Genomic DNA, 54,948 nt, shown 5'->3' on the forward strand with positions numbered 1-54,948 from the left:
CGGCAGGCCGCCGCGGTCGTCGGTTACGGTCTCATAGGCGATTGCGGTGACGCCGGACGCGAGCAGGCCCTTGGTCTGCTCCGGATCCGGGGCCAGGTGCAGATAGGTGTAGAGGATCTGGCCGTCGCGCAGCTGCGCCCATTCGTTGGGCTGCGGCTCCTTGACCTTGACGATCATGTCGGACTTGGCGAACACGTCGGCGGCGGTCCTGGCGATGGTGGCGCCGGCGGCGCGGTAGGCATTGTCATCGGCGCCGATGCCGGCGCCGGCGCCGCTTTCGACCAGCACTTCATGACCATGCGCGACATATTCGCGGACGGAGCCCGGCGTCAGGCCGACGCGGTATTCGTGGTTCTTGATTTCCTTGGGGCAACCGACGCGCATAGTCTTCTCCTGATCCGGCCCTTCGGGCTCGTTCCCTGTATCAACCGAGTGAACCACAAATCGTTGCGCAGGTGTTTGCGAATGCGCTTGCGCGGGGTCACGCGTTTCGATAATCGTTGCGCGAAATCAAGGAAATTTCGCAGGAATCACGAGAAATGCCGCTCGACAGGATCGATATCGCCATTCTCGAGGCACTGCAGAAGGATGGCCGCATACCCAATGCGGCGCTCGCCGAAAGGGTCGGCCTGTCGCAGTCGGCCTGTTCGCGCCGGCTCGACAATCTGGAGAAATCCGGCACCATCCGCGGCTATCACGCCCGGCTTTCGAATGCAGCGCTCGGTCACCAGATGACGGCGATCGTGCACATATCGCTGTCGGGACAGTTCGAAAAGACGCTGTCGGATTTCGAGGCGGCGATCAAGCGCTGCCCGAATGTGCTGTCGTGCCACCTGATGTCGGGCGAATACGACTATATCCTGCGCATCGCCGCCAAGGATCTGGTCGACTATGAGCGCATCCACAAGGAGTGGCTGTCGGCGATGCCGCATGTGACCAAGATCAACTCATCCTTTGCCCTGCGCGAGATCGTCGATCGGACCGCCATGGGAATGAAGCCGGAACTGGCTTAACGCCACAAACATACTCGGACGTCCTTCCCGATATAGCATGCGCCTTCGCGGCGAAGTTCTTCCCAGCGTTCATCACCCGTGGGTGGCGCGAATGTCGGAGTTTGCATAGCCCGCCCAGACATCACCGTCCTTGTAGACATCCGCCCAGTAATCTTTAGACATTTCACCAGCGCCACTATGCGGATCAGGATAGTCGATCCCTGCAAAAACTTGCTTCGGTCCCTGGATATTGAAATCGCCGCCCTGCTCGATTTGATAAGAGCACCTTCCGGATATGCGGGTCTGACCGCCAACAACAAGCAGGCAGCGGCCCCATTTGTAGCCGCTCGGCAAACGATGCCGTGGTTGCGCATGCAAAGGCGAAAGGGAAAACGCAATTGCGAGGGTAATTGCTATGGTTCGTCCGATCATCTCGCCACCCGTTGCGAAGCAGCCAATTCAAGAGCGGCTCGACACTGTTGGATCCGCCCGAAGCGCATGTCGAAGCGGTTCGCTGCAGCATGGTTCCCTTAAAGAGTATTTATCGACCACGTCGGATTTTTGTCACGTAACATTTGTGTTGCTACACGGCGGTCAACCGGCCTCGATGCGGCGATAAAGTGCTGCCCAAATGTGCTGTCCTGCCACCTGATGTCGGGTGAATACGACTACATCCTGCGCATCGCGGCGAAGCACCTCGTGGGCTATCAACGCATCCACAAGAAGTGGCTGTCTGTTATGCCGCACGTGATGAAGATCAGTTCGTCCTTTGCCTTGCGCGATTGTTGATCGCGCGGCGATGGAGAAGAAGCGGAGAGGCTTAGGAACTGAGTAGCGGAGTGCACGGAATTGTGCGTAAAATCAAATAAAGTGGATACTAGAAAAGCCGCTGAAGAGGTGAAGATAATCGCCGACAATGCCAATGACATGGCCCGATTGATTGAGCTTCCGTCTGCAGGTGCGCTACACGCGCGCACCGGAGATCCGCTTGTCTTGCTGAAAATTTTGTTCAGTGTGTATCGCCGCATTCGTTTGTTGGCCGAGTATAAAGATGCCGGTAAGGCGGATATTCCTCAGTTGCCTGGGAATGACACCAACGGCGATCTTTTCTAAGCGTGATATTTATGAATATGTGCGATCACACGGAGGGTCTCTGAATCTCATCACGCTAGGCTTTTAATACCTCGGTCACCAGTTGGTCCATCGGGATGTCGTGCGGCTGCGGGTAGATGGTGGGGATGCGCTGCAGTTCGTAGCCGACGCCGATGACCAATGGCTTGAACGGCATGGCAGCCAGCGTGCGGTCGAAGAAGCCGCCGCCATAGCCCAGGCGGTAGTTTCGCGGGTCGATGCCGACGATCGGCGAGATGACGATGTCGGGCAGCACCGGGTCGCCTTCGGCGGGGATAGGGATGTTCCAGACGCCTTTTTCCAGCCGGTCGCCAGGCACATAAGCGCGGAAGATCAGCGGCTGGCCCTTCTCGATCACGATGGGCAGCGCCGTGCGGCCGCCGCGTTCGTTGATCGACGCCATCCACGGCCGCAGGTCCGGCTCGCCGCGAAACGGCCAATAGAGGCTGACCATGCGGCCGGCAATGTCGCCGATGGTCGCGTCGAGCCCTTCGGCGATAGCCCGCGACATCGCCACCCGCGCATCGGCGGAAACCGCCAACCGTGCCGCGATCAGACGCTCGCGCTCGGCCTTGCGCCAACGGCGCACATCGGTCCAGTCGGTCAATGGCGCGCGAAATTCCGGATCGAGTTCGTGCATGAAGCAAGGCGGCGAAGAATATTGCGCCCGCCCTTTGCGATCTTTGTCATCGTCGTTGGCCATGCTTCACTCCCGTGGTTCCAGCCCCTGCAAGGCTATACCCGTCCAGGCTTGCCGACATAGGCATTCGCGACATCCGGCGACGAGTCCTGGGCAGCCTTACGCGCGGCAGTCTAGCGCGCCGCGACATTGTTGCGGTGCACAAAAATCACTAGATAAAGAGAGACAAACAGGGGTGAATGCGATGAGTGAAACCAGCCATCATGTCGTTGTCGTCGGCGCAGGGTTCGGCGGTCTCGAACTCACCCGGGCGCTGGCCGGCGCACCCGTGCGCATCACCATGATCGACAAGCGCAACCATCACCTTTTCCAGCCGCTGCTTTACCAGGTGGCGACCACCTCGCTGGCGACCTCGGAAGTTGCCTGGCCGATCCGTCATCTGCTGCGCAAGCGCGAGGACGTGACGACCCTGCTCGGCAACGTCACCGGCGTCGACCGTCCAGGCAAACGCGTGCTGCTTGAGGACGGCAGTTCTGTTCCCTACGACACGCTGGTGCTCGCCACCGGCGCGCGTCATGCTTATTTCGGCCACGACGAATGGGAGCCTTTCGCGCCCGGGCTGAAGACGCTTGAAGACGCAACCACCATTCGGCGGCGCATCCTGCTCGCCTTCGAGCAGGCCGAGCGCGAGACCGATCCGGCCAAGCGCCAGGCACTGCTGACACTGGTCATCGTCGGCGGCGGCCCGACCGGCGTGGAGCTTGCCGGCACCATTGTCGAACTCGCGCATGAAACGCTGCGCGGCGAATTCCGCAACATCGACACGCGTGAGGCGCGTGTGGTGCTGGTCGAGGCCGGAGACAGGATCCTAGCCAATTTCGCGCCAAAGCTGTCCGACTATGCGCGCAAGGCGCTGGAGCGGCGGGGCGTCACGGTCGAGCTTGGCCGCGCCGTCACGCGCCTCGATGCCGAAGGCGTCGTCTTTGGCGATACGCATCTGCCGGCGCGAACCATCCTGTGGGCCGCCGGCGTGGCGGCTTCACCCGCGGGAGAGTGGCTGGGCGCGCCGGTGGACCGGGCGGGCAGGGTAATGGTCGAGCCCGATCTGACCGTGCCGAACAGTCCTGAAATCTTCGTCATCGGCGACACCGCGCATGTCTTGCGGCCGGACGGCAAACCGGTGCCCGGCGTGGCGCCCTCGGCCAAGCAGGAGGGCAAGCATGTCGCCGCGACGATCAGGGCGCGGCTGGCCGGCGATGGCGCGCCGCGGCCTTTCCGCTACAAACATGCCGGCGACCTGGCGACGATCGGCAAGTGGGCAGCCGCGATCGATTTCGGCTCGATCAAGCTCACGGGATGGCTTGCCTGGTGGCTGTGGGGCGTGGCGCATATCTACTTCCTGATCGGTTTCCGCAACCGGCTCTCGGTGTCGCTTAGCTGGCTATGGATCTATTTCACCGGCCAGCGCAGCGCGCGGCTGATCACCCAGGGCGACGATGACAAGGGCTGAGGTTCTCAACCGCGGCCAAGGATATTCATCCAGCCGTCACCTTTTGCTGATCGACTGACTTCCCGATGGACATGGCCGGTTTTCGGCGCGAAGCTTCCGCCCGGGGCTGGGATCTTGTCACGTCGCTGGGAAGGAAAACCAATGCCGCATCTCAATTACCCCGTCTCCCGCCGTAGTTTTCTTGCCGGTACGGCCGCCAGCGGGGCGCTGATCATGCTCCATCCGTTTTCCGCCCGCGCGCAGGCCAATCAGGCGCATCTGAGGATCATGGAGACCACCGACATCCATGTGAATGTGCTGCCTTACGACTACTACGCCGACAAAGCCAACGACACGATGGGCCTGTCACGGACGGCCTCACTGATCGCGGCGGTGCGCAAGGAAGCCACCAATGCGATGCTGATCGACAATGGCGATCTTTTGCAGGGCAATCCGATGGGCGATTACATCGCCTATGAGAAGGGCCTCAAGGAAGGCGATCTGCATCCGATCATGAAGGGCATGAACCTGCTGGGCTATGAATGCTCGACGCTCGGCAATCACGAGTTCAATTACGGCCTGTCGTTCCTCGACAAGGTGCTGGCCGGAGCCAATTTCCCCTTCGTCTGCGCCAATCTGATCCGCGGCACCGAGCTTGCCGCCAAACCGCGCGACGACAAGCTCTACCTCAAGCCCTATGTCATCCTCGACAAGAAGATCAAGGACGGGTCGGGCGCCGAGCAGCCGATCAAGATCGGCATCATCGGCTTTGTGCCGCCGCAGATCATGGTCTGGGACCTGAAGAACCTGGAAGGCAATGTCAGGACGCGCGACATCGTCGAGGCGGCCAGGGCATGGGTGCCGCAGATCAAGGAGGAGGGCGCCGACATCGTCATCGCGCTCTCGCATTCCGGCATCGATATCAAGCAGGGCGACGGCATGGAGAACGCCTCCTTCTTCGTCGCCGGCGTCGAAGGCATCGATGCGGTGTTCACCGGCCATCAGCATCTCGTCTTCCCCGGCAAGAAGGATTTTCAGGCGCTCGAAGGCGTCGACACCGAGAAAGGCACGCTGCAGGGCAAGCCCGCCGTGATGGGCGGTTTCTGGGGCTCGCACATGGGACTGATCGATCTGCTTCTGGAACGGGACGGATCGAAATGGCGCGTAGCCTCGGCCACATCGGAGGCAAGGCCGATCTACCAGCGCGTCGACAAGGCAAACAAGCCGACGGTGGCGGACGACCAGCGCGTCGTCGATGCGCTGAAGGCGGACCATGAGGCGACACTTGCCTATGTCCGCCGACCGGTCGGCAAGACCTCGGCGCCGCTCTATTCCTATTTCGCGCTGGTCGCCGACGATCCGTCGGTGCAGATCGTCAACCAGGCGCAGAGCTGGTACCTCAAGGACATATTGAAGAGCACGCAGTGGAAGGATGTGCCGCTGCTGTCGGCGGCAGCACCCTTCAAGGCCGGCGGGCGCAACGGCGCCGACTACTATACCGACGTGCCGGTGGGCGACATCGCCATCAAGAACGTCGCCGACCTCTATCTCTATCCGAACACGGTGCGCGCCGTCGAAATCACCGGCGCGCAAGTGAAGGAATGGCTGGAAATGTCGGCCGGCATTTTCAGGAAGATCGAGCCGGGCAAGGCCGACCAGGCGCTCATCGACACCGAATTCCCGTCCTACAATTTCGATGTGATCGATGGCGTCAGCTACGGAATAGACCTGTCGCAGCTGCCGAAATACGATGCCAAGGGTGGCGTCGCCAATGCCGGCTCGAACCGCATCGTCGGCCTCAGCTTCGACGGCAAGCCTATTGATCCGGCAGCGAAATTCGTCGTCGCCACCAACAATTACCGCGCCGGCGGTGGCGGCAATTTCCCCGACATCAATGCCTCGAAGATCATCTACGAGGCGCCGGACACCAACCGCGACGTGATCGTGCGCTACGTCGTCAGCGAAGGCACGATCAATCCCTCGGCCGACGACAATTGGTCGTTCACGCCGCTGCCCGGCACCAGCGTCGTGTTCGAGACCGGCCCCAAAGCGAAGGATTTTATATCGGGAGTGAAATCGCTCAAGATCGAGCCGGCCGGCGAGGGCGAATCCGGGTTTGCGAAGTATCGCATCCTGCTTTGAGGCAACGTGCAGCTAACAGGGAAAACGAGCGGGCATACGCCCGCTCAATCACGCTTCGGATCAGGCTTTGTAGACCACTTGGCGCACGTCGATGTAGCTGGCTCTAAAGCCGGCTTCGCAATAGTGGAGATAAAATTCCCAAAGCTTCTTGAAGCGGTCGTCGAAGCCGAGCGGGACGATCTTTTCCCACGACGCCCAGAAGCGGTTGCGCCATTCGGCAAGCGTGCGGGCATAGTCGTCCGGAAAGACGCGCTCGCGCAGATGGGCAAGGCCATGGTCGCTGCCCAGCGTCTTCAGGATCGACGGCGTCGGCAGCATGCCGCCTGGGAAGACATAGCGCTGGATGAAATCCGGCCTCGCCCGATAGGTGTCGTAGGCGGCCTCGTTGATGGTGATGATCTGCAGGCCGGCGGTGCCGCCGGGCCTCAAGCACGCCTTCATCTTGCCGAAAAATACCGGCCAATATTTTTCGCCGACCGCCTCGAACATCTCGATCGAGGCGATGCGGTCGTAAGTGCCCGTTTCGTCTCGGTAATCCTGCAGCTTGATGTCGACCTTGTCAGACAGTCCCGCCTTCTGGATGCGCGCCTTGGCGAAATCGTGCTGTTCGCGGCTGATGGTCAGGCCGGTGACGCGGCAGCCGATCTCGCGCGCGGCAAATTCGGCAAAACCGCCCCAGCCGCAGCCGATCTCGAGCACATGGTCCTTCTTGCCGATGCCGGTATCCTTGGCCAGCGCGCGGTATTTGGCGGCCTGAGCGCTTTCCAGGTCGTTGGCGCCGGTCGCATAGAGCGCCGACGAATAGGTCATGCTGGGATCGAGCCATTGCTTGTAGAAGGCGTTGCCGAGATCGTAATGCGCCGAGATGTTGCGCTTCGAGCCGGTGCGGGTGTTTTCGTTGAACCAGTGGCGGATGCGCTGGACCGTGTTGATGAGCCAGTTGGCGCCGCCGGCAATGCGTTCCCCAACGGCCGAGTTGACGACGAACAGTTCGAGGAAGCTGGTTACATCAGGGCTTTCCCAGTCGCCGTCCATGTAGGATTCGGCAACGCCGATGGTGCCGCCGGAAAAGGCACGGCCGGGCAGGCGCCAGTTCTTCAACACCAGCTCGGCATCCGGCCCGGGTCCGTTGCCGCCGACAAGCACCGCCCGGCCATCCGGCATCCTCACCTTCAGCGAACCGCGCGGCAATTTCATCGCCGCCGACAGCACCATGCGCGCCTTGGCCGGCAGGCCCTTGACGATCTCGGCGAAATTGAGTTCGTCCAGCCTGATGGCGTCGCCGATGCCTTTGTATTCCCTGACAGCCATCTCACACCCCCCTGGACTTCCGCGGGGGCGGCGCAAGATCTGCCGGCCTCCACATCCTCCACTTTCATTCGCCAGGCGCGAACGCCGTAGCCTGCTTAAATTTTCGCCACAATCTTCCACCGCATCGACCGGAACTTCAAGAGGCAAGCCGTGCCCGGCACTGGCCCAGGTGGCGTGCCTGGGGCCAGAATCGGTGAGGGCGAGCGACCGCCGGTGAAATCGCTATGGTTAGGAACAGCCACATACGTTAGTTTCAGCCATGCGTTACGTCATCGTCATCACCGCCATCGCCTTTTTCCTGATCTGGGATGGCCTCTATAATCAGGGCCGCTATCTCGACACGACGGTCAGGGAAATGTCGCGCGTCGTGCGCTACGTCACCGGCAAAGCCTAGCTTTTGCGCCTCTGCAAAGTCGCCTGCCGGCATTGCCGGGCGCGACATCGTGGCGGTTGACGCGACGGTCCCGCTCACACAAAACATGCCGCAAATCGAACGTGGAGGCAGGTGTGATCCGGCATATCGTTTTCTTCAGCGCGCGGCGCAAGGACGATGTCGAGGCCGTGCGCACGGGCTTGCTCGCGCTGGGCAAGATCCCGCATTCAAGCCTCTTCGAGGTGACGCTCAACACCAAGGAGATCGGAAGAGCGTCGTGTAGGGANTGGGCAAGATCCCGCATTCAAGCCTCTTCGAGGTGACGCTCAACACCAAGGTCGATCCGCTGTCGGATGCGATCGACGTGGTCGTCTATGCCGAGTTCGAGGATGATGCCGCGCTTGCCGCCTACAAGGCGCACCCGCTCTATGCCGAGACGACCAGTCGGGTCAAACCATTGCGCGAATTGCGCTATTCGGCCGATGTCGTGGCGATGGCCTGATCGGGCTGGCAAGAGGCCTTGAACCGATTTCCGGAATGATGCACACCGCGCCGGCATGACCAGCACGATCCATCCGCTTGACCATCTTGTGTTGCCGACGGCGAGCCTCGCCGTGGCGCGGGCGCGGCTGACATGGCTTGGCTTCATCGTCGCACCAACCGGCATCCACCCTTTCGGCACCGAAAATTGCTGCGTCTTCTTCGCCGACGGCACCTACCTCGAACCGCTGGCGGTCGGGAATGAACAGGCTGCAGACGAGGCATTTGCCGGTGGCAATGTCTTTGTCGCGCGCGACCGGCTCTATCGCGCCAGGCTGGGCGATGAGGGCTTTTCCGCCGTGGTGCTGGCCACCGACGATGCCGATGCGGACCATGCGCGCTTTATCAAAGCCGGCCTGTCGGCGGGAGATGTACTGAGCTTTTCCCGCGCCTTCACCGACACGGCCGGAAAGAGCGACATGGCCTCGTTCAAACTGGCTTTCGCCGCCGGCGCCGAGACGATGGACGCCTTTCTGTTCGCTTGCGAGCGGATCAACGCCCCTCAAATCGACCGTACGGCACTGCAGGCCCATGCCAACGGCGTGACCGGCATTGCCGAAATCGTCGCGGTCAGCGGCGTGCCATCCGAAAAGCGCCACCTGATCGAGACAGCGACGGGTTCGAGGCAGAGGAGCAGCACGGCGTTCGACCTGGCGAACGCGCGTTTGAGCGTTCTCAAGCCCGCGGCTTTCGCTGAGCGCTTCGGCATGTCGGCTGGCGCGCCGACGGACCTTCGCTTCGCCGCGATCGTCTTTTCGGCCCGCAGTGTCGGCGCTGTCGCGAGGCTGCTTGCAGACAACGCCGTCGGGCACGATATAGCGGGCAACGAAATCGTCGTGCAGCCGGCATCCGGACAGGGCGCGGCTTTCATCTTCCGGGAGACCCCATGAGCAAGCCGCAAGGGCCCAATTCGCTGGCGCCGAATTCGTCGGTAACCGTCGGCAACGTCGTCTTCGACAATAGCGGGCCCTTGGCGTTGATCGCCGGCCCGTGCCAGTTCGAATCGCGCCAGCACGCTTTCGACATGGCCGGCGCGCTGAAGGAACTGACCGGCAAGCTCGGCATCGGCCTCGTCTACAAGACCAGCTACGACAAGGCCAACCGCACCTCGCTGTCGGCAACGCGCGGCGCCGGCATGGACGCGGCGCTTCCGGTGTTCGACGAGTTGCGCAAGGCGTTTTCGCTTCCCATTCTGACCGATGTCCACACCGAGGAGCAGTGCGCGATCGTAGCGCACCATGTCGATGTGCTGCAGATTCCGGCCTTCCTGTCGCGCCAGACCGACATGCTGGTCGCCGCGGCCAAGACCGGCAAGGTGATCAACGTCAAGAAGGGGCAGTTCCTGGCGCCCTGGGACATGAAGAACGTGGTGGCCAAGATCACCGGCTCCGGCAACCCCAATGTGCTGACCACCGAGCGCGGCGCTTCCTTCGGCTACAACACGCTGGTGTCGGACATGCGGGCTTTGCCCGTGATGGCCGAGATCGGCGCGCCGGTGATTTTCGACGCCACCCATTCGGTGCAGCAGCCGGGCGGGCAGGGCGGTTCCTCCGGTGGCGAGCGCCGCTTTGTCGAGACGCTGGCGCGGGCTGCCGTTGCCGTCGGCGTCGCCGGCGTGTTCATAGAGACCCACCAGGATCCCGACAATTCGACCTCCTCCGACGGGCCCAACATGCTGCCGCTGAAGGACATGCCGGCGCTGCTCGAAAGACTGATGGCATTCGACCGCATCGCCAAGAATGCTGCTGACCTGAACCGAGGCTGATGGATTCGGCGATGGCGCGCGCGCTGCCCTGCTTGTGGAAGGCATAAGCCGGCTGTAGGCTCGCTGCTGCAAATGAGCGTCTTGGCAGGAGGAAGCCATGTCCGTCGCCCGCGTCACCGAAATCACGTCGTCGTCGAAAAAGAGCTTTCAGGACGCCATCGAGAAGGGGATTGAGCGCGCCTCAAAGACCCTGAAGAACGTGGAAGGCGCCTGGATCCAGGACCAGAAGATCGTCGTCGAGGACGGCAGGATCGCGGCCTATCGCGTCAACATGAAGGTGACGTTCATCCTCGCGGAGTAACCGCCCGCCGCTCGAAAAAACGGGAACTTTCGCCCGCGCCCCTCATTGTCAAAGTATCGATCAACGACATGAGGAGCAGCAGCCATGACCACCCAGACAGGCCACACCGAAGCCATCGCCGCTTCGCGCGTCATCGGCACGTCGGTCTACAACACCGAAGGCACGAGCATCGGCAGCATCGAGGACATCATGCTCGACAAGACGTCGAACGGCATCATGTTCGCGGTTATCGGGTTCGGTGGATTTCTCGGCATTGGCGAGAAGTATCACGCCATTCCGTGGGCGAGCCTCGACTATGACGAGGACAAGGGCGGCTATGTCGTGCCGTTCTCGAAGGAGCAGCTGAAGGCAGCACCCGCCTATTCGATCAATGAACTGGCCGGCGCCGATGGCGAGGCCGCGCGTGATGCTTCCTATGATTACTACAAGGTCACGCCGTATTGGCATTGATCAGCTGCGCTGACGCCTGACGTGAAAAGGCCCCCGAATTCCGAAACGGGGGCCTTTTCAGTGCAACCCGACAGTTTCTAAATTATTCTGCCGCATGAAACGTGGACAGCTGCGTCGCCGCCCTTGGCGGCTGCTGCGTATCGCAGGACGTCAGGAACGCCGCCGCGATCAGGAACAAACTCACGATACCGCTCAACTCGGACATGGCGAAACTCCTCCTGTTTCGCCCCGCGCATCACCATCCTAGTCGACACAGAGATTGTTATCTCTGAATTATGATGACGTGGTGTTGTCGAACGTGATCCGAGGCATGCTCAGCCGAGGAGTCCGGCATTCTTCACCGCCTTGAAAACCTTTTCGTGCCAGGCGATCCGATCCGCTTCGCCATTGGCCTGCGTGGCGGAATTGGCGTTGCCGACGTTGATCGCGCGCGAGATCTTTTTGATCAGGCCGGCATCGGCAAAGGCATTGCAGCCTGACCCTTTCCATTCGGCGCAAGCTGCGAGCAGCGAAGTCTGCGGATCCTCGATCAGTTCAGGATGATTGGCGAGGTCAACCTTGGCGAGCTTGCCCTTGGCCGTGTACGCGTCGCGCCCGGTGGTCTGGAACGTGCCGCCGCCGCGGAAATTGAAGCCGTCCAACGTTCCTTTCACATTGCCCATGCGGCCGCCATAGGCCCAGTCGCCCAGGGCTTGCGGCTTGCGCAGCAGGTTGTCCTCGATCCACTGATCGGTCTTGCCCGCGGCTCGCGACCTCCATGCGTTCCGGATTGCCGCCACGGTCGTGTAGGTCAGGGATTCGCGAATGAGGGTGAAGCCACCGGTTTCCATCGCCGCTTGAGCGAAGAAATGCATCAGCCGATCATAGTTGTTGCACACCCCATGATCGCCAAGTGTCTTGAGGCCTTTGTCGGAGGTAAAGGCGCCGATGTAACCGTCATAGATTGTTCGCTTGGAACCGCTTGCCGGTCTCGGCGCGAATTTCTGGAAGACCGCTGCTGGCAAACCCTTGTTCGGATCGCCCGCAACGGCTTCGAGCACGCTCTCGACACTCTCGGTCGACAGCACCGGTTCGCCTTCGACGACCACCGAAGCATTGGGAATTCGCTTGCCGTTGTTTTTCGGGAAGCCACCGCCGGCAAAGGTTTTCAAATCGTCGATGAGGGCGATTACGCGTGTCCGGCTCTCCGTGAAATCCATGTCGGAAAGAGGACCGCTCACCTTCTTCGTCGGGTTGATGCATCCGACGCTGGACAGGAAATTGACGCCCGGATGGATCAGGATTTCGGTGCGCTTGTTGGTCTTCAGCAGTTCGAGTCCAGGTTTGGGTGGCGTCTTGCCGCCAGTGTAGCCGATGGTCACATATTTGCCTCCGGCCTGCGTCGCCAGCGGATAGGTGCCGGGCTCGATGCGCCTGCCATTGTCTTCTTTGGAATTATCGCCTGGGCCGCGAGATTCACACACGAACCCCGATAGACCCGTTACTGCCGTGCCGTTGTGAAAGACTTTATAGGTACCAACTGTCCTGCGTCTGGTGCCCCTCATATGCTCGACTTTGCGGCTAATAAGAAGTTCCCAGCCAGTGCCTGAAATCGCTGCCATTGCCGCCTCCCCAAAGAGTTCAAGCTTGTTCATTTCACTGTGGTCGCCAAATAGTTCGCGTTGTAGATGTGACCCTAACATCTTCGAATTCTCTGCATTGTGAAGTTTGTCACGTTGGCGGTAGCCTCTTTTGAAGCATCGGCTGGAGTTTGTGCGCCGCCTGGTATTTCGTGGTAAGGCATTGCCGCGATGAAAGGGGATGGGCAGCCGCCCCATGCGGCGCCAGACATATGACGTCAGGGCGGGCTGTTTGCGTTCAGATGGCGTCGCCCATGCCCCACGGCCTGAGCGCATGGGGCGACCGTCACCATTATTTCATGCCATTCCTGATTGCCTTTTGCGGCACTTTGGCTAAGAGGGGCGCGACGCTTTCAATCGATCAATCGGGGACATCGCAATGACCGCCATCATCGACATTGTCGGGCGTGAAATCCTGGACAGCCGTGGAAATCCGACCGTCGAGGTCGACGTCGTCCTCGAAGACGGCTCGATGGGCCGCGCCGCGGTGCCGTCGGGCGCGTCGACCGGCGCGCATGAGGCCGTCGAACTGCGCGACGGTGGCGCCCGCTATCTCGGCAAGGGCGTGCTCAAGGCGGTCGAGGCCGTCAATGGCGAGCTGTTCGAGGCGATCGGCGGCTTGGAAGCCGAAAACCAGATCCACATCGACCAGACCATGATCGAGCTCGACGGCACGCCCAACAAGAGCCGGCTCGGCGCCAACGCCATCCTCGGCGTCTCGCTGGCGGTCGCCAAGGCCGCGGCGGAAGCCGCCGGCCTGCCGCTCTACCGCTATGTCGGCGGCACCAAGGCGCATTTGCTGCCGGTGCCCATGATGAACATCATCAACGGCGGCGCGCATGCCGACAATCCGATCGATTTCCAGGAATTCATGATCCTGCCGGTCGGCGCGCCGACGCTGCGCGAAGGCGTGCGCTGGGGCTCCGAAATCTTCCACACGCTGCGCAAGAAGCTGAAGGATGCCGGCCACAACACCAATGTCGGCGACGAAGGCGGCTTCGCGCCCAATCTGAAGAGTGCGCCGGTGGCGCTCGATTTCATCATGGAATCGATCGAGAAGGCCGGCTTCAAGCCGGGCGAGGAGATCGCGCTCGGTCTCGACTGTGCGGCGACCGAATTCTTCAAGGACGGCAATTACGTCTATGAGGGCGAGAAGAAGACCCGCGATCCCAAGGCGCAGGCCAAGTACCTGGCCAAGCTCGCCGCCGACTATCCGATCATCTCGATCGAGGACGGCCTGGCCGAGGACGACTGGGAGGGTTGGAAGTACCTGACCGATTTGATCGGCAACAAGACGCAGCTGGTTGGCGACGACCTCTTCGTCACCAACACGGCGCGGCTGCGCGACGGCATCCGCATGGGTGTCGCCAATTCGATCCTGGTCAAGGTCAACCAGATCGGCTCGCTCACCGAAACGCTCGACGCTGTCGAGACCGCGCACAAGGCAGGCTACACAGCCGTCATGTCGCACCGTTCGGGCGAAACCGAGGATTCGACCATCGCCGACCTCGCCGTCGCCACCAATTGCGGGCAGATCAAGACCGGTTCGCTGTCGCGCTCGGATCGCATGGCCAAGTACAACCAGCTGATCCGCATCGAGGAAGAGCTCGGCAAGCAGGCGCGCTACGCCGGCAAGTCGGTAATCAAAGCTTAAATTCTGCTGAACTGGCGAAAACGACGAAGGGCGGGATTTTCCCGCCCTTTTTCGTTGCGGGCGCTGGCTAATGCACCTGTCCGTAACCGTCCATTAAGCACAATCGGGCGAGATAGACAGGTCAGAGGATTGCGACCATGTGGACACGCCAGCACAAGCAGAGAAACACCGGCCGGCTGATCATCCCGTCGCTTTGCGTGGCGTTCCTGGCCTATTTCGGCTTCCATGCCTATCATGGCGAGTTCGGCATCAATTCCAAATATCAGCTCGAAGCGCAGACCATCGAATTGCAGGCCAAGTACGATGCCATCAAGGCGCGCCGGGTCGATCTGGAGCGGCGCGTCCAGCTGATGCATGAGGGTACGCTTGAAAAGGATATGCTCGACGAGCAGGCACGCCGGGCGCTCAATCTGTCCCAGCCCGATGAAATCACCATCATGCTGCCGGCCAATTTGAAATAACCTAATTTCGGTTAATCGTTTTTATTTCCAATGATTCTAGGCATTTAGATGCATGCCAGCCATGCGTTTTTCTGCATGGCGAAACGCGGTCTCGCATGTTAGCTTCCTTCCAATCGGTGGGGAGGAGCTGATCCTCCCCGGAGCAGACATGGTCTGCTTTAGTGTCCGCAAAGAGACGCCAACAGGGAGTGATGCATGGCCACCGCCGCCAAAAAAGCGCCTGCCAAATCCGTTAAATCGACATCCGCCAAATCAACGGGGCTTTCCGCCCCCAAGCCGGCCGACTTCACCAAGGACGAGGAGCTTGCCGCCTACCGGCACATGCTGCTTATCCGCCGCTTCGAGGAAAAGGCCGGCCAGCTCTACGGCATGGGCTTTATCGGCGGCTTCTGCCACCTCTATATCGGCCAGGAAGCGGTCGTCACCGGCATGAAGATGTCGCTGATCAACGGCGACCAGATGATCACCGCCTATCGCGACCATGGCCACATGCTGGCGATGGAACTCTCACCGCGGGGCGTCATGGCAGAGCTGACCGGACGCCGTGGTGGCCTGTCGAGGGGCAAGGGCGGCTCCATGCACATGTTCTCCAAGGAGAAGCATTTTTACGGCGGCCACGGCATTGTCGGCGCGCAGGTCTCGCTCGGCACCGGTCTCGCCTTCGCCAACCGCTACCGCGACAACAACAATGTGTCGCTGACCTATTTCGGCGATGGCGCAGCCAACCAGGGTCAGGTCTATGAAAGCTTCAACATGGCCTCGCTGTGGAAGCTGCCGGTGATCTACATCATCGAGAACAACCGCTACGCCATGGGCACTTCGGTGTCGCGCTCGTCGGCCGAAACCAATTTTTCGCATCGCGGCGCCTCGTTCAAGATTCCCGGCATTCAGGTCGACGGCATGGATGTGCGTGCGGTCAAATCCGCCGGCGATCAGGCGACCGAATGGTGCCGTGCCGGCAACGGTCCGATCATCCTCGAGATGCAGACCTATCGCTATCGCGGTCACTCGATGTCGGATCCGGCAAAATACCGCTCCAAGGAAGAAGTGCAGAAGATGCGCTCGGATCATGATCCGATCGAGCAGGTCAAGGTGCGGCTGACGGCCAAGAAGTGGGCGACCGAGGACGAACTCAAGAACATCGACAAGGAAGTCCGCGACATCGTCGCCGACGCCGCCGAATTTGCCCAGCACGACGCAGAGCCGGATCCGTCCGAGCTCTGGACCGACATCGTATTGTAACGGGAGGGCAAGGACATGCCGATCGAAATTCTCATGCCCGCTCTCTCGCCGACCATGGAAGAGGGCAATCTTTCCAAGTGGTTGAAGAACGAGGGCGACAAGGTCGTCGCCGGTGATGTCATCGCCGAGATCGAAACCGACAAGGCGACCATGGAAGTCGAAGCCGTCGATGAAGGCACGATCGGCAAGATCGTGGTTCCCGCCGGCACCGAAGGCGTCAAGGTCAATGCGGTGATCGCCGTGTTGCTGCAGGACGGGGAAAGTGCAGGCGACGTCGAAAAGAGCGGCAAGCCTGCCTCCACCCAGGATGCCATTTCCGCTGGCGGTCAGCGGACCGATGCAGCCGAGGAAGGCTCAAAGGCGGCTCCCCAGGATGCCGGCGAGGCTCCGAAGGCAGTTCCCGCCGCTCCGGCAGCCAAACCTGCCGCCGATCCGGATATTCCCGCCGGCACCGAGATGATCTCGACTACGGTGCGCGAGGCCTTGCGCGATGCCATGGCCGAGGAAATGCGCCGCGACGGCGATGTCTTCGTCATGGGCGAGGAGGTCGCGGAATACCAGGGCGCCTACAAGATCACGCAAGGGCTGCTGCAGGAATTCGGGCCGCGCCGCGTCGTCGACACGCCGATCACCGAGCACGGCTTTGCCGGCGTCGGCGTCGGTGCGGCGATGGCCGGCCTGAAGCCGATCGTCGAGTTCATGACCTTCAACTTCGCCATGCAGGCGATCGACCAGATCATCAACTCCGCGGCCAAGACGCTCTATATGTCGGGCGGCCAGATGGGCGCACCGATCGTGTTCCGCGGACCGAACGGTGCGGCCGCCCGCGTCGGCGCCCAGCATTCGCAGTGCTATGCCGCCTGGTACAGCCATATTCCCGGGCTAAAGGTGGTGATGCCGTACACGGCTGCCGACGCCAAGGGCCTGCTCAAGGCGGCGATCCGCGATCCGAACCCGGTCATCTTCCTTGAAAACGAAATCCTCTACGGCCAGTCCTTCGACGTGCCGAAGCTCGATGATTTCGTGCTGCCGATCGGCAAGGCGCGCATTCACAAGCAGGGCAAGGACGTCACCATCGTCTCGTTCGGCATCGGCATGACCTACGCCATCAAGGCGGAAGCCGAACTGCGCGGCATGGGCATCGATGCCGAGATCATCGATCTCAGGACCATCCGTCCGCTCGACCTCGACACCGTCATTGCCTCGGTGAAGAAGACCAACCGCTTGATCGTGGTCGAAGAAGGTTTCCCGCAAAGTTCGGTCGGCGACCACATCGCCAACCAGGTTTCGCAGCGCGCCTTTGACTTCCTCGATGCGCCGGTCATCACCATCGCCGGCAAGGACGTGCCGATGCCTTATGCGGCGAACCTCGAAAAGCTGGCCTTGCCCAATGTCGGCGAGGTCATCGAGGCCGTCAAAGCCGTCACGTATCGCTGAGCCGGTCGGGAGGACATCATGCCAATCAACATCACCATGCCGGCGCTGTCGCCCACGATGGAAGAGGGCAATCTTTCCAAGTGGCTGGTCAAGGAAGGCGACAAGGTTTCGCCGGGCGACGTGATCGCCGAGATCGAGACCGACAAGGCGACGATGGAAGTCGAGGCCGTCGATGAGGGCACGGTCGCCAAGCTGGTCGTTCCGGCCGGCACCGAAGGCGTCAAGGTCAATGCGCTGATCGCCATTCTCGCCGGCGAAGGCGAGGATGCAGGGGCGGCGGCAAAGGGTGGTGGCGATGCCGCGCCCGCGAAAGCCGATGCCAAGCAGGATAAGGCGTCAATCTCCCCACCCGTGGGGGAGATGTCGACGAAGTCGACAGAGGGGGGCGCTGCCCCGCCGACCTCTCAGTCTGTCGCGCCCCCCTCTGGCCTGCCGGCCATCTCCCCCACAAGGGGGGAGATCAGCCAATCGTCAGGCGAGCGCACCTTCGCTTCGCCGCTGGCTCGTCGCATCGCCAAGGATGCCGGAGTCGACGTGTCCGCCGTAACCGGCACCGGCCCGCATGGCCGTGTCGTCAAGGCCGATGTCGAGGCGGCGATTGCCGGCGGTGGCGCCAAGGCTGCACCGGCCGCGAAAGCCGCACCTGCCGGCGCTCCGGCACCTGCGGCTCCGGCTGCGGCACCCAAGGCGATGTCGGACGAACAGGTGCTGAAGCTGTTTGCCGAAGGGTCCTATGAGCTCGTCCCGCACGACAATATGCGCAAGACCATTGCGCGCCGCCTGGTCGAGGCCAAGACAACCATCCCGCATTTCTACCTGACGCTCGACTGCGAGCTCGATGCGCTGCTGGCGCTGCGCACACAGATCAATGCGGCTGCTCCGACGAAGAAGACCGACAAGGGCGAGGCTCCCGTCTACAAACTCTCGGTCAACGACATGGTGATCAAGGCGATGGCGATGGCGCTGATGGCGGTGCCGGATGCCAATGCATCGTGGACCGAAAGCGCCATGGTCAAGCACAAGCACGCCGATGTCGGCGTTGCCGTGTCGATCCCCGGCGGCCTGATCACGCCGATCATCCGCCACGCCGACGAAAAGACGCTGTCCACTATCTCCAACGAGATGAAGGATCTGGCGAGCCGTGCCCGCAGCCGCAAGCTGAAGCCTGAGGAATATCAAGGCGGCACGACGGCTGTCTCCAATCTCGGCATGTTCGGCATCAAGGACTTTGCCGCCGTCATCAACCCGCCGCATGCGACGATCCTGGCGGTGGGTGCGGGCGAGCAGCGGCCGGTGGTCAAGAATGGCGAGATCAAAATCGCCAATATCATGTCGGTGACGCTGTCGACCGATCACCGCGCCGTCGACGGTGCGCTCGGCGCCGAACTTCTGGTCGCCTTCAAGCGCATGATCGAAAACCCGATGGGCATGCTGGTCTAGGAAGGAAAGGCTGTGCGGAAATTCGTCACCAGCCTTTTCGCCCTGATCCTTTCCGGCCTGGCCGGCGGGCTGGTGGCGCTGTGGCTGGCAATCGTCACCAATGCGAATTCCGAATACATCCTGGTCTTCATGGTTTCGGCGCTGGTCACCATCGTTGCGACCGTGGCGTTTTTCATCGCGCAGTTCGTGCCAAACCCGCAAAGGGCGATAAACCTGACGGGGCTTGTTGGGGTTTCGTTGTTCGTGCTGGCCGGAATCGGGCTGATTGCCTGGACCTTCTCGCAGCCGCCTGGCAAAGCCCAGTGGTCGGGCGATCTCCCCGTTGTCGCCGGTCTGTTTTTGCCAAGCATCGCCACGGTTATCGTGCAGTGGCTGTTCGTGGGATGGCGCGTGCGGCGCGGGCTTAGGGCGGAGGCGGGTGCGGGTGCATGAAGACGATCCTCTGCTACGGCGATTCCCTGACCTGGGGCTATGACGCGGCGAGCCTCGGGCGTCATGCGCTGGAAGATCGCTGGCCGAGCGTGCTCAAGGCGGCGTTGGGCGACGATGATATCGAAGTCATTGCCGAAGGTCTGAACGGCCGCACCACGGCTTTCGACGATCACCTGGCTGGTGCCGACCGCAATGGCGCCAAGGTGCTGCCGACGATCCTGACCAGCCATGCGCCGCTCGACCTGATCATCGTCATGCTCGGCGCCAACGACATGAAGCCCTGGATCCACGGCAATCCGGTCGCGGCCAAGCAGGGGGTGCAGCGGCTGATCGACATCGTGCGCGGCCACGATTATCCGTTCGACTGGGCCGCGCCGCAAATCCTGATCGTCGCGCCACCAGCGGTCAGCCGCACCGACAATGCCGAATTCAAGGAAATGTTTGCCGGCGGCGACGAGGCCTCGAAGCGGCTGGCGCCGCAATATTCCGCGCTCGCCGACGAGGCCGGCTGCGGCTTTTTCGATGCCGGCACGGTGGCCGAGACCACACCGATCGACGGGGTCCATCTCGATGCCGAAAACACGCGCAATATAGGTGACGCATTGGCGCCATTGGTGCGTGTGATGCTGGAACTCTAGAGAAAATCAGGGAGAAACCCCGTGGCAGAATCCTACGACGTCATAATCATCGGCTCGGGCCCCGGCGGCTATGTCACGGCGGTGCGCTCCGCCCAGCTCGGCTTCAAGACTGCCATCGTCGAGCGCGAGCATCTCGGCGGCATCTGCCTCAACTGGGGCTGCATCCCGACCAAGGCGCTGCTGCGCTCGGCCGAGATCATGCACTATTCCGATCATCTGAAGGACTACGGCCTGAAGCTCGAAGGCGGCAAGGTCAGCGCCGACACGGCCGCTGTCGTCGACCGCTCGCGCAAAGTGTCGTTGAGGCTCAATGGCGGCGTCGCCTTCCTGATGAAGAAGAACAAGGTCGACGTTATCTGGGGCGAGGCCAAGCTCTCCAAGCCCGGTGAGATCGTCGTCTCCAAGACGGCCAAGAAACCGATGGAGCCGCAGCCGCCGGTGCCCAAGGGCGTCAAGGGCGAGGGCACCTATACCGCCAAGCACATTATTCTCGCCACCGGCGCCCGGCCGCGCGCGCTGCCCGGCATCGAGCCGGACGGCAAGCTGATCTGGACCTATTTCGAGGCGATGGTGCCGAAGGAGATGCCGAAGTCGCTGCTGGTCATGGGTTCGGGCGCCATCGGCATCGAGTTCGCCTCCTTCTACCGCACCATGGGCGCCGAGGTGACGGTGGTCGAGCTGTTGCCGGCGGTGATGCCGGTCGAGGATGCCGAGGTCTCGAAATTCGCGCAGAAGCAGTTCGAGAAGCAGGGCATGAAAATCATCCTCGAGGCCAAGGTGACCAAGGTCGAGAAGGGTGCCAACTCGATCACCGCCCATGTCGAGATGAAGGACGGCAAGGTCGAGAAGATCACCGCCGACCGCATGATCTCGGCCGTCGGCGTGCAGGGCAACATCGATAATCTCGGCCTCGAGACGCTCGGCGTGAAGACCGATCGCGGCTGCGTCGTCATTGACGGCTATGGCAAGACCAACGTTCCCGGCATCTACGCTATCGGCGATGTCGCCGGACCGCCGATGCTCGCCCACAAGGCCGAGCATGAAGGCGTGGTCTGCATCGAGAAGATCGCCAATTTCCCCGGCGTGCATGCGACAGACAAGCTGAAGATCCCGGGCTGCACCTATTGCAACCCGCAGGTCGCCTCGGTCGGGCTCACCGAAGCCAAGGCGAAGGCCGAAGGCAAGGACATCCGCGTCGGCCGTTTCCAGTTCGGCGCCAACGGCAAGGCGATCGCGCTTGGCGAGGACCAGGGCTTCATCAAGACCATCTTCGACAAGAAGACCGGCCAGCTGCTCGGCGCGCATATGGTCGGCGCCGAGGTGACGGAGCTGATCCAGGGCTTTGTCGTGGCGATGAACCTGGAGACCACCGAGGAAGAGCTGATGCACACCATCTTCCCGCATCCGACGCTGTCGGAGATGATGAAGGAAAGCGTGCTCGATGCCTATGGCCGTGCGCTCAACGCGTGATAAATTGGTGCCGCGAGACTCAGACGCATGCGCCGGAGGAACCTTACGGCAAGACAGTTCGTTTCCGGATGCATTTTCACCTGACACTGGAGGAGTTGGCATATGGACGTGAATGGCGTGGGCTGGATTGCGGCCATCATCATCGGCGGTTTGGCCGGGTGGCTGGCCGAGATGGTCATGAAGAGCAATACCGGCGTCTTGATGAACATCATTATGGGCATTGTCGGCGCGGTGGTGCTGAACGCAATTCTCAGGGCGCTCAACATCGAACCCTTCGGTGTCGGCTGGCTCGCCTACCTGATCACCGGCTTCATCGGCGCCTGCCTGCTGATCTTTGCCGGGCGGCTCATTCGCCGATAAAACGGCTCGCCGTTTTATCTCGTTCTTCTGACGCAATTCCGGACGGAAAACCGTGTCACACTTTTCCTGGAATTGCTCTGGATCCCCGCTATGCGAAAAAGGCTGTGGCGGCATGCGCCGCCGCAGCCTTTTTCTTTGCACCGAAAAGTCCTAGATGACGCCAGAAGGGCGAATGCCGACGGGCAGACGCCAACAAGTCAGGTTTGAGATGGTCACTGTTCTCGACACGATCGCCAACGCGCCGCGCCTGCGGCACCCCGAGAAGGCACACAAGCCTGATCAGGACGTGCTGCGCAAACCCGACTGGATCCGCGTCAAGGCGCCGATGTCGAAGGGCTATGCCGAAACTCGCGAGATCGTGAAGTCGCACAAGCTGGTCACGGTGTGCGAAGAGGCCGGCTGCCCCAATATCGGCGAGTGCTGGGAAAAGAAGCACGCCACCTTCATGATCATGGGCGAGATCTGCACGCGCGCCTGCGCCTTCTGCAATGTCGCCACCGGCATTCCGACCGCGCTCGATGCCGATGAGCCGGCGCGTGTCGCGCATGCCGTCAAGCAGATGGGGCTGACCCATGTCGTCATCACCTCGGTCGACCGCGACGATCTCGCCGATGGCGGCGCGCAGCATTTCGCCGAGGTTATCCGGGCGATCCGGGCAGCGACACCTCTGACCACGATCGAAATCCTGACGCCCGATTTCCTGCGCAAGGAAGGCGCGCTGGAGATCGTCGTGGCGGCCAAGCCCGATGTCTTCAACCACAATCTCGAAACCGTGCCGTCGAACTACCTGACGGTGCGGCCGGGTGCCCGCTATTTCCACTCGATCCGGCTGTTGCAGCGGGTCAAGGAGCTCGATCCGTCGATCTTCACCAAGTCCGGCATCATGGTCGGCCTCGGCGAAGAGCGCAACGAGATCCTGCAGCTGATGGATGACCTGCGCTCGGCCAATGTCGACTTCATGACCATTGGCCAGTATCTGCAGCCGTCGAAGAAGCACCACCCGGTGATCCGCTTCGTCACGCCGGAGGAATTCAGCTCCTTCGCGACTATCGGCAAGACCAAGGGTTTCCTGCTGGTGGCGTCGAGCCCGCTGACGCGCTCCTCGCATCATGCCGGTGACGATTTCGCCAGGCTGCGGGCGGCGCGTGAGGCGCAGCTCAAAAAAGCCAGTTAAATCCTGCTTCAATGCCGAAATTCGAAGCCACACGCCGCGTTGCCCACACGCCGGAGCAGATGTTTGCGCTGGTCGCCGATATCGAGACCTATCCGCAATTTCTGCCGCTGTGCGAGGCGCTGACGGTGCGCTCTCGCAAGGAGCGTGATCGCCGCACCATTCTCCTCGCCGATATGAGCATCGGCTACAAGGCGATCCGCGAGACCTTTACGACGCAGGTGCTGCTGAAGCCGGACGAGAACACAATCGACGTCAAATACATCGATGGGCCGTTCAAATATCTCAGCAATATCTGGCGCTTCGAGCCGGCCGACGGCGGCGGCTGCAACGTTCGCTTCTTCATCGACTACGAGTTCAAGAGCCGTATCCTCGGCGTGTTGATGGGCACCATGTTCGATCGCGCCTTCCGCATGTTTTCCGAAGCCTTCGAAAAACGTGCGGACGTCATCTACGGAACGACGCCCATCTCATGAGTGTCGCCGAGCGCGCGCAGGCCGATCTCCAGCGCATGCTTGACCGTCTCGCGGCGGATGAAGTCGCGGCCAATGTCGGCAAACATATTGAGCTCGGCAGCCACCGGCCCACCTCTTAGGGCAACTCCGAACCAGACGAGGCCGACCGGTTTTTCCGGCGAGCCGCCGCCTGGGCCGGCAATGCCGGTGACGGCAAGCGCAAGCCCGGCGCGCGAGCGGGCCAGAGCGCCCTCCGCCATCTCCAGAACCGTTTCGCGCGAGACGGCGCCATGCGCCTCGAGTGTGGCGGGCGAGACGCCGAGCATCTCCATCTTTGCTTCATCGGAATAGGTGATGAGGCCGCGATCGACGACAGCGGACGAGCCGGCAATGTCGGTCAGTGCCGAGATGATCATGCCGCCGGTGCAGCTCTCGGCCGTCGCCAGCATGATGCCGCGTTGCTGGCAGACCTGGAGCAGGGCGTTGGCAAGATCGCTGTTGTTCATGCGGGAACCTCCCCGGGGAAGACGACACTGGCGGTGGCGATGGCGGCGATGCCTTCCTCGCGGCCGACAAAGCCGAGTTTCTCGTTCGTCGTCGCCTTGATCGAGATGCGATCGCTGGAAATGCCCAGCATCGCCGACAGCGCATTGGTCATGGCCCCGCGATGCGGGCCGACGCGCGGCGCCTCGCAGATCAGCGTGATGTCGGCATTGGCGATGCGGCCGCCGCGTTCGCGCACCAACCTGGCCGCATGCTCGACGAAGTTCTTTGACGCCGCGCCCTTCCATTGCGGATCGGAAGGCGGGAAATGCGTGCCGATGTCGCCGGCGCCGCAAGTGGCGAGCAGCGCATCGGTCAGCGCGTGCAGGCCGACATCGGCATCCGAATGGCCGGAAAGCTTCTTGCCGTGCGGAATGGCGACGCCGCACAGGGTGACATGGTCGCCGGCCTCGAAGGCGTGCACGTCATAGCCATTGCCGGTGCGAATGTCTGGAAAACGCTCGCCAGTAAGCCGTTGATCCGCCATCGCGATATCCCTTGCCCAGGTCAATTTGACATTGTCCGGCGACCCCTCGACGATTTTTACCGGAATATCCGCCCATTCGGCGATCGCGGCATCGTCGGTGAAATCCGCCTTGCCGAGATGATGGGCCTTTTCATGCGCGGCGAGCAACGGCCAGAACGGAAAGCCTTGCGGCGTCTGGGCGGCATGAAGGCCGGCCCTTGGCACCGTCTCTTCGATCATGCCGGTCGTCGACTCGCGCTTCAGCGTATCGGCGACGGGCAAAGCGGGCAGCGCGCCCTGCCGCTCGCCAATGGCGGCGATGGTACGGTCGATCAGGGCCGCGTCGACAAAGGGCCGCACCGCGTCATGGACAAGGACACGGCCGGGCGTACGGTCCCTCAGCGCCAGCAGGCCGAGCCGGACCGATGCCTGGCGCGACTCGCCACCGACCACGGCGGTAACCCGCTCGGCATACAGGCCGGCTGCCTTGTCGAAAAGCGCGCGGTCATCGGCATGGATGGCGACGACGACGGGGCCAATTTTGGGATGCGCCAGGAACGTCTCCAGCGTGCGCGCGATAACGGCACGGCCGCCGATGCGCTGATATTGCTTCGGCCCGTCGGCCTGTCCGGCACGCGCGCCGCGGCCGGCTGCAACGATGACCAAGCCGACCTTGTCGGTCGTCGCCTCGGCCGGTTTTTCGCTTGCGTCTGTCATGCCGAGAGGCTTAGTCGCGGCTTATGGCGAAGGCCAGCATTTTCCCAAATGCGCCGCAATGTGACGTCATTGCGCGTTGCACAATGCCTTTCTTATGGCTAGAGAATGTGCAGCAATCCGATATGCTTGGTTTTTGTGCATGCCTGAAGTGACAAAATTGGCTTCGCCGCTCGACGTTGGCGGCGTGACGATCCGCAACCGCGTCTTCCTCGCGCCCATGTCGGGAATAACGGACGAGCCGTTCCGGCAGCGCGCCGACGCGCATGGCGCGGGCCTGGTCGTGTCGGAAATGGTGGCGAGCGGCGAGCTTGCCAAGGGCAGGGTCGGATGCGACCTGCGCATCCGTCATTCCGGGCTGCCCGTCCATATGGTTCAGCTTGCCGGCCGCGAGGCCGAGCACATGGCCGAGGGCGCGCGCATCGCTGCCGGCGAGGGCGCCGACATCATCGACATCAATATGGGCTGCCCGGCCAAGAAGGTGACCGGCGGCTATGCCGGCTCGGCGCTGATGCGCGATCTCGACCATGCGCTGTCGCTGATCGAAGCGGTGATCGGCGCGGTCCAGGTGCCGGTCACGGTCAAGATGCGGCTCGGCTGGGACGACAATGCGCTCAATGCACCCGTTTTGGCGCGCCGCGCCGAAGAGGCCGGTGTTAAAATGGTGACCGTGCATGGGCGCACGCGCTGCCAGTTTTATCAAGGCAAGGCCGATTGGGGCGCCATCGCCCGCATCAAGGACGCCGTCTCGATCCCGGTCGTCGCCAACGGCGATGTGGGCTCGCCCGCGGAGGCCGCCGAAATCCTTGAACAGTCGGGCGCCGACGCGGTGATGATCGGTCGTGCCCATTATGGCGCGCCATGGACGGCGGGCCGCATTGCGGCGACGGCTGCGGGCGACGCGCTCTCCGGCGTGCCGGAAAGCCCGCAAGCCATGGCCGACTACATCGTTTCCCACTACGAGGACATGCTGACGCTTTACGGCGTCGAAAGCGGCTTGCGCCAGGCGCGCAAGCATCTCGGCTGGTATCTCGACCGCCACGCTGCTGGCGTTTCCGATGAGCGGCGGAAAGCCATCCTCACCTCTTTCGAACCCGCCCGCGTCATTGCCTTGCTGCATGAGGTGTTTTCCGGCGAAGCCACGCCCTTGCGGAGCGCCGCATGAACGCCACCGTCACACCGAGCTCCGACATGGCGGATGCCGCCAGTATCGTGCTGAACACCATCCGCCGTCCGGTCATCATGGTCGATCCGGACGGGTTCATCACCTACGCCAATGCCGATGCGGAAGACTTCTTCCGTTCAAGTGCCAACATGCTTGCCCGCAACACACTGTCCAAGCTGATCCCGTTCGGCAGCCCGTTGCTGCAGCTGGTCGATCAGGTGCGCGAGCGCCGTGCGCCGGTCAACGAATACCGTGTCGACGTGTCGTCGCCGCGTCTCGGCATCGAGAAGGTCGTCGATCTCTATGTCGCGCCGGTGCCGGAATTCCCAGGCTCGATCGTGGTGATGTTCCAGGAACGCTCGATGGCCGACAAGATCGACCGGCAGATGACACACAGGGGTGCCGCGCGTTCGGTCACCGGCCTTGCCGCCATGCTGGCGCATGAGATCAAGAACCCGCTGTCCGGCATTCGTGGCGCCGCACAGCTGCTCGAACTCTCGGCGTCCGACGAGGATCGCGCGCTGACCCGCCTCATCACTGACGAGACTGATCGCATAGTCTCCCTCGTCGACCGCATGGAAGTGTTTTCCGACGAGCGGCCGATTGACCGCTATCCTGTCAACATCCATGTCGTGCTGGACCATGTGAAGGCAATCGCGAAGAACGGTTTTGCCAAGAGAATCAGGATAATGGAGGACTATGATCCATCATTGCCTCCGGTTTTCGCCAACCGCGACCAACTGATCCAGGTGTTCCTCAACCTGGTCAAGAACGCCGCCGAGGCCATCGGCGGCGACCCACAGGGGGAGATCGTGCTGTCGACCGCGTTCAGGCCGGGCATCCGCGTGTCCGTTCCCGGAACCCAGGACCGCGTGTCGCTGCCGCTTGAATTCTGCGTGCGCGACAATGGTTCGGGCGTTTCGGAAGACATTCTGCCGATCCTGTTCGATCCGTTCATCACCACCAAGCCGAACGGCTCGGGGCTCGGCCTGGCGCTGGTGGCGAAAATCGTCGGCGAGCATGGCGGCATCATCGAATGCGATTCGACGCCGCGCGGCACCACCTTCCGAATCCTGATGCCGGCCTGGAAAGAAACACCCATCGACACTGCCGATGATGAAGGCGAAGGAGACCGCAAATGACGGTTCGCGGCAATATTCTCGTCGCCGACGACGATGCGGCCATCCGCACCGTGCTCAATCAGGCGCTGTCGCGCGTCGGCCATGAGGTGCGCGTGACCTCCAACGCCTCGACGCTGTGGCGCTGGGTGGCGGCGGGCGAGGGCGATCTGGTGATCACCGACGTTGTCATGCCGGACGAGAACGCCTTCGACATGCTGCCCCGCATCAAGAAGGCCCGGCCGGAGCTGCCGGTCATCGTGATGAGCGCGCAAAACACTTTCATGACGGCGATTCGTGCTTCCGAAACAGGTGCTTATGAATATCTGCCGAAGCCGTTCGACCTGACCGAGCTGCTCAACATCGTCAATCGTGCGCTGTCAGAGCCGCGCCGACCGAAGATCGATACGCGACCGGAAGAACAGCCTGACGCCATGCCGCTGGTCGGCCGCTCGGCCGCCATGCAGGACATCTACCGCATGCTGGCGCGCATGATGCAGACCGATCTGACGGTGATGATCTCGGGCGAGTCCGGCACCGGCAAGGAATTGGTGGCGCGCGCGCTGCACGAATATGGCCGCCGCCGAGGCGGTCCGTTCGTCGCCATCAACATGGCGGCAATCCCGCGCGACCTCATCGAATCGGAACTGTTCGGTCATGAGAAGGGTGCCTTCACCGGCGCACAGAACCGCTCGACAGGCCGCTTCGAGCAGGCCGAGGGCGGCACGCTGTTCCTCGACGAGATCGGCGACATGCCAATGGAGGCGCAGACGCGGCTGCTGCGCGTGCTGCAGCAAGGCGAATACACCACTGTCGGCGGGCGCACCCCGATCAAGACCGATGTGCGCATCGTCGCCGCCACCAACAAGGATCTGCGCACGCTGATCAACCAGGGGCTTTTCCGCGAGGATCTGTTCTATCGCCTGAATGTCGTGCCGCTTCGGCTGCCTGGCTTGCGTGAGAGATCGGAAGACATTCCCGATCTGGTGCGGCATTTCTTCAAGATCGGCGCCAGCGAAGGCTTGCAGACCAAGCGCATTTCGACCGGCGGCATCGAATTGATGAAGCGCTATCCGTGGCCGGGAAACGTGCGCGAGCTGGAAAACCTGGTGCGCCGGCTTGCGGCGCTCTATTCGCAGGACGAAATATCAGCCGAGATCATCGAGGCCGAACTGAAGACAGGCGAAAGGCCGGTCATTCCCGGCGGCGGCAATTTGATCCCGGACGATCTGTCCATCGGCCAGGCGGTGGAGCACTTCCTGCAGCGCTATTTCGCCTCTTTTGCCGGTGATTTGCCGCCGGCAGGTCTCTATCAACGCATCTTGTCGGAGGTCGAATATCCGCTGGTCCTTGCCTCGATGACGGCAACCCGCGGCAACCAGATCAAGGCCGCCGAACTGCTGGGCCTCAACCGCAACACGTTGCGCAAGAAGATTCGCGAGCTGGGTGTCAACGTGTACAAATCGTCGAGATCATGAGCGCCTGCTGCCCGAAGTGACGCGAGGTCATCCCCTTTTCAGGGGATCGGCGGCCGAAAGATTTCCGTCACGGCCACACTTGTTGCATAATCGCCACAATGCGTTGCATACATCCAACGCAATCACTGGCTCTTAGACGGCGACATGGCTTCGCAAGCTCTCACATCAAACGAACCGCTTTTCAGCAGACCCGGCCAGAGGGATGGACGGCGGCTGCTTGCGTTGCCTGGCGTTGTGGCAATTGCCGGCGCGCTGGTTACGGCGGCAATCTCGTTTGCGATTCTTGTCGGCGCCACGCCGATCACGCCAGACGCAAACACAACGCTGACGCTGATTGCGGCCAATGCCTTATTTGTGCTGGCGCTGATTGCTCTGGTCGGCCGCGAGGTGCATCGCATCACCATGGCGCGCCGGCACGGCAAGGCGGCGTCACGGCTGCATGTGCGCATCGTGACGATGTTTGCGCTGGTCGCGGCCATCCCCGCCATCATGGTGGCCATCATTGCCTCGATCACGCTCGATATCGGCCTCGACCGCTGGTTCGAAATCCGCACCAAGGCGATCGTCAACTCGTCGCTGTCGATCGCCGACGCCTATGTGCAGGAAAACGCTCGTAATCTTCAGGGCACGACGCTGTCGATGGCCTATGATCTCGACGCCTCGCGCACGCTTTACGGCCTCGATCGAACCGGCTTTCTCGACCTGATGAACAAGGAAGCCGTGGGCAGGAGCCTGGTGCATGCGGCGCTGGTCAGGGAAGACGGCTCCTTTGTCATGAGCGCGAAGACCGATGCGGATTTCTCTATGCCGCCACCGCCGGAGGGCGCGGTCAGCGCCGCGGCCGACGGCAAACCGGTGCTGATCGAGCCGAAGACGCGCAACATCATGGGCGCCATCATCAAGCTGCGGGAGATCGAAGGCCTCTACCTCTACACCAATCGCCTGGTCGACCCCGAAGTGATCAAGGCGAGGGCGATCGTCCAGTCCAACACCGCCGAATATCGCGGCCTGGAAGACAACAGGCGGACGTCGCAGGTGGCGTTCGCGCTGCCCTATCTGTCACTGACGCTGATCATCATCCTGTCGGCCATCTGGACCGGCATAGCGGTGGCCGACCGTCTGGTGCGGCCCATCCGTCAACTCATCGGCGCGGCTGACGAGGTTGCGACCGGCAATCTCGATGTCGCCGTGCCGGTACGGCCTTCCGACGGCGATGTCGCCTCGCTTGGCGATACGTTCAACAAGATGCTGCTGGAGCTTAAATCGCAGCGCAACGAGATCCTGTCGGCCAAGGATTTGATCGACGAACGGCGTCGTTTCTCGGAAGCGGTGCTGGCCGGCGTCACCGCCGGCGTCATCGGCGTCGATCCCTACGGCATCGTCTCCATCGTCAACAAATCGGCCGAAACGATGCTGGCCATATCGGCCACGGCGGCGCTGGGGCAGAACCTGTCCGCCGTGCTACCGCATGTCGGCCGTGTCTTCGAGATCGGCCGCAAATCCGGCAAGCCGGTCTATCGCGAGCAGGTCACCTTCTATCGCACCGGCGCCGAGCGTACCTTCAACGTGCAGATCACCATCGAGGCCGGCGACGACGGCGAGGAGGAGAAATCCTACGTCGTGACTGTCGACGACATCACCGATCTGGTCCAGGCACAGCGCTCGTCGGCCTGGGCGGATGTGGCGCGGCGTATCGCACATGAAATCAAGAACCCGCTGACGCCGATCCAGCTCTCGGCCGAGCGCATCAAGCGACGCTTCGGCAAGGTCATCACCGAGGACCGCGAGATTTTCGACCAGTGCACCGACACGATCATCCGGCAGGTCGAGGATATCGGCCGCATGGTCGACGAGTTCTCGGCTTTCGCCCGCATGCCCAAGCCCGAGATGAAAGCCATCGATCTGCGTGAATCGCTGCGCGAGGCGTCGTTCCTGGTCGAAGTCAGCCGCGCCGACATTGCTTTCGAACGCGTGTTCGGCAACGAACCGCTCAAGGGCACGTTCGATAGCCGATTGATGGCGCAGGCTTTCGGCAACGTCATCAAGAACGCGGCCGAGGCGATTGACGGGCTGGAACAAAAGGACGGTTCGCACGGCATAATCCGGATTCAAGCTGCCCGGCAGAATGGCGCGATCAGAATCGACGTCATCGACAATGGCAAAGGCTTGCCGCGCGAGAACCGCCAAAGGCTGCTCGAGCCCTACATGACGACGCGCGAGAAGGGCACCGGGCTCGGTCTCGCCATCGTCAAGAAGATCGTGGAGGACCATGGCGGGCGGCTCGAATTGCACGATGCGCCCGCGGATTTCCACGGTGGACGCGGCGCGATGATCTCGATCATCCTGCCGCCAGCTGCCGCAACCGCGCCGCCACGCGGTCAAGGCGAAACGGAACACGAACGAGAAACTGAAAAGGTCGGTAATGGCGTCTGATATTCTCATCGTCGATGACGAGGAAGACATCCGTGAACTCGTCGCGGGCATATTGAGCGACGAAGGGCATGAAACCCGCACGGCATTCGATGCCGACAGCGCGCTCGCGGCAATCGCCGACCGGGCGCCGCGGCTGATTTTCCTCGACATCTGGTTGCAGGGCTCGCGCCTGGACGGGCTGGCGCTGCTCGACGAGATCAAGACGATGCATCCGAGCCTGCCGGTGGTGATGATCTCCGGCCACGGCAATATCGAGACAGCGGTGTCGGCCATCCGCCGCGGCGCCTATGATTTCATCGAGAAGCCGTTCAAGGCCGACAGGCTGATCCTGATCGCCGAGCGGGCGCTCGAAACCTCGAAATTGCGGCGCGAGGTGTCCGACCTCAAGCAGCGCAGCGGCGAAACCTTCGACCTGATCGGCATGTCGTCGGCGATGAGCCAGCTGCGCCAGACCATCGAGCGCGTGGCGCCGACCAACAGCCGCGTCATGATCATCGGTCCGTCCGGCTCGGGCAAGGAGCTCGCCGCGCGCGCCATCCACACGCTGTCGACGCGCAAGGGCGCGCCGTTCGTGACGCTGAGCGCGGCCAACATCACGCCCGAGCGCATGGAGATCGAGCTGTTCGGTACCGAATCGAACGGCACCGAGCGCAAGGTCGGCGCGCTTGAAGAGGCGCACCGCGGCATTCTCTACATCGACGAAGTGGCCGACATGCCGCGCGAGACGCAGAACAAGATTTTGCGCGTGCTGGTCGAACAGCAGTTCGAGCGGGTCGGCGGCACCAAGCGGGTCAAGGTCGACGTCCGCATCATCTCCTCGACCTCGCAGAACCTGGAGGCGATGATCGCCGACGGCCGTTTTCGCGAAGACCTCTATCATCGCCTGGCGGTGGTTCCGGTCATGGTGCCGGGCCTGGCCGAGCGGCGAGAGGACATTCCCTATCTCGTCGACAATTTCATGAAGCAGATCGCTCGCCAGGCCGGCATCAAGCCGCGCCGCATCGGCGACGATGCGCTTGCCGTGCTGCAGGCGCACAACTGGCCGGGCAATGTCCGCCAGCTGCGCAACAATGTCGAACGGCTGATGATCCTGGCGCGTGGCGACGATATCGATGCGCCGATCACCGCCGACCTGTTGCCGTCGGAGATCGGCGATGTCATGCCGCGCACGCCGAACCAGTCCGACCAGCACATCATGGCGCTGCCGCTGCGCGAGGCGCGCGAACAGTTCGAGAAGGACTATCTGATCGCCCAGATCAACCGTTTCGGCGGCAACATCTCGAAGACGGCCGAATTCATCGGCATGGAGCGCTCGGCGCTGCACCGGAAACTGAAGTCGCTGGGGGTCTGACCCCCGTTGTTGTTGGTCCAGCGGGCTGTGGCCCATTCAATTGCCGGTTACGGCAGCGGCGGAATCGCATAGAAAAACCGGGACTTTTCTGAGGGATCACCCATGCCGCGCATTGCCTATGTGAACGGGCGCTATGTCGCCCATGCCGACGCTGCCGTGCATATCGAGGATCGCGGCTATCAATTCGCCGACGGCGTCTACGAGGTCTGCGAGGTGGCGCAGGGCTTTATCGTCGACATGCCGCGCCATCTTGCCCGGCTGAGCCGCTCCCTTAGCGAATTGTCGATCGACTGGCCGGTCACCAAGGGTGTGCTGCCGCTTCTTCTGCGCGAAATCGTCCGGCGCAACCACGTCGTCAACGGCCTGGTCTATGTCCAGGTTACGCGCGGTGTTGCCAGCCGCGACTTCGTTTTCCCCGCCGATACACCGTCATCGCTGGTGATTACGGCCAGAAAGGCCGACCCGGCGGCGGCCGCCAAGCGAGCGGAGGCGGGCATCAAGGTCATCACCGTGCCGGAAAACCGTTGGGACCGGGTCGACATCAAGAGCACCGGCCTGCTGCCCAACGTACTGGCCAAGCAGAAGGCCAAGGAGGCCGGCGCCCAGGAGGCCTGGTTCGTCGACACCGATGGCAACGTCAAGGAGGGCGGCTCGTCCAACGCCTGGATCGTTACAAGGGACGGCGTTCTGGTCACCCGGCCGGCGGAGCATGGCATCCTGCGCGGCATCACCCGCACGACCATGTTCGAAGTGGCGGCAAAGCTCGGGTTGACGATCGAGGAGCGCGGTTTTTCAGTCACTGAAGCCAAGGCTGCGCGAGAAGCTTTCATCAGTTCGGCAACGACAATCGCCATGCCGGTCGTGGCAATCGACGGTGCCGCGGTCGCCAATGGGCACCCCGGTTCGATAACACTTTCATTGCGGCAAGCCTTTTTTGACGTTGCGGAAAAAAGTCCAGCCTGATAACCGCACAGACGGACTGCACATCAATATATCTCGTTCTGCTTGTCGTTACGGCAAGGGGGTGTTTGCAAGCTTGACATGTGCCCGCTAATTTGGCGCATTAGCCTGCAAACCGAAGGGGATCGGCGAAAGACAAGAACAATGGCGGAACGATCGCAAAACCTTCAGGACCTGTTCCTGAATTCTGTTCGCAAGAGCAAAAATCCACTCACCATCTTTCTCATCAACGGCGTCAAGCTGACCGGCGTGGTCACTTCCTTCGACAATTTTTGTGTTCTGCTGCGCCGTGACGGCCACTCCCAGCTCGTCTACAAGCATGCCATTTCCACGATCATGCCGAGCCAGCCGGTTCAGATGTTCGATGGCGAGGAAAGCCAGGGCGCCTGATTGGCACGTGAAAAAGACGCGGACCGCGGCGTCCGCGGGAAACCAGCACATAATTCCGGGACGGAAGCCACAGGTCCGACCCGGGCGGTTGTCATTGTGCCGGTGCTTACCCGGCATCAGCGCAACGATGACGAAACGAACCGTCCACGGCTGACGCGTTCGGCGGATGCGCGCCACGACGAAGCGGTCGGCCTTGCCCGCGCCATCAACCTGGATCTGATCCACACGGCGGTGGTCACCGTCAACGATCCACGCCCGGCAACCTTGCTCGGCAGCGGCAAGGTCGCGGAATTCGCCGAGATCGTCAAAGAGGGTCACGCGGAGGTGGTCATCGTCGACCATCCGCTGACGCCGGTGCAGCAGCGCAATCTCGAAAAAGAAATGAATGCCAAGGTGCTCGACCGCACCGGATTGATACTGGAGATTTTTGGCGAGCGCGCGCGGACCAAGGAGGGCACGCTGCAGGTCGAACTTGCCCATCTCAACTACCAGAAGGGCCGCCTGGTGCGGAGCTGGACCCACCTTGAACGCCAGCGCGGCGGAGCCGGCTTCCTCGGCGGCCCCGGCGAAACCCAGATCGAGTCGGACCGGCGGCAGCTGCAGGAAAAAATCATCAAGCTCAAGCATGAGCTGGAAACGGTGCGCCGCACCCGCGACCTGCACCGCGCCAAGCGCAAGAAGGTGCCGTTCCCGGTGGTGGCGATTGTCGGCTACACCAATGCCGGAAAGTCGACGCTGTTCAACCGGCTGACCGGGGCCGACGTGCTGGCCGAAGACATGCTGTTTGCAACGCTCGACCCGACGCTGCGCCGCGTGCGCCTGCCGCACGGCACGCCGATCATCCTGTCGGACACAGTCGGCTTCATTTCGGACCTGCCGACGCATCTGGTCGCCGCCTTCCGCGCCACGCTGGAAGAGGTCGTCGAGGCCGATCTGGTCATCCACCTGCGCGATATTTCGGATCCGGATACCGCAGCGCAAGCCGAGGACGTCGAGCGCATTCTCGCCGATCTCGGCGTCGATGCCGGCGATGCCAAGCGCGTCATCGAAGTGTGGAACAAGGTCGACCTTCTCGACGACGGCAACCGGGAGCGCCTGCTCGCCGACGGCACTGACGCCAACAAGGCGCCGCCGATCGCCATCTCGGCGGTCACCGGCGAAGGCATCGATGCGCTGAAGGCGCTGATCGAGACCAGGATGTCGGGCGAACTCGAGGAATTGACGGTGACGATCGAACCGCCGCAGTTCGGCCTTGTCGACTGGCTATACCGCAATGGCGACGTCGTTTCGCGGGTAGACAATGAGGATGGCAGCGCGACCATCGCACTCAAGGCCACGCACACCGCCCGGCAAGAGATCGAAAGCCGATTGCACCGCAAAAACAGGCAGTAAGCCTGATTATTTCACGCCCTTGGCCTGCTGCCAGAGCACTTCCATCTCGTCCAGCGTGGCTTTTTCGAGCGTGCTTCCCGATGCATCGATCGCGCGCTCGACATAGTGGAAGCGCGAGCGGAACTTTTCGTTGGTGCCGCTAAGCGCCGCTTCCGAATCGAGCTTGAGGTGACGCCCCAGATTGACGACGGCAAACAGCATGTCGCCGAATTCGTCCTTGATCTCAGCCGTTTCGCCCTTAGCCAGTGCCTCGCGCAGCTCGCCGATCTCTTCCTCGATCTTGTCGAGGATGGGTGCTGCCTCGCTCCAGTCGAAACCGACACGCGCTGCCTTTTCCTGCAGCTTTAGCGCCCGCGTCAAAGCGGGCAGGGCGACGGGCACGCTGTCCAGGTAACCCTTGCCATGGTCTTCGGGGTCGAGGCCGCGGGCGAGGCGCGCACTTCGCTTTTCGGCTTTTTCCTCAGCCTTGATCTTTTCCCACATGCCCTTTGCCATGCCGGCGCTGCGCGCCTTCTCGTCGCCGAAGACATGCGGATGGCGCCGGATCATCTTGGTGGTGATGGCCTCGACCACATCACCGAAGGCAAAATCGCCGGCTTCCTCAGCCATCTGCGCGTGGTAGACGACCTGCAGCAGGAGATCGCCGAGTTCGTCGCGCAGATCGTCGAGATCGCCGCGCGCAATGGCGTCCGCCACCTCATAGGCTTCCTCGATCGTATAGGGCGCGATGGTCGAGAAATCCTGCTCGATGTCCCAGGGACAGCCGGTCTTCGGCGCCCTGAGCGCCGCCATGATCTCGATCAGCCGGGAAATGTCGCGCGAAGGTTTCATGCGGCGAATGCTATCCCGCTGCCTGTCGTGCGGCCAACGGCGTCAGCCGGAGAGGGGAGATTGTCCACAGCGAGCTTCAGCCGAGTACCGACACAACCGCCTTGGCGAGGTCATCCATGCCGTCCTCGGGCAGGCCGGCGACGTTGATGCGGCTGTCGCCGACCATGTAGACGCCACACTCGGCACGCAGCCGCTCGACTTGCGCCTCGGTCAGGCCAAGCCTGGAAAACATGCCGCGATGGCTGGCGATGAAGTCGAAGCGGTCGGAGTTGGACTGCCGGCGCAGCGCGTCGGCGAACTGGACCCGCAGCCTCAGCATGCGCAGCCGCATCTCCTCCAGCTCCGCCTCCCAGTCGGCGCGAAGGCCATCATCTTCCAGCACCGTGCGCACGGCGGCGGCGCCGTGGTCCGGCGGCATCGAATACATGGCGCGCGCCGCCGCCAGCATCTGGCTCATCGCGACATCGGCTTGCGCGCTATCCTTCGCCAGGATCATCGCCGCGCCGACGCGGTCGCGGTAGACGGCAAAGTTCTTCGAGCAGCTCGAGGCAACGACCATTTCAGGCACCTTGCCCGCGAGAAGGCGCAAGCCGGCCGCATCGGCGTCCAGGCCTTCGCCAAAGCCCTGATAGGCAATGTCGACAAAGGGCAACAGCCCGCGCTCGACGACAAGATCGGTGACGCTGGCCCATTGCGCGATATCGAGATTGGCGCCGGTCGGGTTATGGCAGCAGCCATGCAGCAGCACGATATCGCCGGGCTCGGCTGCGCCAAGCGTTGCCAGCATCTCGTGGAAGCGCACCGCGCCGGAAACGGCATCGAAATAGGGATAATCGCGCACCTTGAGGCCGGCCCCGCGCATCACCGGCGGGTGGTTCGGCCATGTCGGGTCCGACAGCCAGACGGTTGCGTCGGGGCGGGTCCGCTTCAACAGCTCCGCCACCAGCCGCAGCGCGCCGGAACCGCCAGGCGCTTGCGCGGCGCGGATGCGCGTCATGTCGGCAGCGGGGCCGAAGGCCAGCTTGACCATCGCCGTGTTGAAGCCGGTGTCGCCGGCAAGGCCGAGATAGGTCTTGGTGTCCTGGTCCTGCAGCAACCGCTTCTCGGCCTCGCGCAGGGCGCGCATGACCGGCGTCCTGCCGTCGCGGTCCTTGTAGACGCCGACGCCGAGATCGATCTTGCCGGGGCGCGGATCGGCGCGATAGAGGCCGATCAAGGCGATGATCTTGTCGGCCGGGGCAGGTTGCAGGGTCTCGAACATCAATACGGCTCCAATGGCGGCGGAGTAATACGCAAAGCGGCCGCGTTTCGCCAGTGCTTCCATCTGCGCCAGTCCGCTAGCGTACTGGACCGTTACGCCAAGCTTTGTCTGTACGGCAGGGGTCGGCGGCTATGGCGACGGGTTCATTCCAATCCGCCGGATAAGCACCCGTCCAATCACGGCGAGACCGATGCCGGTCAGCAGGGAGAAACCGCCGAGCATGCCGGCCAGCCCGGCAAGGAACCAGCGTCCGGCGAAGCTGTCGACGGAGGCATTTTGCGGATTGGTTGGGTCGTAAGCGACAGGGACGCTGTCGCCATCACCCCAGAACGAGCTGTGGACGGCATTGTTGAAGCGGATGATGGTGCCGTCGGCGGTCGAGAACTCGATGCGGGGATTGTATTCGGCGGCGACAATCCTGCCTGTCGCCGAAGCGGTACGAGGGCCGTACATCTCGACGATGGCCAGCACGCCGGAAGCGATCAGTCCGACAATGCCAAAGATGATGAACACCCTGCCGACGATCGGCAACGCTGCAAAACCCGTTACACGACTACCATTGGCCATCTTTTGCTCCTGGGACAGACGGATAAGGCTAGACTTCATCCATAAAGCAAACATCTGCCGCACGGGAGATGGGTAAGTGCGCAGCGGACTTCTGATTGCATGATGCCTATTGTGGCGACGCAAAAAAGTTTTGGTGGCGATGGATTAAGATCCCCGCCTGTTTCGTAAACGGGGCATGAAACGGTCGATGCCACGCTTCGATATTGTCGGACAGCTGGGTTCGCTCAGGCGCTACGCACGCTCGCTGACGCGCGACGGCACTGACGCCGAGGATCTGGTGCACGATGCGCTGGTGCGCGCCTACGAGCGGCGCGACACATTCCGCTCGGGCGGCAATCTGCGGGCATGGTTGCTGTCGATCGTCCACAACGCTTTCATCGACAAGATGCGCTCGCGCCGGTCGGAATCAGCGCGTGTCGAGCAGGCCGGCTATCTCACCGATGCCAGCACGCCGGCGCCGCAGGAACATTCCGTGCGACTGGCGCAGGTGCGCGAGGCCTTTTTCAGTCTGCCGGAGGAGCAGCGTTCGGCGCTGCATCTGGTCGCCATCGAGGGCCTTTCCTACCAGCAGGCCGCCGACGCCAGCGGGGTGCCGCTGGGCACGCTGATGTCGCGTATCGGCAGGGCGCGCGCAGCACTGCGCGAGATGGAAAACGCTGCACCTTCGCCGGCCAAAAGCCATCTGAGGATCGTGGGAGACCCGTCATGACCGACCTGTTGCGGGACCCGGTGACCGATACCGATCTCGACGCCTATGTCGACGACCAGCTGGATGTCGCGCGCCGCATCGAGGTCGAGGCGTTCCTGTCGGCTCGTCCGGAGGCTGCGGCGCGGGTGATGTCCGACTTGAGGACGCGCGACGAACTGCGCCTGGCGCTGGCTGCTTCCACAGGCATGGCGCGGCCGGCGACGACTGAAGTCGCGCGCCGGCTGGGCAGGGGGCTGGCCAGTCGCCGCGTCTTCGCCGTGCTGCAGCGGGCGGCCGCGGTCGCCATCTTTGTCGCTGCCGGCTGGCTGGCGAACGGCCTCTTCGGGCCGCTGCTGGTGACCAAGGTCGTGGCTTCGCCGCCGCCGCCCGCCTATGTCGAAGAAGCGATCCGGGCGCACAAGACGACGCTCATGCGCGAGCGGATGCCCTCGCAGCTGGAGGCGCCCAACTACAATGGCGACGAAATCCGCGCCGCCACCGCAATCGTCATGCCATCGCTGCCCAAGGACTGGAAGGTCCGCGACGTCCAGATCTATCCGTCGCGCTTCGGGCCGAGCGTCGAGGTGGCGCTGGAGACGAAGGATATGGGGCTGGTCTCGCTGTTTGCGATCCGGCCCGGAACCTTCGACGTGGTCAAGCCTGCCATCGCGCCCTCCGGCGACATCTCCTCTGCCTATTTCCAGATCGGCGAGGTCGCGTACGCGGTCGTCGCGCGCAGCGATGTCCACGACCTCGACCGCACCGCCGAGACGCTTGCCAAGACACTTTACTGATCAGGACACTTTACTGATCAAGACGCTTTACTGAGACCACATAAGGAGAACCCGCAATGAATACCCCTGACCTCGGATACCGCATGGGCACTGGCGCGCGCGCCGGCGCCGTCTATGACGAGGGCCTGCGCAGCCACATGCTGCGCGTCTACAATTATATGGGCATCGGCCTCGTCGTCACCGGCATCGTTGCCATGGTGGTGTCCTCGACGCCGGCCCTCTACGTGCCGATCTTTTCCAGCCCGCTGAAATGGGTGGTGATGCTGGCGCCGCTCGCCTTCGTGCTGTTGTTTTCGTTCAAGATGCAGACGATGTCGGCGGCGAGCGCCCAGTTGATGTTCTGGGCCTTCTGCGCGGTGATGGGCCTGTCGCTGGCTTCGGTGTTCCTGGTCTTCACCGGCACCAGCATCGCGCGCACCTTCTTCATCACCGCCACCATGTTCGGCGCCACCAGCCTCTACGGCTACACGACCAAGCGCGACCTGACCCAGTTCTCGTCGTTCCTGATCATGGGTCTGATCGGCGTGGTGATCGCCAGCGTCGTCAACATCTTCCTCGGCTCGACCGCGCTGCAGTTCGCCATTTCGGTGATCGGCATCGCGGTGTTCGTTGGCCTGACCGCCTGGGACACGCAGACGATCAAGGAACAGTATGCTGAGAATTTCGACGCGGAATCGCAGCAGAAGCTCGCCGTCTTCGGCGCGCTGTCGCTCTACCTGAACTTCGTCAACATCTTCCAGCTGCTGCTGAACTTCACCGGCGAACGCGAATAGTCGAACCGTAGCAAGGCAACAATCTCGATCTCGCAGTGGCCGGAGGAGAATCTCCGGCCACTGTCGTTTTGGCGTGGAGACATCGCTCCTCTATCAGCGCGATGTCGCTGCGCCCTTGAGTCCATGCGGGCTTTTGCTAACCTGCCGCTCGCACGCAGCTTTCCGCGAGAACGCATGGAACAAGTGACGCTTCAGGGCGACGGCATCTCGGCAACCATTGTCGGGCAGGGGGCCGAGCTCGTCTCCTTGCGCAATGCCGAGGGTCTGGAGTTTTTGTGGCAGGCCGGGCCGGAATGGCGGCGGCATTCGCCGGTGCTGTTTCCGATCGTCGGCCGGCTGAAGGGGGACCAGCTTCGCCATCGGGGCCGGGTCTATCCCCTGACGCAGCACGGATTTGCCCGCGACAAGCCATTTGTGTGGGCTGACGCGAGCCCCCGATCCTGCACGCTGGTGTTGACCGACGATGCCGATACACGCACGCGCTATCCGTTCGCCTTTCGCCTTGCCATCACCTACACCCTCGAGCGTCGCGAACTTGGTGTGAGCTTCGAGATTGCCAACACCGGCGACGAGACGCTGCCAGCCTCCATCGGTGCACATCCGGCTTTCAATTGGCCATTGCAGCCGGGGCTCGCCAAGACAGACTACCACCTGACCTTTGCCCAGGACGAGCCGGCGCCGATCCGCCGGCTGAAGGATGGCCTGGTGCTGGCTGCACCGCGGCCGACGCCTATCGAAGGCAAAACGCTGGCGCTTTCCGAACAACTGTTCGAGGCAGACGCCGTGATCCTCGACCGGCCGGCCAGCACCAGCGTGCGCTATGCCGCCGCGAACGGTGCGGCGATCGAGATGTCGTGGCAGGGTTTTAAGGAATTGGGCATCTGGTCGAAGCCGGGCGGCGCTCCGTTCCTGTGCATCGAACCCTGGCACGGGCTTGCCAGCCCCGTGGATTTCGATGGCGAGTTCGCGGACAAGCCGGGCGTGATGCTGATCGCGCCCGGTGAAAAGCGCGTGCTGAGCTATCAGGTACGGCTCGAGCATGCGCCGCTGTGACCGATGAACCAGAGACAGGCGCGATGAAACTTGGCTTCATCGGCACGGGTGCCCTTACAGCGGCCATTGTCAGCGGGCTCAAATCCGTCGCGGATAACTCCGTCTCCGTGCTGCTGTCGCCGCGCAATGAAGAGATCGCCGCAGAGCTGGCAGCCCGTTATCCGGATGTGCGTATCGCTGATGACAATCAGGCGGTTCTCGATCAATGCGACCTGGTCATGCTGGCTGTCCGGCCGCAAATTGCGCATGACGTCCTGCCGGGTTTGCGGTTTCGGCGCGAGCATCACCTCATCAGCTTGATCGCCACGCTGCCGCGCGAGGAGATTGCCCGCTTGACCGCACCCGCGCACCAGGTGACGAAAGCGCTGCCCATGCCGATGATCGCCCACCGGCTGGGGGCAACGATCATCTGCCCGCCGGATGCCACTGTCGCTGCCTTGTTCGGCAATCTGGGGAAAGTGATCGAGGTCGAGAACCCAGCCGAATTCAACGCGTTGAGCGTGGCCACCGCAACCTATGCCAGCTACTTCAGATATCTCGATACGATTAACAGCTGGCTCAAGAGGAATGGCGTGGAGGAAGGGAAGGGGCGCGATTACATCGCCTCACTTTTCAAAGCCTTGGGATGCGCTCCTGATATGTCGCCGGATGCCGACTTCATGCATCTGGCGCAGGACTATGCGACGCGCGGCGGCATCAACGAACAGGTTCTTCGCGAACTCACGGCTCGAAACATGTTCGAGGCGCTCACCGAGAGCCTGGACGGCGTACACCGGCGCATCGTCGGCGATACGCCTTGATGGGCGGTACCTTGAAATTCCCTGATGATCAGGAGTATGGCTCCAACGGATGTTCCGGACCGTTCGGGAGGGTCGGCGGGTGCCTGGATGCTTGAAATTGGGCTTTGTGGCAGCGGCGCTGGCTGTGCTGATTGTCTTTCCGGTCGCTGCCGCCGACATCGACCGCGCCAGCCTCTACCGCGCGCAATCGGTGACCAGCGGCACTGGCGAGGAGAACCGGGCCTGGGGCCTGGCGCCGTGCCTTGAAGAGGTGCTGGTCAAGGTTTCCGGCGACCCGCGGCTGATCGGCGACCCGCGTGTTGCGGACATGAGCCGGCACGCGGCCGACTATGTCACTGGTGTCGGCTACCGCGACCTGCTCAACAACCGCCCGCCGCATGACGAGCAGGGCACCCACGACCGGCCGCATTACATCACCGCCGATTTCGACCCGGACAAGATCAATGCCTTGCTGGCGTCGCTCGGGCGCAAACCGTGGGCGGTGCCGCGGCCAAAAATGGTCGCACTGCTGGATGTAAGGCCGATGAAAGGCGACGGCTTCACGCTGGTGCGCGATGGCGGCGGCGAGCTTGCGGCGGATATGCGCGTTGCGCTGGCGGACGCGGCGCACCGGACCGGTTTGCCGCTGGAGTTGCCTCGGCCGTCCGACGTCGCGCTCGCCGACGTGGCCAACACGCTGGATGGGGACGCCCTGCTTGCCGGCACTTTGGTATGGCGCCAGGAAGCGCTGGGCTGGGTCGGCGACTGGCGGCTCAGCTTCAAGGATAAGGAGTATCGCTGGCAGGTACGTGGCGTCAGTTTCGACGATGCGTTCCGCAACGCCACGCGCGGAACGCTGCAGATCCTGTCGGGCAATGGAGAGCCGGAAGCCGTCACGCCCTGACTTCAAGGGAACCTTCTTGCCCGAGCGCCGTAAACAAAGTGGCGGGCAAGCTTTGAGCAAGGAGGTATAATTGCAACATCGCCGGATCGACATTGACGGAAACAGCATCTTCTATCGCGAAGACGGCCCGCCTGATGCTCCCGTCCTTCTCCTGCCGCACGGCTATCCGTGCTCGTCCTATCAATTCCGACGGTTGATGCCGGCACTTGCCGATCGCTGGCATACATTCGCGCCGGACTTTCCCGGCTTTGGCTACAGCGGCACGCCCGAAATGTCGGACTTTGGCTATGATTTCGATGCCTATGCCGGGTTTCTGACAGCTTTCGCCGATGCGCTCGGCACGTCGCGCTATGCGCTCTGGCTGCACGATTATGGCTCTCAGATCGGACTGCGCCACGCCATCGCACATCCCGAGCGCATCGCGGCACTCATCATCCAGAACGGCGATATATACCAGGATGTTCTCGGGCCGAAATACGCTGGGATAAAAGCCTATTGGAAGGAAAAGACGCCCGAAAAGCACCGGCCGTTGGAAGAGGCGGTAAGCGAGGAGGGCTTCCGGCACGAGTTTGTCGGAGAGGTGGATTACGCTGTAGCCGAGCGCGTGCCTCCCGATCTTTGGAAACTCCACTGGCCTTTGATGGACACGCCGATCCGCCGGCGGCTCGCGGTCGGCCTGATGGAGAAGCTGGAGGCGAACCTCGGCTGGTTCCCGCGCTATCAGAGCTATCTGCGCGAGCACCAACCGCAAACGCTCATCGTCTGGGGCCCCGAGGATGGTTACATGCCGGCACAATCGGCGCATGCCTACCAGCGCGATTTGCGGGAAGCGGAGCTTCATCTGATCGATGGCGCCGGCCACTGGTTGCTCGAAACGCATTTCGATGAGGCACTTCCGCTGGTGCGCGATTTCCTGGCGCGCGTCCACAGTCAGGAAGCGAAAGGGACGGGCAGGGCGGCCGGCCGGGCGTAGACCCCTCCGTTGCGGTCATCGGATCGATCTGCAACCATGGCGTCATGATAGAAAAGTCTGCCGCGCCCTGGCCTCTGCTGCAAATCGCGATCGAGCCGAAGTCGCGGGCGGATCAGGAGAAGCTAGCTACTGCCTTGTCGAAGCTGGCGGACGAGGATCCCTGGTTGCACGTCAAGCAGGATGCGGAATCGGGCCAGACGATCGTCGCCGGCAGGGACGAACTCCACCTCGACATAGTCATCGACCACCTGCGCCGCGAGTCTCGCATTGAGGTGAATGTCGGCGCGCCCAAGGTAGCGTATCGCGAGACGATCACCCGTAAGCACGAGCAGGACTACACGCACAATAAGCAGTCCGGTGGTACGGGTCAGTTCGCCCGCGTCAAGATTGCGTTCGAGCCGAATGGCGGTAGCTGGGACTTCGTCTTCGGGTCCAAGGTCGCCGACGGTGCGCTTCCGAACGAATATGTTGCGGGCGTCGAAAAGGGGCTGCGGAACATTCTGTCTTCAGGCCCGTTTGCTGGCTTCCCGATGCTTGGCGTGAAGGCAACGCTGATCGACGGCGCGTATCACGATACTGATTCCTCGCCCCTGACTTTCGAGATCGCCGACCGAGCCTGCTTCCGTGAAGCCGCTCCCAAGCTGGGCGTGCAGCTCTTCGAGCCGATCATGCAAGTCGAGGTGAACACGTCGGCGGCCTATGTCGACAAAATCATCGCCGAACTGCACAGCCGCCGGGGCCTGATCCGGAGTCGGGAAATCAGCGGCGTGGTCGTCGTTGTCAAAGCGACAATGCCGCTCGCGAACATGTTCATGCTGGAGGATGCGCTCCGGTCCTGTTCGAACGGACTGGCACGCCTGCGCGCCGACTATTCCGGATACGCTCCCGTACCACTGCCACCCGGCGGCGACCCACCGGCCGCCATGGCCATGGCCAGATGACGTCGCCAAAATTCTCCTCGCGGGCAGGGTTCCTTGTCGGCCTCGGCGTCACGCCGGTCGCCTTTTTCCTGGCGCTCTATTCGGCCGGGGCCGGGCATGGCGACTATGTGCTGGCGCGACTTCTCTATCCGGTCCCCATGCTGGCAACGCTTTTGACCAACACAACTATCACCAGCCTTTCCATCGGATTGGCTGCGCTGCAGTTTCCTGCCTATGGGGCATTTGTTGCGGGCGCCGGCGGCTCCAGATGGCTGGCCCTTGGCGTCTTCCATCTTGTTGCAATCGCAGCAGCCTTCAGCGGCCTCCTGGAAAGCTTTTCGGGATGACGCTCCTGTTCGTTATCCCGGCGCGGGCCGGTCGAGCAGGAAGTCGAGGCCTTTGCGAAAGGCGCCATCCCTTGAGAAATGAAGACCACGCCAACTCATTTCGCCACTGCTTCGTCAACGTTCCTCCCGCCAAGCAATCAGAGCCGCCGGCCCGCATCTCAGTCAGCAGGGCGTATATTGGCACGTCCGTAATGGAAGCAGCAGCCACATATGAAAGTCGCATAAGATAGATTATGGAACTTGTGCATTAGACTGAAGCTGGAAATTGCTGCGATTTTCACGGGTTTGGCATGATCGACGCGTGTTGCCTTGAGCCGATGGCCAACGCTACGCTGTGTCGATGACGACAGCAAAGCGTGACATCGAAGCGGCGATCGAAGTGTTCGTGCACGGCTTCAGCACCGACAAGAGCCGTTCCTTTCCCTACGAGGCCAGCCGCGTCGGACCCTTGTGGCTGATGCGCGATGCCGAGCGCAAGAATGCACGCGACTACCGTGGCGAAGAATGGATCGTCCATGACGTCGCCGCCGAGGAAGCCGATGCCATCGTGCGGCAGCATGCGCGGCCAAGCTTTGCCGTTTCGGTCGTGATCGCGAATGACGGCCCGGACGAACCGACGCGAACTGCCTACAAGGCGCTCGGCTACCGGCTGCTGCGGACGGAAGGCTTTTTCGTCCAGTCGCTGCGCCAAATTCCAGACCCGCCAGCAATCGTCTCTATCGAACGCGTGAGGACGGCTGAACGCGCTGCACAACTGGGAAAGGTCATACGCAGGCGGCCACTTCCAGACGATCAACTCGGCGACGATGCGCCGTTTCGCCAGTATGTGGCGCTCGATGGCGACGCCATCGTCGGGCGTGTGCGCAGCATAGACGCCGTCGGCGCCACATGGTGCTCGGCAATCTTTGTCGAGCCTTCGCACCGGCGTCGAGGCATCGGCCAGGCGCTGATGGCCAAAATGCTGCATGACGACAAAGCGCATGGGTCGCGGTGCTCGATGCTGTTGGCGACGCGTGCCGGAGCGCTGCTTTATCCCCGCATGGGCTATGAGCGGATTGGAACGCTGCTGATCTTCGCGCCGAAGAACCGAACGTCCTTATAAAGAGCTGTTCGTATCATGCTGACTCATAGGGAATTTCGATCTCCATGCCGTCATAGGCCGGAGTGACGTTGGCCGGCACCTCGGCCTTGACCGTGGCAAAGTCGAGCGGCACATGCATATGCGTCAGCACGGCCTGTTTCGGCGCCAGTTTTTCAATCCAGCCAAGCGCCTGACCGAGCGACAGATGACTGGGATGGGTATGGTACTGCAAGGCATCGATGACCAGCATTTCCAGGCCGCGCAGCCGCTCGGCGGTGGCATCCGGGAAGTCGCTTATATCGGGGCAGTAGGCCAGCCCGCCGATGCGGAAGCCGAGCGAAATGATGTCGCCATGGATCTGCGGCAGCGGCTCGAGGGTGAGGGCACCGCCCTCGCCTTCGATCGTCACCGCCCTTGCGTGATCGATGATGTGCGGCCTGACGATCGGCGGATAGGAACTGCCAAACGGCGTCTCGAAGCAATAGCCGAACGCTTCGCGCAGCCTGAGCATGGTCGGCTGGTCGGCATGGACATCGATCAAATGGCGCTGCTCCAGCACGTAGCCGCGCAGATCGTCGATGCCGTGGATGTGGTCGGCGTGCGGATGCGTATAGACGACGGCGTCGATGCGCCGGACGGCCGCCATCAGCATCTGCTCACGGAAATCAGGCCCGGTGTCGATGACGACCGTGGTTCTGGCGCCGTTGGCTGCTATCCGCTCGACGAGCGCGGCTGAGCGTGTACGCCGATTTTTCGGATTGGCCGGGTCGCAATTGCCCCAATCGCCGGTGATGCGCGGCGTGCCGGGTGACGAGCCGCAGCCGAGGATGGTGAGGCGCAGCCGGTCGCTCATGCGTCAGAGCCCGGCGGGCCGCGGCATCTTGCCGAACAGCCGGAAGAAGTTCGCCGTCGTCAGCGTCGCGATCTCGGCTTCGCCAACGCCGACCGTCTCCGCCAGCACCTTGGCTGTATGCGCGACATAGGCCGGCTCGTTGCGTTTGCCGCGGAACGGCACCGGCGCCAGATACGGCGCGTCGGTCTCGACCAGCAGCCGGTCATGCGGCACATCGGCTGCGATGGCGCGTAAATCGGCGGAGTTCTTGAAGGTCAGTATGCCCGAGAAGGACACATAGCCACCAAGCGCCACGCCGACCTCTGCCAGCCGTCGCCCCGACGAAAAACAATGCAGGATGAAGGGGAAGGCGCCCTTCCCTGTTTCGTCTTCGAGGATGGCAGCCATGTCGTCATCGGCATCGCGCGAATGGATCACCAGCGGCAGCCCGGTCTCGCGCGCAGCTGCTATATGAGTGCGAAAACCCTGCGCCTGCGCATCGCGTGGCGCCTTGTCGTAAAAATAGTCGAGCCCGGCCTCGCCGATCGCCACCACCTTCGGGTGCGCGGACAGACGCACAAGGTCCTCAGTCGTCACATCCAGCTCTTCGCCGGCATTGTGAGGATGAGTGCCGACCGAGCAATAGATTTCGTCGAAACTCTCGGCAATCTCAAGCACTTGCGCAAACCGCTTCACGCGTGTCGAGATGGTCACCATGTGACCTATACCGGCAGCCTTGGCGCGGGCGACGATGGCCGCCCGCTCCTCGGTGAAATCCGGAAAGTCGAGATGGCAATGGCTGTCGACGAGCATCAGGCGCTCGCCTCAGGGTTTTCGACATAACGCGGAAACACGCCCTCCGGCGCGGGCAGCGCCGTGCCGGGCACCAGCGCATAGTCGGCATGGACATGCGCGAAGTCACGCTTGTCCGCCGGCACCGCCAGCAGGTCCAGCAGCTTGCCGGCCGACCCCGGAATGTAGGGCTGGCACAGCAATGCCACGCGCCGCACCAGTTCGGCGGTCGTCCACAGCACTGTTTCCATGCGCGCCGGATCGGTCTTCTTCAGCGCCCAGGGCGCCTGCGAGGCGAAGTAGCGATCCGCTTCCGCCACAACGCCGAAGATCGCCGCCAACGCGAGATGGATGCCCTGTTCCGCCATCGCCTGGCGCGCGGTACCCAGCGCTTCCACCGCCTGGTCGAGGATCGCGCTGTCGGCTTCGGTCAGCTCGCCGCGATGCGGCACCACGCCGCCGCAGTTCTTGGCGATCATCGACAGCGAGCGCTGCGCCAGATTGCCGAGACCGTTGGCGAGATCGGCATTTGTGCGGTTGACGATCGCGTCATGGCTGTAGCTGCCGTCCTGGCCGAATGGCACCTCACGCAAGAAGAAATAGCGCACCTGGTCGAGGCCGTAATGCTCGACCATGGTGAAGGGGTCTACGACATTGCCGACCGACTTCGACATTTTCTCGCCGCGGTTGAACAGGAAGCCATGCGCGAAGACGCGCTTCGGCAGTTCGATGCCGGCCGACATCAGGAAAGCCGGCCAGTAGACGGCATGGAAGCGGACGATGTCCTTGCCGATAATGTGCGTGGCCGGCCAGTAGCGCCATTGCTCGGCCTTGGTGTCGGGATAGCCGGCAGCGGTGATGTAGTTGGTCAAGGCATCGACCCAGACATACATCACATGCTTGTCGTCGCCGGGCACCGGCACGCCCCAATTGAAGGTCGTGCGCGAGACCGAGATGTCCTTGAGGCCGGACCTGACGAAGCTCATCACCTCATTTCGGCGCTCGGCCGGACCGACGAAATCGGGCTGGCTTTCGTACAGCGCAAGCAATTTGTCCTGATAGGCGGAAAGCCTGAAGAAGTAGCTTTCCTCCTCATTCCATTCGACCGGCGAGCCAAGCGGCTCGCGGCGCACGCCGTCGTCGCCGAGCGTGGTTTCGCTCTCTTCGAAATAGGCTTCCTGGCGGACCGAATACCAGCCACTGTAGCGGTCGAGATAGATGTCGCCATTGGCCGCCATCGCCTTCCAGATCGCCTGGCACGACTCGTAGTGGCGTGGTTCCGTCGTGCGGATGTAGTCATCATTCGAGCCGCCCAGGACCTCTGTCATCGAACGGAAGATCGCCGAGTTGCGGTCGGCAAGCGCGAGTGGCGTTATGCCTTCCTTCTCGGCCGTCTGCTGCATCTTGAGGCCATGTTCGTCGGTGCCGGTGAGGAAGAGCACGTCCTTGCCGTCCAGGCGCTGGAAGCGGGCCAGCGCGTCGGTTGCAATGACTGTATAGGCGTGGCCGATATGCGGCTTGCCGTTCGGATAGAAAATCGGTGTTGTGATGTAGAATGTGTCGCGTGACATGAATTAACCGTCATGAATGGCCGAATGAATGTGAGCGGTGGATATCGCATCGAGACGGCGATTGCCATCCCGCCCCAATGCCGAAACCGGTCACATTCGCATTGCGGAATTCAGGCGGTCGATCATGGTCAAGGCGTGCTGCTTCTTGTCAAGATTGTAGGTATCGGTCTCAGATATGGCGTTCAGCGCCTCGTGCCAAGTGTCGGACAGCGTTTTCGCCCGCGCGAGATCCCCAGCCAGCGCGGCTTCACTGGCGCCGGTGGAGAGCAGATCGAGCGCGCGGCGGTTGAAGATGTCGAACTGGATCGCCTGGTCGCGGCCGGCGACGGCCTCGGCAAGGCGATAGGCGCCGGCGATGTCGCTCTTGCCCGACGTGACCAGGGCGTCGAGGGTGCCGGCAATCTCCAGCCCGCCATATTGGGTCAGAAGGATCGCATTGCGGGCGCTGCCCCCTGCCCGTTCCGCTAGTGCCGCGCGCGCAGCAGGATCGGAAGGTGGCGGCGGCTCGACGGTCTCCAGAACACTCATCAGGCTGCCGGCATCGAGCGGCGTCAGCCGCACCATCTGGCAGCGCGAACGGATGGTCGGCAAAAGGCTGCCCGGCGCATGCACGATGAGGATGAACAGCGTGCGGCTCGGCGGCTCCTCGAGGTTCTTCAGCAAGGCATTGGCGGCGTTGGTGTTCATGTCGTCGGCCGGATCGACGATCACCACCCGGTAGCTGCCGTCATGCGAGGTCAGCGACAGGAAGCGGTTGACCTTGCGGATCTCGTCGACGGTGACGACGGTCTTGAAACTCTTGGTCTTGTCGTTCAGCGGCCGGGTCAGGTGCAGCACGCCGGGATGCGCCCCGGTGGCGATCTGGCGAAACAGCGGTGAGGCCGGATCGGGAACGGCAAACGTGTCCGGCGCCTGGTCGAAGGCCGGATGCTTCAACAGATGGTGCGCCAGGTGAAAGGCAAGCGTCGCCTTGCCGATGCCGACCGGCCCGGCAAAGATCAACGCATGCGGCAGTTTTCCCGAGCGATAGGCGGCAGCGAGCATCGCGGCCGCCTGCTCATGGCCGACCAGGCGCAGCGTCTCGGACGGCTCCGGTACACCGTCCAGCGTGTCGTGCTGCTCGGGAGCGATGCGTTCGAAGATCATGCGGGCGCCGCCTGTCGGTTGCGCGCGGGCGCCCTCGCCTCAAGTGCGGCGAACACCACCGCGGTGATGACATCCTCCACCGCAGCGGGAGGCGCCGACGCGTCGATCACGATGCAGCGGTCCGGCTCGGCCGCTGCGATCGCCAGGAAGGCGTCACGGCGGCGCTGGTGGATGTCCAGCGTCTCCTTTTCGAAGCGGTCCGGACCGTCCTCGGCGCCACGCCGCGCGGCGGCGCGCCGCAAGCCCTCGGCGGGGTCAATGTCAAGGATCAGCGTCATGTCCGGCATCATGCCGTTGATGGCGACCTCCTCCAGAGCTTCCATGAAAGCCGGATCGAGGCCGCCGGTGACGCCCTGATAGACGCGCGACGAATCCAGGAAACGGTCGCAAAGCACGATGGAGCCGCGCTCCACCGCCGGCCGGATGACCTGCTCGACATGGTCGGAGCGTGCGGCGGCAAACAGCAGCGCCTCCATCTTCGGCCCGAAAGGCTCGGCGGCGCCGGACAGGAGCACGTGCCTGACCGCCTCGGCGCCGGGTGACCCCCCGGGTTCGCGGGTGAGGAGGACATCGTATTTCTTGGCGCGCATCTTCTGGGCCAGCCGCTCGATCTGCGTCGACTTGCCGGCGCCCTCGCCGCCTTCGAAGGTGATGAAAAATCCGCTTGCCAATCGAAAGGCCTTTGTCCTGCTTTGCGCTGGTGTCTTAGTCCGCGCCCGAGAAAAGGTCCACGCCGCAGGAACTCAACGCAGCCAGCCTACGGCCAGTTCCCTGGCGGCATCAAACGCTCGTTGCGGCAGTGTGCCGACGCCAACCGATTCGGCGGCGAAAAGCGGGGTTTCCTGGCTCAGCGTGTCGCCGATCCAGACGCGCAGCGCGCCGACGGGCTGTCCCTCCTCCACCGGCGCCGATACCGGCCCCTGATAGACGATCCTGGCGGTCAGCTTGTCGCGGTTGGCGATCGGCAGCAGGACGTCGATGGGCGCCTTTGCCTTCAGCGCTACGCTGGATTTGGCGCCGCCGAACACCTGGGCCTCGCCGACCACTTCGTTGCTGGCGAAAATCTCGGTCTTCTCGAAGGAGCGGACGCCCCATTCAAGCAGCTTGCGCGCTTCCTCGGCGCGCTCGCGGTCGTTGGCCAATCCGCTCATCGCCGCGATCACCCGCGTCCCGTCATGGCTGACCGAGCCGACGATGCCGAAACCGCCCGCCTCACTCGACCCGACCGCCAGCCCATCGGCACCGATGCCCATGGCCAGCAATGGGTTGCGGTTCTTTTGCGAGATCTTGTTCCAGGTGAAATCGGCCCGGCCGTAATAGAGATAGAGATCCGGATATTCGCGCCATATATGCAGGCCAAGCTGCGCCAGTTCGCGCACCGTCGTCTGCTGGCCGTCGGCCGGCAGGCCGGTCGAATTGACGAATGTCGATTTCGCGAGCCCGATCTGGCGGGCGCGATCGTTCATCTGCGCCGCGAAATTCTCTTCCGAACCGGCCATGCCTTCGGCCAGCACCATGCAGCCGTCATTGGCGGCCTGTATGGTGACCCCCTGGATCAGATCCTCGACCCGGATCGCCGATTTGAGCTTGGCAAACATGGTCGACGTTCCCGAAGGCGCACCGCCCTTGCGCCAGGCATTTTCCGAAACCACGAAGGTGTCGTCGAGGCTCATGCGCTTCGACTTGATGGCGTTGAAGACCATCTCCATCGTCATCAGCTTGGCCATCGAGGCCGGCGGGATCGGTTGGTCGGCATCCTTGGAAAACAGCACCGTGCCGGTTTCGGCATCGATCATGAAAGCCTGCGTGGCCTTGGTCTCAAAAAGCTGCGCGTTGGCCGGAACCAACGCGGCAAGCAAGAAGCCAAGGCCAAAAAGCCCGGCAAAAGGGTGGAAAAGGCGAAATCGCATGAAGAGGCTCGACTGTTAGCCGGCAGAAACTTGCCGCAACGCTATCAGGCTTCTTCCCGGCGGATCAACCGCGCAATGACAAAACCGGCGTGCCTTTGTTGGTCAGTTGCGCACAGCCAGCGCGTCCGGCGCGCCATGCGACCATGCCGCGCGCAAGAGGTCGTCGACATTGCCATGGCCATCCGGATAGAGATTGACCGCGTACCAGTCATTGCCGTCGAGCTCGGTGCTCTGGATTTCTATCCTGCCGAAGGGTTTTAGGGCCGCAGCCACCCGCTTTGCCTCGGCGGCATCGTCGAAGGAGCCGGCGGCGACATAGTCGGAAACGGCAGGCGATGCCTGCGGGTTGGATTTCTTCCACGATTGCAGGATGTCGGCTGGCGACATGCCCTGGCCGTCAAGCGCTGCAAAGACGTCGGCGCGCTGTACGCGCTCATCCGCATAGGAGAGCGAAGCCATGGCAAAGGGCGATTCCGGGCGCTGAGGCACGATCGGCCCGAATTCAGGCAGCGTCACATCGCTTGAGGCCGGTGCCTGCATCGACATCACTGGCTGTGTGTCGGAATTCGTCAACTGACCAGGAAACGGCACTACGGCAGGGGGTGCGCCAACAGATAGGCTCGGCGAAGGTCCGTTCATCGCCACCATGACGCCGGTCGGCAAGCCATCGGACGGGTCCGGGCGGTTGTTGCCCGGGCGATAGGAGGCGACCAGATATTGGTCGTCGTCGCCGTCGAGCGGCGCGCGGCCGATATATTCCACTTTGACCCTGGCCGTGCCGACCTTGGCATAGTCGAGCATTTGCGCGGCGCGTTCCGAGACATCGATGATGCGTCCCTCATGATAGGGGCCGCGGTCGTTGACGCGCACGATGACCGAGCTTCCGGTCTCGGTGTTGGTGACACGGGCATAGCTCGGCAGCGGCATGGTCGGATGCGCCGCGGTCAGATGGGTCATGTCGTAGACTTCGCCATTGGCTGTGAGACGACCGTGGAAGGCATCGCCATACCAGGAGGCGAGACCGACCTTGGCGTAGCGCTTGTCTTCCTTGGGGTAATACCACTTGCCGCGCACCTGATAGGGCTTGCCCAACTGGTCGCGGCCGCCGCCGCGCCGCATGTACTGAACGCGCGGGCTGGCCTTCACGCCGTACTCGGTCTCGGCAAAATATTCCTTCGAGCGAGGCTTCTTGTAGACCATGGCTTTCGGCTCGGACTGCGGCGACGCGCACGCGGCCAGCAACGCAGCCGAAAGAGCGCACAACACCAAAGCAGGAGCGCGACGAAGACGCCGATGCGTCGTGGTCTGCATGTTTTCCGATGTCCCCTACCGTCTCGACACAGGCGCCGCTTCTAGAATTTCGGCGGAGCCAGATGAGCAATGCCTGCGACGCGCCAATCCCCATCCCTTGTGCGCAGGAATTGTTTATCAGCGTATTAATCGATTGTGTCCGGAACCGGGCAGGAATGTGGCGGCCAGGTCCCGGGCTGGCCGGGCGCCTGTGAGGAGGCATCCGAGACCTCTGTCCTTTGGAGTCTGGAAGTGAACCTGTGGCATGAAGCGCGGCTGCCTGGAACCGACCGACCCGAGATACGTTCTGCGCCTCATGGATGAATTCATTGAACGTTTCGGGCAACAGACGTGGCTGCCCTTTTCCGTAATTTCAGCCAGGCTTTTGCTCGCGGCCGTCCTTGGCTCCATCGTTGGGATCGAACGCGAATGGCGTAACCGACCGGCCGGATTGAGGACACACATCCTGGTCTGTGTTGCGACGGCTCTAATTGCCATCCTCACGATCGAGATTACTCATCTTCACGTCTTCGATGGTCAGGAAATCGCCATTGATCCTATCCGCTTGATCGAAGCCACGACTGCCGGCGTGGCATTTCTGGCCGCGGGCTTGATCTTCTTCTCCAAGGGCGAGGTTCAAGGGCTTACCACTGGGGCGGGCATGTGGCTGGCAGGCGCCATAGGCCTGGCGGTTGGGCTCGGGTTCTGGCAGATCGCGGCTTTGGCTACCTTGCTCGCGCTTGTCGTGCTGGGTCTTCTGCAACTTGTGCAGGTCGGCAGCAAGGATCGCAATTAGATCCCGGCTCCTTCGAAAACGGGTTCGCAGCTCCGTTCGGGTAACGAACGCCACCCCCTATTATCCATGGCAGCGCCGATGGTTGACTTGGCGATGGGCAACGCTCTAGAGAAATGA

At 62.4% G+C, this 54,948-nt stretch carries 55 protein-coding genes and 5 pseudogenes; 42 read left to right on the forward strand and 18 right to left on the reverse strand.

From position 1 onward, the window contains the following. Positions 1-384 (reverse strand): annotated as a pseudogene (locus tag X726_RS159620) (alanine dehydrogenase); the annotation flags it as partial. 155 nt (positions 385-539) lie between these two features. On the opposite strand from X726_RS159620, the gene X726_RS159615 reads away from it, so the two are divergent. Next, positions 540-1,013 (forward strand): Lrp/AsnC family transcriptional regulator, encoded by a 474-nt coding sequence (locus X726_RS159615; protein ID WP_023668897.1) that lies wholly within the window; start codon positions 540-542, stop codon positions 1,011-1,013. 72 nt (positions 1,014-1,085) lie between these two features. Here the strand turns inward: X726_RS159615 and X726_RS1000000170390 are convergent, their stop codons facing one another. Next, on the reverse strand, positions 1,086-1,424 hold the full coding sequence (locus X726_RS1000000170390; protein WP_156940620.1) for a hypothetical protein: 339 nt from the start codon (positions 1,422-1,424) through the stop codon (positions 1,086-1,088). A 174-nt stretch (positions 1,425-1,598) separates the two neighbouring features. On the opposite strand from X726_RS1000000170390, the pseudogene X726_RS01000000166740 reads away from it, so the two are divergent. Then, positions 1,599-1,781, forward strand: a pseudogene (locus X726_RS01000000166740) (Lrp/AsnC ligand binding domain-containing protein); the annotation flags it as partial. 60 nt (positions 1,782-1,841) lie between these two features. Next, positions 1,842-2,105, forward strand: a complete 264-nt coding sequence (locus X726_RS159610) for a hypothetical protein (RefSeq protein WP_155923997.1) — start codon at positions 1,842-1,844, stop codon at positions 2,103-2,105. A gap of 55 nt (positions 2,106-2,160) precedes the next feature. Here X726_RS159610 and X726_RS159605 read toward each other — a convergent pair whose 3' ends face one another. Continuing rightward, positions 2,161-2,826, reverse strand: coding sequence for a 5-formyltetrahydrofolate cyclo-ligase (locus X726_RS159605; protein ID WP_023668901.1), 666 nt, complete (start codon positions 2,824-2,826; stop codon positions 2,161-2,163). A gap of 181 nt (positions 2,827-3,007) precedes the next feature. On the opposite strand from X726_RS159605, the gene X726_RS159600 reads away from it, so the two are divergent. Next, on the forward strand, positions 3,008-4,273 hold the full coding sequence (locus tag X726_RS159600) for an NAD(P)/FAD-dependent oxidoreductase (protein ID WP_023668902.1): 1,266 nt from the start codon (positions 3,008-3,010) through the stop codon (positions 4,271-4,273). 141 nt (positions 4,274-4,414) lie between these two features. Continuing rightward, entirely contained in the window at positions 4,415-6,394 is a 1,980-nt protein-coding gene (locus X726_RS159595) for a bifunctional 2',3'-cyclic-nucleotide 2'-phosphodiesterase/3'-nucleotidase (protein ID WP_023668903.1), read from the forward strand. A gap of 60 nt (positions 6,395-6,454) precedes the next feature. On the opposite strand, the gene X726_RS159590 is transcribed toward X726_RS159595, so the two are convergent. After that, positions 6,455-7,705 carry a cyclopropane-fatty-acyl-phospholipid synthase family protein gene (locus tag X726_RS159590; protein ID WP_023668904.1) on the reverse strand — a complete coding sequence of 417 codons (1,251 nt, stop codon included), beginning with the start codon at positions 7,703-7,705 and terminating at the stop codon, positions 6,455-6,457. Between the two features lie 259 nt (positions 7,706-7,964). On the opposite strand from X726_RS159590, the gene X726_RS1000000172215 reads away from it, so the two are divergent. The 7 genes and pseudogenes from X726_RS1000000172215 to X726_RS159570 all read left to right on the forward strand — a co-directional run bounded on the left by X726_RS1000000172215 (position 7,965) and on the right by X726_RS159570 (position 11,134). Beyond that, positions 7,965-8,099 (forward strand): hypothetical protein, encoded by a 135-nt coding sequence (locus tag X726_RS1000000172215; protein ID WP_023668905.1) that lies wholly within the window; start codon positions 7,965-7,967, stop codon positions 8,097-8,099. Between the two features lie 113 nt (positions 8,100-8,212). Further along, positions 8,213-8,338 (forward strand): annotated as a pseudogene (locus X726_RS1000000171520) (Dabb family protein); the annotation flags it as partial. Between the two features lie 35 nt (positions 8,339-8,373). Next, positions 8,374-8,580: pseudogene (locus tag X726_RS1000000171525) on the forward strand (Dabb family protein); the annotation flags it as partial. A gap of 55 nt (positions 8,581-8,635) precedes the next feature. Then, a complete protein-coding gene (locus tag X726_RS159585) occupies positions 8,636-9,508 on the forward strand; it encodes a VOC family protein (RefSeq protein ID WP_023668906.1) in 873 nt (290 codons plus the stop codon). Further along, the gene (kdsA, locus tag X726_RS159580) at positions 9,505-10,383 is read left to right on the forward strand and encodes a 3-deoxy-8-phosphooctulonate synthase (protein WP_031198152.1); all 879 of its coding nucleotides are present in this window, start codon (positions 9,505-9,507) and stop codon (positions 10,381-10,383) included. The genes X726_RS159585 and kdsA overlap by 4 nt, the downstream gene beginning before the upstream one ends. Positions 10,384-10,480: 97 nt before the next feature. Further along, positions 10,481-10,684, forward strand: a complete 204-nt coding sequence (locus tag X726_RS159575) for a dodecin family protein (protein WP_023668908.1) — start codon at positions 10,481-10,483, stop codon at positions 10,682-10,684. 84 nt (positions 10,685-10,768) lie between these two features. After that, on the forward strand, positions 10,769-11,134 hold the full coding sequence (locus tag X726_RS159570; protein ID WP_023668909.1) for a PRC-barrel domain-containing protein: 366 nt from the start codon (positions 10,769-10,771) through the stop codon (positions 11,132-11,134). Between the two features lie 82 nt (positions 11,135-11,216). Here the strand turns inward: X726_RS159570 and X726_RS1000000172220 are convergent, their stop codons facing one another. Then, a complete protein-coding gene (locus X726_RS1000000172220) occupies positions 11,217-11,339 on the reverse strand; it encodes a hypothetical protein (RefSeq protein WP_023668910.1) in 123 nt (40 codons plus the stop codon). A 109-nt stretch (positions 11,340-11,448) separates the two neighbouring features. After that, positions 11,449-13,029, reverse strand: a complete 1,581-nt coding sequence (locus X726_RS1000000171040; protein ID WP_198037291.1) for a hypothetical protein — start codon at positions 13,027-13,029, stop codon at positions 11,449-11,451. 103 nt (positions 13,030-13,132) lie between these two features. On the opposite strand from X726_RS1000000171040, the gene eno reads away from it, so the two are divergent. The 11 genes from eno to X726_RS159515 all read left to right on the forward strand — a co-directional run bounded on the left by eno (position 13,133) and on the right by X726_RS159515 (position 23,534). Beyond that, positions 13,133-14,407: a phosphopyruvate hydratase gene (eno, locus tag X726_RS159565; RefSeq protein ID WP_023668912.1), complete on the forward strand. Its 1,275-nt coding sequence runs from the start codon at positions 13,133-13,135 to the stop codon at positions 14,405-14,407. Between the two features lie 137 nt (positions 14,408-14,544). Beyond that, positions 14,545-14,868: a septum formation initiator family protein gene (locus X726_RS159560; RefSeq protein ID WP_023668913.1), complete on the forward strand. Its 324-nt coding sequence runs from the start codon at positions 14,545-14,547 to the stop codon at positions 14,866-14,868. Between the two features lie 195 nt (positions 14,869-15,063). Further along, positions 15,064-16,110 carry a pyruvate dehydrogenase (acetyl-transferring) E1 component subunit alpha gene (pdhA, locus tag X726_RS159555; protein ID WP_023668914.1) on the forward strand — a complete coding sequence of 349 codons (1,047 nt, stop codon included), beginning with the start codon at positions 15,064-15,066 and terminating at the stop codon, positions 16,108-16,110. A gap of 15 nt (positions 16,111-16,125) precedes the next feature. Then, entirely contained in the window at positions 16,126-17,547 is a 1,422-nt protein-coding gene (locus X726_RS159550; RefSeq protein ID WP_023668915.1) for a pyruvate dehydrogenase complex E1 component subunit beta, read from the forward strand. An 18-nt stretch (positions 17,548-17,565) separates the two neighbouring features. After that, the gene (locus tag X726_RS159545) at positions 17,566-18,987 is read left to right on the forward strand and encodes a pyruvate dehydrogenase complex dihydrolipoamide acetyltransferase (RefSeq protein ID WP_023668916.1); all 1,422 of its coding nucleotides are present in this window, start codon (positions 17,566-17,568) and stop codon (positions 18,985-18,987) included. 12 nt (positions 18,988-18,999) lie between these two features. Further along, positions 19,000-19,419, forward strand: coding sequence for a hypothetical protein (locus X726_RS159540; RefSeq protein WP_023668917.1), 420 nt, complete (start codon positions 19,000-19,002; stop codon positions 19,417-19,419). Further along, the gene (locus X726_RS159535; RefSeq protein WP_023668918.1) at positions 19,416-20,057 is read left to right on the forward strand and encodes an SGNH/GDSL hydrolase family protein; all 642 of its coding nucleotides are present in this window, start codon (positions 19,416-19,418) and stop codon (positions 20,055-20,057) included. Before X726_RS159540 ends, X726_RS159535 begins: the two co-directional genes overlap by 4 nt. Positions 20,058-20,078: 21 nt before the next feature. Then, a complete protein-coding gene (gene lpdA / locus X726_RS159530; protein ID WP_023668919.1) occupies positions 20,079-21,527 on the forward strand; it encodes a dihydrolipoyl dehydrogenase in 1,449 nt (482 codons plus the stop codon). A gap of 102 nt (positions 21,528-21,629) precedes the next feature. Beyond that, positions 21,630-21,887, forward strand: a complete 258-nt coding sequence (locus X726_RS159525; protein WP_023668920.1) for a GlsB/YeaQ/YmgE family stress response membrane protein — start codon at positions 21,630-21,632, stop codon at positions 21,885-21,887. Between the two features lie 208 nt (positions 21,888-22,095). Then, positions 22,096-23,061, forward strand: coding sequence for a lipoyl synthase (lipA, locus tag X726_RS159520; protein ID WP_023668921.1), 966 nt, complete (start codon positions 22,096-22,098; stop codon positions 23,059-23,061). Positions 23,062-23,072: 11 nt separating this feature from the next. Continuing rightward, a complete protein-coding gene (locus X726_RS159515; protein ID WP_023668922.1) occupies positions 23,073-23,534 on the forward strand; it encodes a type II toxin-antitoxin system RatA family toxin in 462 nt (153 codons plus the stop codon). Here X726_RS159515 and X726_RS159510 read toward each other — a convergent pair. Both X726_RS159510 and X726_RS159505 read right to left on the reverse strand, forming a co-directional pair. After that, entirely contained in the window at positions 23,510-24,019 is a 510-nt protein-coding gene (locus X726_RS159510; protein ID WP_023668923.1) for a CinA family protein, read from the reverse strand. The two genes, X726_RS159515 and X726_RS159510, sit on opposite strands and share 25 nt — an antisense overlap. Next, on the reverse strand, positions 24,016-25,239 hold the full coding sequence (locus X726_RS159505; protein ID WP_023668924.1) for a bifunctional 2-C-methyl-D-erythritol 4-phosphate cytidylyltransferase/2-C-methyl-D-erythritol 2,4-cyclodiphosphate synthase: 1,224 nt from the start codon (positions 25,237-25,239) through the stop codon (positions 24,016-24,018). The genes X726_RS159510 and X726_RS159505 overlap by 4 nt, the downstream gene beginning before the upstream one ends. 139 nt (positions 25,240-25,378) lie before the next feature. On the opposite strand from X726_RS159505, the gene dusB reads away from it, so the two are divergent. The 8 genes from dusB (at position 25,379) to hflX (ending at position 35,523) form a co-directional block, all read left to right on the forward strand. Continuing rightward, complete coding sequence (gene dusB, locus X726_RS159500) at positions 25,379-26,401, forward strand: tRNA dihydrouridine synthase DusB (protein ID WP_023668925.1); 1,023 nt, start codon at positions 25,379-25,381, stop codon at positions 26,399-26,401. Next, positions 26,398-27,543, forward strand: coding sequence for a nitrogen regulation protein NR(II) (locus X726_RS159495; RefSeq protein WP_023668926.1), 1,146 nt, complete (start codon positions 26,398-26,400; stop codon positions 27,541-27,543). The genes dusB and X726_RS159495 overlap by 4 nt, the downstream gene beginning before the upstream one ends. Further along, a complete protein-coding gene (gene ntrC, locus X726_RS159490; protein ID WP_023668927.1) occupies positions 27,540-28,997 on the forward strand; it encodes a nitrogen regulation protein NR(I) in 1,458 nt (485 codons plus the stop codon). Before X726_RS159495 ends, ntrC begins: the two co-directional genes overlap by 4 nt. A gap of 144 nt (positions 28,998-29,141) precedes the next feature. Beyond that, entirely contained in the window at positions 29,142-31,430 is a 2,289-nt protein-coding gene (locus tag X726_RS159485) for a PAS domain-containing sensor histidine kinase (RefSeq protein ID WP_023668928.1), read from the forward strand. Continuing rightward, positions 31,420-32,781 (forward strand): sigma-54 dependent transcriptional regulator, encoded by a 1,362-nt coding sequence (locus X726_RS159480; protein WP_023668929.1) that lies wholly within the window; start codon positions 31,420-31,422, stop codon positions 32,779-32,781. The genes X726_RS159485 and X726_RS159480 overlap by 11 nt, the downstream gene beginning before the upstream one ends. A 102-nt stretch (positions 32,782-32,883) precedes the next feature. Further along, on the forward strand, positions 32,884-33,744 hold the full coding sequence (locus tag X726_RS159475; RefSeq protein ID WP_023668930.1) for a D-amino-acid transaminase: 861 nt from the start codon (positions 32,884-32,886) through the stop codon (positions 33,742-33,744). 141 nt (positions 33,745-33,885) lie between these two features. Continuing rightward, positions 33,886-34,131, forward strand: a complete 246-nt coding sequence (hfq, locus tag X726_RS159470; protein ID WP_006202172.1) for an RNA chaperone Hfq — start codon at positions 33,886-33,888, stop codon at positions 34,129-34,131. Next, positions 34,132-35,523 (forward strand): GTPase HflX, encoded by a 1,392-nt coding sequence (gene hflX / locus X726_RS159465; protein WP_023668931.1) that lies wholly within the window; start codon positions 34,132-34,134, stop codon positions 35,521-35,523. It begins immediately after the preceding gene. Positions 35,524-35,529: 6 nt separating this feature from the next. Here hflX and mazG read toward each other — a convergent pair whose 3' ends face one another. From mazG to X726_RS159450, 3 genes are all read right to left on the reverse strand, one after another. Continuing rightward, entirely contained in the window at positions 35,530-36,354 is an 825-nt protein-coding gene (mazG, locus tag X726_RS159460) for a nucleoside triphosphate pyrophosphohydrolase (RefSeq protein ID WP_023668932.1), read from the reverse strand. 76 nt (positions 36,355-36,430) lie between these two features. Further along, positions 36,431-37,615: an amino acid aminotransferase gene (locus X726_RS159455; RefSeq protein WP_023668933.1), complete on the reverse strand. Its 1,185-nt coding sequence runs from the start codon at positions 37,613-37,615 to the stop codon at positions 36,431-36,433. 129 nt (positions 37,616-37,744) lie between these two features. Then, a complete protein-coding gene (locus X726_RS159450; RefSeq protein WP_198031481.1) occupies positions 37,745-38,182 on the reverse strand; it encodes a DUF3592 domain-containing protein in 438 nt (145 codons plus the stop codon). A gap of 187 nt (positions 38,183-38,369) precedes the next feature. Here X726_RS159450 and X726_RS159445 point away from each other — a divergent pair, with 187 nt between their 5' ends. From X726_RS159445 to X726_RS159400, 10 genes and pseudogenes are all read left to right on the forward strand, one after another. Further along, entirely contained in the window at positions 38,370-38,891 is a 522-nt protein-coding gene (locus tag X726_RS159445; protein ID WP_023706555.1) for a sigma-70 family RNA polymerase sigma factor, read from the forward strand. Next, complete coding sequence (locus tag X726_RS159440) at positions 38,888-39,664, forward strand: anti-sigma factor (protein WP_023668936.1); 777 nt, start codon at positions 38,888-38,890, stop codon at positions 39,662-39,664. Before X726_RS159445 ends, X726_RS159440 begins: the two co-directional genes overlap by 4 nt. A 56-nt stretch (positions 39,665-39,720) precedes the next feature. Then, positions 39,721-40,437 carry a Bax inhibitor-1/YccA family protein gene (locus X726_RS159435; protein WP_023668937.1) on the forward strand — a complete coding sequence of 239 codons (717 nt, stop codon included), beginning with the start codon at positions 39,721-39,723 and terminating at the stop codon, positions 40,435-40,437. Positions 40,438-40,611: 174 nt separating this feature from the next. Further along, positions 40,612-41,490, forward strand: coding sequence for an aldose 1-epimerase family protein (locus X726_RS159430; protein WP_023668938.1), 879 nt, complete (start codon positions 40,612-40,614; stop codon positions 41,488-41,490). Between the two features lie 23 nt (positions 41,491-41,513). Beyond that, entirely contained in the window at positions 41,514-42,290 is a 777-nt protein-coding gene (locus X726_RS159425; RefSeq protein WP_023668939.1) for a pyrroline-5-carboxylate reductase, read from the forward strand. A 106-nt stretch (positions 42,291-42,396) separates the two neighbouring features. Beyond that, positions 42,397-43,173 (forward strand): DUF2066 domain-containing protein, encoded by a 777-nt coding sequence (locus tag X726_RS159420; protein ID WP_245263066.1) that lies wholly within the window; start codon positions 42,397-42,399, stop codon positions 43,171-43,173. Between the two features lie 70 nt (positions 43,174-43,243). Next, a complete protein-coding gene (locus X726_RS159415) occupies positions 43,244-44,146 on the forward strand; it encodes an alpha/beta hydrolase (RefSeq protein WP_023668941.1) in 903 nt (300 codons plus the stop codon). Positions 44,147-44,169: 23 nt separating this feature from the next. Next, a pseudogene (gene fusA, locus X726_RS159410) lies at positions 44,170-45,087 on the forward strand (elongation factor G); the annotation flags it as partial. Beyond that, positions 45,084-45,413: a hypothetical protein gene (locus X726_RS159405; RefSeq protein ID WP_023668943.1), complete on the forward strand. Its 330-nt coding sequence runs from the start codon at positions 45,084-45,086 to the stop codon at positions 45,411-45,413. The pseudogene fusA and the gene X726_RS159405, both read left to right, overlap by 4 nt. A gap of 340 nt (positions 45,414-45,753) precedes the next feature. Further along, entirely contained in the window at positions 45,754-46,515 is a 762-nt protein-coding gene (locus X726_RS159400; protein WP_023668944.1) for a GNAT family N-acetyltransferase, read from the forward strand. Between the two features lie 13 nt (positions 46,516-46,528). Here the strand turns inward: X726_RS159400 and X726_RS159395 are convergent, their stop codons facing one another. The 7 genes from X726_RS159395 to X726_RS159365 form a co-directional block, all read right to left on the reverse strand. Beyond that, positions 46,529-47,347 (reverse strand): MBL fold metallo-hydrolase, encoded by an 819-nt coding sequence (locus tag X726_RS159395; RefSeq protein ID WP_023668945.1) that lies wholly within the window; start codon positions 47,345-47,347, stop codon positions 46,529-46,531. Between the two features lie 3 nt (positions 47,348-47,350). Continuing rightward, positions 47,351-48,139: a TatD family hydrolase gene (locus tag X726_RS159390; protein WP_023668946.1), complete on the reverse strand. Its 789-nt coding sequence runs from the start codon at positions 48,137-48,139 to the stop codon at positions 47,351-47,353. After that, a complete protein-coding gene (metG, locus tag X726_RS159385) occupies positions 48,139-49,689 on the reverse strand; it encodes a methionine--tRNA ligase (RefSeq protein ID WP_023668947.1) in 1,551 nt (516 codons plus the stop codon). The genes X726_RS159390 and metG overlap by 1 nt, the downstream gene beginning before the upstream one ends. 90 nt (positions 49,690-49,779) lie before the next feature. Beyond that, complete coding sequence (locus tag X726_RS159380) at positions 49,780-50,835, reverse strand: DNA polymerase III subunit delta' (RefSeq protein WP_023668948.1); 1,056 nt, start codon at positions 50,833-50,835, stop codon at positions 49,780-49,782. Beyond that, entirely contained in the window at positions 50,832-51,506 is a 675-nt protein-coding gene (gene tmk, locus X726_RS159375; RefSeq protein ID WP_023668949.1) for a dTMP kinase, read from the reverse strand. The genes X726_RS159380 and tmk overlap by 4 nt, the downstream gene beginning before the upstream one ends. Positions 51,507-51,578: 72 nt before the next feature. Beyond that, the gene (locus X726_RS159370; RefSeq protein ID WP_023668950.1) at positions 51,579-52,745 is read right to left on the reverse strand and encodes a D-alanyl-D-alanine carboxypeptidase family protein; all 1,167 of its coding nucleotides are present in this window, start codon (positions 52,743-52,745) and stop codon (positions 51,579-51,581) included. A gap of 102 nt (positions 52,746-52,847) precedes the next feature. Further along, the gene (locus X726_RS159365; protein ID WP_023668951.1) at positions 52,848-54,056 is read right to left on the reverse strand and encodes a septal ring lytic transglycosylase RlpA family protein; all 1,209 of its coding nucleotides are present in this window, start codon (positions 54,054-54,056) and stop codon (positions 52,848-52,850) included. 295 nt (positions 54,057-54,351) lie between these two features. On the opposite strand from X726_RS159365, the gene X726_RS0134765 reads away from it, so the two are divergent. Further along, on the forward strand, positions 54,352-54,831 hold the full coding sequence (locus X726_RS0134765) for an MgtC/SapB family protein (RefSeq protein ID WP_027050850.1): 480 nt from the start codon (positions 54,352-54,354) through the stop codon (positions 54,829-54,831). Positions 54,832-54,948 lie beyond the last annotated feature (117 nt).

It is taken from the genome of Mesorhizobium sp. LSJC285A00, from assembly GCF_000503155.1.
Classification (GTDB): Bacteria; Pseudomonadota; Alphaproteobacteria; order Rhizobiales; family Rhizobiaceae; genus Mesorhizobium.

What these genes read in the sequence shown, in the direction of transcription:
- X726_RS159600 (WP_023668902.1), top strand. Translation starts at nt 3,008, where the DNA reads ATGAGTGAAACCAGCCATCATGTCGTTGTCGTCGGCGCAGGGTTCGGC.
- X726_RS159510 (WP_023668923.1), bottom strand. Translation starts at nt 24,019, where the DNA reads ATGAACAACAGCGATCTTGCCAACGCCCTGCTCCAGGTCTGCCAGCAA.
- hfq (WP_006202172.1), top strand. Translation starts at nt 33,886, where the DNA reads ATGGCGGAACGATCGCAAAACCTTCAGGACCTGTTCCTGAATTCTGTT.
- dusB (WP_023668925.1), top strand. Translation starts at nt 25,379, where the DNA reads ATGCCTGAAGTGACAAAATTGGCTTCGCCGCTCGACGTTGGCGGCGTG.
- X726_RS159395 (WP_023668945.1), bottom strand. Translation starts at nt 47,347, where the DNA reads ATGAGCGACCGGCTGCGCCTCACCATCCTCGGCTGCGGCTCGTCACCC.
- X726_RS159585 (WP_023668906.1), top strand. Translation starts at nt 8,636, where the DNA reads ATGACCAGCACGATCCATCCGCTTGACCATCTTGTGTTGCCGACGGCG.
- X726_RS159550 (WP_023668915.1), top strand. Translation starts at nt 16,126, where the DNA reads ATGCCGATCGAAATTCTCATGCCCGCTCTCTCGCCGACCATGGAAGAG.
- X726_RS159575 (WP_023668908.1), top strand. Translation starts at nt 10,481, where the DNA reads ATGTCCGTCGCCCGCGTCACCGAAATCACGTCGTCGTCGAAAAAGAGC.
- ntrC (WP_023668927.1), top strand. Translation starts at nt 27,540, where the DNA reads ATGACGGTTCGCGGCAATATTCTCGTCGCCGACGACGATGCGGCCATC.
- X726_RS159405 (WP_023668943.1), top strand. Translation starts at nt 45,084, where the DNA reads ATGACGTCGCCAAAATTCTCCTCGCGGGCAGGGTTCCTTGTCGGCCTC.
- X726_RS159560 (WP_023668913.1), top strand. Translation starts at nt 14,545, where the DNA reads ATGTGGACACGCCAGCACAAGCAGAGAAACACCGGCCGGCTGATCATC.
- X726_RS159570 (WP_023668909.1), top strand. Translation starts at nt 10,769, where the DNA reads ATGACCACCCAGACAGGCCACACCGAAGCCATCGCCGCTTCGCGCGTC.
- X726_RS159425 (WP_023668939.1), top strand. Translation starts at nt 41,514, where the DNA reads ATGAAACTTGGCTTCATCGGCACGGGTGCCCTTACAGCGGCCATTGTC.
- X726_RS159445 (WP_023706555.1), top strand. Translation starts at nt 38,370, where the DNA reads ATGCCACGCTTCGATATTGTCGGACAGCTGGGTTCGCTCAGGCGCTAC.
- X726_RS1000000170390 (WP_156940620.1), bottom strand. Translation starts at nt 1,424, where the DNA reads ATGATCGGACGAACCATAGCAATTACCCTCGCAATTGCGTTTTCCCTT.
- X726_RS159455 (WP_023668933.1), bottom strand. Translation starts at nt 37,615, where the DNA reads ATGTTCGAGACCCTGCAACCTGCCCCGGCCGACAAGATCATCGCCTTG.
- X726_RS0134765 (WP_027050850.1), top strand. Translation starts at nt 54,352, where the DNA reads ATGGATGAATTCATTGAACGTTTCGGGCAACAGACGTGGCTGCCCTTT.
- X726_RS1000000171040 (WP_198037291.1), bottom strand. Translation starts at nt 13,029, where the DNA reads ATGCGCTCAGGCCGTGGGGCATGGGCGACGCCATCTGAACGCAAACAG.
- X726_RS159505 (WP_023668924.1), bottom strand. Translation starts at nt 25,239, where the DNA reads ATGACAGACGCAAGCGAAAAACCGGCCGAGGCGACGACCGACAAGGTC.
- pdhA (WP_023668914.1), top strand. Translation starts at nt 15,064, where the DNA reads ATGGCCACCGCCGCCAAAAAAGCGCCTGCCAAATCCGTTAAATCGACA.
- X726_RS159365 (WP_023668951.1), bottom strand. Translation starts at nt 54,056, where the DNA reads ATGCAGACCACGACGCATCGGCGTCTTCGTCGCGCTCCTGCTTTGGTG.
- X726_RS159515 (WP_023668922.1), top strand. Translation starts at nt 23,073, where the DNA reads ATGCCGAAATTCGAAGCCACACGCCGCGTTGCCCACACGCCGGAGCAG.
- X726_RS159400 (WP_023668944.1), top strand. Translation starts at nt 45,754, where the DNA reads ATGACGACAGCAAAGCGTGACATCGAAGCGGCGATCGAAGTGTTCGTG.
- X726_RS159590 (WP_023668904.1), bottom strand. Translation starts at nt 7,705, where the DNA reads ATGGCTGTCAGGGAATACAAAGGCATCGGCGACGCCATCAGGCTGGAC.
- X726_RS159370 (WP_023668950.1), bottom strand. Translation starts at nt 52,745, where the DNA reads ATGCGATTTCGCCTTTTCCACCCTTTTGCCGGGCTTTTTGGCCTTGGC.
- X726_RS1000000172220 (WP_023668910.1), bottom strand. Translation starts at nt 11,339, where the DNA reads ATGTCCGAGTTGAGCGGTATCGTGAGTTTGTTCCTGATCGCGGCGGCG.
- X726_RS159605 (WP_023668901.1), bottom strand. Translation starts at nt 2,826, where the DNA reads ATGGCCAACGACGATGACAAAGATCGCAAAGGGCGGGCGCAATATTCT.
- X726_RS159545 (WP_023668916.1), top strand. Translation starts at nt 17,566, where the DNA reads ATGCCAATCAACATCACCATGCCGGCGCTGTCGCCCACGATGGAAGAG.
- X726_RS159535 (WP_023668918.1), top strand. Translation starts at nt 19,416, where the DNA reads ATGAAGACGATCCTCTGCTACGGCGATTCCCTGACCTGGGGCTATGAC.
- X726_RS1000000172215 (WP_023668905.1), top strand. Translation starts at nt 7,965, where the DNA reads ATGCGTTACGTCATCGTCATCACCGCCATCGCCTTTTTCCTGATCTGG.
- kdsA (WP_031198152.1), top strand. Translation starts at nt 9,505, where the DNA reads ATGAGCAAGCCGCAAGGGCCCAATTCGCTGGCGCCGAATTCGTCGGTA.
- lipA (WP_023668921.1), top strand. Translation starts at nt 22,096, where the DNA reads ATGGTCACTGTTCTCGACACGATCGCCAACGCGCCGCGCCTGCGGCAC.
- X726_RS159380 (WP_023668948.1), bottom strand. Translation starts at nt 50,835, where the DNA reads ATGATCTTCGAACGCATCGCTCCCGAGCAGCACGACACGCTGGACGGT.
- eno (WP_023668912.1), top strand. Translation starts at nt 13,133, where the DNA reads ATGACCGCCATCATCGACATTGTCGGGCGTGAAATCCTGGACAGCCGT.
- X726_RS159430 (WP_023668938.1), top strand. Translation starts at nt 40,612, where the DNA reads ATGGAACAAGTGACGCTTCAGGGCGACGGCATCTCGGCAACCATTGTC.
- X726_RS159595 (WP_023668903.1), top strand. Translation starts at nt 4,415, where the DNA reads ATGCCGCATCTCAATTACCCCGTCTCCCGCCGTAGTTTTCTTGCCGGT.
- X726_RS159495 (WP_023668926.1), top strand. Translation starts at nt 26,398, where the DNA reads ATGAACGCCACCGTCACACCGAGCTCCGACATGGCGGATGCCGCCAGT.
- X726_RS159525 (WP_023668920.1), top strand. Translation starts at nt 21,630, where the DNA reads ATGGACGTGAATGGCGTGGGCTGGATTGCGGCCATCATCATCGGCGGT.
- X726_RS159450 (WP_198031481.1), bottom strand. Translation starts at nt 38,182, where the DNA reads ATGGCCAATGGTAGTCGTGTAACGGGTTTTGCAGCGTTGCCGATCGTC.
- X726_RS159475 (WP_023668930.1), top strand. Translation starts at nt 32,884, where the DNA reads ATGCCGCGCATTGCCTATGTGAACGGGCGCTATGTCGCCCATGCCGAC.
- X726_RS159440 (WP_023668936.1), top strand. Translation starts at nt 38,888, where the DNA reads ATGACCGACCTGTTGCGGGACCCGGTGACCGATACCGATCTCGACGCC.
- X726_RS159390 (WP_023668946.1), bottom strand. Translation starts at nt 48,139, where the DNA reads ATGCTCGTCGACAGCCATTGCCATCTCGACTTTCCGGATTTCACCGAG.
- mazG (WP_023668932.1), bottom strand. Translation starts at nt 36,354, where the DNA reads ATGAAACCTTCGCGCGACATTTCCCGGCTGATCGAGATCATGGCGGCG.
- metG (WP_023668947.1), bottom strand. Translation starts at nt 49,689, where the DNA reads ATGTCACGCGACACATTCTACATCACAACACCGATTTTCTATCCGAAC.
- X726_RS159485 (WP_023668928.1), top strand. Translation starts at nt 29,142, where the DNA reads ATGGCTTCGCAAGCTCTCACATCAAACGAACCGCTTTTCAGCAGACCC.
- X726_RS159435 (WP_023668937.1), top strand. Translation starts at nt 39,721, where the DNA reads ATGAATACCCCTGACCTCGGATACCGCATGGGCACTGGCGCGCGCGCC.
- X726_RS159480 (WP_023668929.1), top strand. Translation starts at nt 31,420, where the DNA reads ATGGCGTCTGATATTCTCATCGTCGATGACGAGGAAGACATCCGTGAA.
- X726_RS159615 (WP_023668897.1), top strand. Translation starts at nt 540, where the DNA reads ATGCCGCTCGACAGGATCGATATCGCCATTCTCGAGGCACTGCAGAAG.